The organism is Marinoscillum luteum, assembly GCF_044005705.1.
GTDB classification, from domain to species: Bacteria; Bacteroidota; Bacteroidia; order Cytophagales; family Cyclobacteriaceae; genus Marinoscillum; species Marinoscillum luteum.
This window is the reverse complement of record NZ_JBIPKE010000020.1, coordinates 922744-980414: the sequence shown is the minus strand read 5'-3', so window position 1 is coordinate 980414 and position 57671 is coordinate 922744. Positions and strand designations below refer to the sequence as shown.

Sequence of the window (57671 nt, the reverse complement as noted above, 5' to 3'; positions counted from 1 at the left end):
CTTTGGGCCATGATATCCAAAACATACCATCTTTTTTCAACGCTGCCTTCAAGGGGGACCAAATGGATTTAAGTTCTGATTGGTACGATACAAAGGCGTGGATAAAGTCATACTCCCCATCCACTTTTCCATCCTCAAATTCGGCATCCGGGAGACCGAAAAGCAAATCAAAATAATCATCTGGTACCTGATGTAGATAGCACCGATCACCTTGCCGGATACCTAGTTTTTTGAAGAGTGGGGTTCCTGAATATCCAGTAGTCATAGGCATGGGGAGTTGAGGGTGCCTGTGTAACCATGTTCCCTGGCCTTCTTGATAGACTCGCAGGCTTCAGCATCATCTCCAAGTACTTCAAAACTTTGAGCAGCGATGAGGTAGTTCTCTACACTATCCGGCCAGACGCTGATGTTCCATTTAGTGGATTTGATAGCTTTCTCCAGCTCGCCAGTTTCCAGATAAGCGCTGGCCAAGCCGGTGTAGAGGTAGTAGTGTTCCTCAGGTAAGGATGCACCACTGAGCACCAGTGGGTAGGCATTTCCATAAATAGACTTGTATTTTTCTATGGCCAGGTCGCTGGCCACTTCGAAGTAGCGTTTTGCTTCTGTTATATCGTGAATGTCGTCTCTATAAATCTGAGCCATTAACAGGTAGGTTTCCATTTTCCGGTAATTGAAAATAAGCAGTTCCTTGAGTTTTTTCAAGGACTTATAAGGCCTGTTCACTTCTCTGTATGCCAGGGCCAGGTGTTCCTGAAGCGGTAATGGGTTTCTGGGAGCATAGTTTTCGATGAGTTCAAAGTAGTAAATGGCCTCTTCGTACACCCCTTGATTATAGTTGTGTTCAGCTTCAAAAACGAAGCTTTCCATCAGACTGGTTTTATATGCTTCCATGTCGTCTTCACCATCCATGAAGACGCCCAGGGTGTTGATCGTGGAGATAGCACTCTCTATTTCTCCGAGCTTATACTTGTTTTGGGCCACTTGAAAAATGCCCCGACGTTGGGTCAGCAACTCCTCCATTTTCTTTTCATCATAAGTTCTTTTGATAAAAATAGCGGTCATTACCAGGGTGGCTACTACCAGCGTAAACCCAAAAGCATAGGCCGTGGCGACCCAATTCTCCCGCCAGTTGACCTCAGGTTCTTTATAGGCTCTTCTGTAGGCAGGACTGGGTGGAGGCGGAGGTGGTGTGTAATATAGCTCGTCAGGTTGCCCAAACTGCCATTGGATGTCGTATCGTGCTTTTTGATAGGGGTTGGAGAGTACCTGATAAGCGTGGTTGATTTCTTTGAACCGCTCCTCCATTTCTGCACTGCCATCGTTTTTATCAGGATGATACTGAAGGGCCAGCCGCTTAAAAGCAGCCCTGATTTCGGAGCTCGAAGCAGCCTCAGTTACTCCCAAAACCGTATAGTAGTTAACCATCCTAAATTTTTTTAGTTAACGTTAGTCAGGGAGCATATTGTTTCATGCAAGGAGTTTTTGTGCGATCCACACTCCCAGAAGGCAAAGGGCCAATCCTCCAAAAACACTTACCGTCACATAGGTGACGTACTGATAATATTGAGCTTCTTTCAGAAGCCCGAGCCCCTCTATGGAGAAAGAGGAAAAAGTGGTAAACCCACCGCAAAAACCCGTAATCAGCAGCAATTGGTAAAACTGATTGTTCATTTTTAGGAGTGCCCCAGCCAATAGTCCGATGAGCGCACTGCCTACCAGATTCACAATAAGGGTGCCATATGGGAGGCTTGGGGCCAAAACCCTGAGGGAGTATATGGTAACCAGATACCTGCAAATACTCCCTGCAAATCCGCCAAGGCCTACCAGTAAGATGTTTTTCATAAAGTCTCTAAAAATAATTCTGAGTGCCGGACAAGATCGGGAAAGAAAGCCTCAAATTCGAGTTGGTAGCTCTCATAATCGGTCTTTAAATCCACAGCAGCCTGCTCCATTTTGGAGCGAAACGGCGTTCGCTGACTCATTCCTGTCAAAGCACGGTTGATCCCTTCTACAAATTGATAATTATATAGCCAGTTGTCACGTTCCATGTAAAACAACATCTTTTGGGCACGCTCAGGGATCACATCCCGATAGTGAGTGGTCACCTCATAAAAGGACCGGGTAAAATCCAAAAGAGGTGTCGGATGGTAGTTTTCCCAGAGACTGGCCAAAAAGTGATCATAAAACACATCAGATATTACAGGGGCATAATGATGGTATTTGGGGCGCAATCGCTCCTTGGTTTTGATCACAACTTCATGGTCATCGGTGTACCGGTCGATTTCCCGATGGAGCAAAATCCCCCTTTGGATCGCTGAATCAAACTCTTCCCAAGCTTTTCCTTTTACAAAGTCGCCTATGAAATTGCCAATCATGACACGCTCCTGATTCCCGGATAAGTAAATATGTGCAAGAAAATTCATGGCTGCTTGATTATCAGACTGAGCAAAAGGCTTGTAGGTCTTTTGATTTTAACCTAAGTTTAAAAATTATTTTGTTAGTACCGCTAAACAAAAGAAATTATCGCGCCTAGTTCAACGAATATGATCCGCACACATTTAAATCTCCTGGTACAGCTGGCCAAGGTGGATGGAGTGGTTGTGCAAGACGAAATCGACCTCATCGCTCAGATCGGAGAAGCCAATGGGATGTCTTCCAGTGACATCAGTGCATGCTTTGAAGACTCCTCGCTCATCGAAAATCTGGAAAACCTGACCGATGACGAAAAATACGAATACATCTACAATATTGTCCAGCTCATGAAGATAGATGGGCGATTGTACAAAGAAGAGATTCGCTTTTGTGCAAAACTAGCCAGTAAACTAGGCTACAACGAAGACGTCCTTCTGGAGCTCATGCTCAAAATCTACAGTGATCCTGAAATATCTGCAGACAAGGCATCCCTCAAATCCACCATTCAGCAGTATCTGAAAAAATAGCATGGTTCATTCTGAGCATTTTCTTCGGCTCTTGCTTTTGTTGAAAAAGGAGAGGGTAGAAGACCGGAAGCAGTATGAAAGTAAAATAAGAAATCGTTCGCTGGAAGACCGGAAAAAAGAGGGGGTAACCTGGTATCCGGTGGTAGTTGATAGCTCCTTTCTGGGTACCGGTGAGAAGTGGGTGCTGAAGATGGAGCGCACCACCGATCATGACAAGCGACATTTTTTTCAGGCGGGCTCCTCGGTCAGTATTTTCCTCAATGACCAAAAGAAAAATTTAAGTGCTTCGGGTATTATCAGTAAGGTGTCAGAAAAATACATGACAGTGGTTCTCAACTTTGATGATCCGCCGGACTGGATTGATGAGGGCCGACTGGGGGTGGATTTACTCTTCGATGAAAGCACCTATGACGAAATGGAGCGCACCATGCGCAAACTGGCCGATGTACGTGAGGGTCGGATACAGGAGTTGATTAGTGTGCTACTCGGACATACACAGCCGGGGTTTCACCAGTCTTTTGGCATCAGACACCCCAACCTGAACGATAGCCAGAATGAAGCACTGAACCTGATTAAATCCGCTCGGGATTTAGCGCTGGTTCATGGACCCCCCGGTACTGGCAAAACCACCACCCTGGTGGAGGCCATCAAAGACACGGTGGCAGAAGAAAAACAGGTAATGGTGACGGCAGCCAGCAATGCTGCGGTGGACTTACTGGCCGAAAAGCTCACACAACAAGGGGTGCGTGTGCTCCGTATAGGTCACCCTGCCCGGGTAACCGAAGAGGTGGTGTCATCCACGATAGACGCCAGATTGGCTGAGCATGCAGATGCTAAGCTCCTCAAGGATCTAAGGAAAAAGGCGGAGGAATACCGTGCTCTTGGTAAAAAACACAAACGCCATTTTGGAAGAGAGGAAAGACAGCAACGTACCCTGCTACTGAACGAAGCAAGGACACTGAAGGAAGATGCCCGTATGTTGGAAGATCACATGATCCACGACGAGCTCAATAAAGCGGAGGTGATCGCTTGTACCCTGGTGGGGGCTAATAGCAGTTACTTGCAGAACAGAACTTTCAAGACACTTTTTGTGGATGAAGCTTCCCAGGCACTGGAGCCGGCGAGCTGGATTCCAATCATGAAGTGTGGCAGGGTGGTGATGGCTGGCGATCATTGGCAGCTGCCGCCTACCGTGAAATCACTGGAAGCAGCCAAAGAAGGGTTGTCAGAAACCGTCTTTGGCAGGAATATCGCCAAATGGGACGCTGATGTGATGCTGGAGACACAGTACAGGATGCACGATGATATCATGCGTTTTTCCAATCAGTATTTTTATCAGGGAAAACTCAAAAGCGGGGATATTATCTCTCAAAGAAGACAGCTCTTTGAAAAGTCCGTTCTTTTCATTGATACCGCGGGATGTGGCTTTGATGAAAAGTTGAACCCGGAGACTTTGTCTACCTACAATGTGGAAGAAGGCCGTTTTGTGCTGGCGCAGCTGGACAGGATTTTGAAGGAACTTCCAGAGGCGGACGCCCATCAACTGAAGATTGGGGTGATAGCCCCCTACAAGGCTCAGTCGGAGCTTCTCAAGGCAAATTTGCCAGACCTGGGGTTGCCTGGTGAAGTACTCAAAAATATCACAATCAACTCCGTAGATGCCTTTCAGGGGCAGGAGCGGGACATCATGATGATCTCACTCACCAGAAGTAATGCTGAGGGGATTATCGGTTTTCTCTCCAACGAACGTAGGATGAATGTGGCGATGACACGGGCCCGCCATTTGCTGGTGATGGTCGGAGATTCTGCCACCCTCAGCTCAAACGATTTTTTCGATCAGCTCATCCAGGATCTTCAGCAACGCAATCTCTACCACAGTGCGTTTGAATTCATGTATTCCTGATATTTGGAATACTTAAGAATGATCGGTGCGATGGAGGGCTGATTTGATGCTAAATCGTTATTTTGGTGTTAAAGGAATGCCCTATGAAGACTTGTGCACTGGTTTTTTTAATGATTCCCTCACTGGTATTGGCACAGACGGAAAACGAAATACGAGCGGTCCTCTCTGCTCAGGTGGATTGCTGGAATGCCGGAAATATTCCATGTTTTATGGAAGGATATTGGAAATCCGATCAGCTGGTTTTTGTGGGTAAGGATGGGCTTACATATGGTTGGCAGACTACTTTGGAGCGCTATCAAAGAAATTATCCTGATCGGGCTGCCATGGGCCAACTGGCCTTGATATCCTGGAAATTTACCCGCTGAATACCGATTATTGGTTTGTCATTGGACAGTGGTCGCTGGAGAGAAGTGTCGGGAATGCCAGTGGGCATTTTACGTTACTTTTCAGGCAAATTGATGGCGAATGGGTGATTGTCTCTGATCATTCTTCCTGAAATACCCTCTTACACGGATGATCTTTTATCTTTTTTTCAACAGTTTTAACACCCAAAAATGATTGGATATGGGCTTATTTTCTAAAATCAAAAATTATATCACCGGAGGGGCGGCAAGTGTCAGTGTGGTGTTTGAGAGTCCGATGGTGAATGGAAGTGCCCCGATCCGGCTGTTTGTGACGGCCATTGCCAAAGACGACTGTAAGATCAAAAAAGTCTACTTGAATATCCGTGCGAGGGAAACTTATATCAAGACTGTGACCTATACCGAAACAGATGGAGATGGAAACTCCCGAACATCGACCCGGGATGAAACCCGGTATGAGGATCATTTTCAGAAAGAGATGGTACTAGCGACCGATCTTGAACTAAAGAAGGGGACCGAGGATAAGTGGCTGGCGGAGTTTGAACTCCCTGAGGATGCAAAGGCCACCTATCATGGTAAGAGTGTCTTTTTTAAATGGGAGTTTCAAGCCGGACTGGATATGCCAGGAAATGACCCGGACAGCGGATGGGTGGAGTTGCTGGTGTCTAAGAGCATGAATTATACAATGAACGATCTGTGAAATGAGCATACTGAAAGACCTTAAGAATTTTGTGACGGGCGGTGCGGCCAAGGTGGATCTTGCCTATGACCAGGAGGTGTTGAGTCATGGCGAGTCACTTCAGGTCAGCGTCACCGTGAAGCCTGTGGATGAAACCCTCATTTTTGAAAAAATTTACCTGAGGGTGAAAGCCGTCGAAAGTTCTGCGCATAGTACTACGATATATAGCGAGGAGAAGCTTGTGGCAGAGAATATTCAGATTTCTGCGGGTGAGGAGAAGACCTGGAACACGGAGGTGAGTTTGCCGGAGTCTGCCCCAGCCACCTATATGGGTAGGCATAGCAGTCTTCACTGGTCTGCGCAGGCAGGAGTAGAACTACCCGGGGTGAATCCTACAAGCGACGAAATGAGGTTTGTAGTGAATAAGCGGATGGTTTACCCGGTGCCCGAATAATCAAGGCCTATAAAAAGCAGTACATAGTCGTGAGAATGGTGGGATAATTTCCTATCTTTTATCTCGACAACTGAAAAAATACCCAAGGCCATGTGCCGCTTTACTTTCTATCAGGGTAAGCCAATCAGGATTGGCTCCCTCATCACCGAACCCACGCATTCCCTGATCAATCAGAGCTTTAATGCCCTGGAACGTGACGAACCACTTAATGGCGATGGCTTTGGTCTGGCCTGGTACAATCACTCTATTTCGAATAGTCCGGCTTTCTTTAAGTCCGTTACTCCAGCTTGGAACAACCGTAACCTTATCCAACTGGCTCGCATCACAGAGTCTACCTGTATCATGGCTCATGTACGGGCTGCTACCCAGGGGCTTCAGGTTTCGGAAAATAACTGTCACCCATTTAGCTACCAGCAGTATGCCTTTATGCACAATGGAGATATTGGTGGATTTCACAAAATCCGACGGAAGATTGTTCAATTGCTTTCGGATGAGGCTTTTGAGGAATTAAAAGGGTCTACTGACTCGGAGCACTTTTTTTGTCTGGTGCAGGATGAACTGAAAAAGCGAGATACCCTGCCTCCACATGATCAGATGAGTTCTTCCCTCATGGCTGCCATTCGCAAAGTGGTAGAACTAGGGCAAGAAATGGGAGTGGATGAGCCCAGTTATATGAACATGGTACTGACCGATGGTAGTATATCTGTTGCAGTCAGGTTCACTACGGATATACCAGAAAATGCCGATTCGCTTTATCTGAATGTGGGTAAGCGATATGCCTGTGAAGACGGAGTTTGCCACATGATCAGTCCGGGAGAACACGAAAAAGCGGTGATCATCAGTTCTGAGCCTTTGAGTGATGATCCCGGGTGGGAACCAGTGCCGGTAAACTCGATGGTAGTGGTGAAGGAAGGCTATGTGCTCGATCGACTCACCATTGCCATGGGCGATTGACCTGGGTATAAGATAGTATGGATAAAAAAACGGGTCTTACCAGCTTGCGCTGATAAGACCCGTTTCCCATTCATTAAACCGTTTTATTTACTATCGCTTGAGGAATTTGGTCTGAAACTTACCTCTTTCAGACTCCACTTCCAGGATATAAAGGCCAGGGTGTAGGTCGGATACGTTGAGTGCATTCGCGTTTCCGGAAAGTCTCCTCATTTCTTTTCCTCCCAGGTCAATAATTCTCAAGCCTGAAATGACTTTGAAATCTCCTGTATTGAAATTGAGTACAGCTCCTACCGGGTTAGGATACACTCCGAATGAAGCTTCCGAAAGCTCATGATCCAGAGACTCTGCAAATGACGGGCTGCTGGCCGCAGCAATGCCATTGATACTGGTGGCAGAGATGTTGACTGTGTAGTCTTCTACTTCACCGTAAGAGAAGGTTCCACAGCTTGCAGGCGTGGCGTTCCACACCATGGCTACACGCATTCTGGTAGAACCAAGAGCGGCTCCTCCAGGTACTGTAAAGCTGGCCGAGTAGGTATTTCCATTGGAGGAAGTACCGGTGACCACCTGCTCGCCACTGTCTGAGAAATCACCGTCTTGATTGTAGTCTATCCATACTCTCCAGTTTTCACTGTAAGTAGAGCTGGCAAATCCGGCACTGAAGTAAATCGTGTTGCTGGAGTTGAGTACAAGCGTGGTAGACTGTGAGGTGAAGTTGCCATAGCCACCATTGGCTGCCGAGGAGTTATTAATAGATCCAAGTTGAATCAGGTCAATCCACTCGTAGTTGGTGTTGTTTCCCCTGGCAGTGCAGTACGTCACGTTGTTGGCTGCTGTGGTTACATTCAGTGCAGTACTCTGTGCCGAGTTGTTACCTGCGGCATCTTTCGCGCGTACTCGAAATGCATAGGTAGTACTAGCCGTAAGTCCTGTGACGCTGGTGCTGGTGCCAGATACTGAAGTATAGAGACTGCCGTCTCTGTATACGTCGTAGCCTGTTACCCCTACATTGTCACTGGAAGCACTCCAGGATAGCGTAAGTGAAGTCTGGCTCACTCCCGATGCTGCCAGACCTGTTGGTACAGATGGAGCTGTGGTGTCCGGAGACTGAGTGGTTACATTCACCGTATTGCTGGAAGCAGACTCATTGGCTGCCGCATCCACTGCAGTCACATGAAACGAGTAGCTTGTGCCCGAAGACAAACCAGTGATGTTTGCGGATGTTCCTGTTACCGTACCAATGTTTGTGGAGCCCTGGAATACGTTGTACCCTGTCACACCTACGTTATCAGTTGAGGCAGTCCATGTCAGAGTCAGCGTAGTTTGAGTGACATTGGATGCCGCCAGGCCGGTAGGTTCTGTAGGCGCCTGTGTATCAGCCCCTGATGAGATACAGAAGTTAGTACTCTCAGACGAAGAGAAACTTCCGCCGGTCTTGATGGTGGTAGATCCACTTGAAAGGGTGTAAGACCCACTTCCGTATGAGCAGCAGATACCGTCTCCATAGCTATCATTGATGGTGAAAGTGTAATCACCTGCGGTCAGGTTGATGTCCAGGTTGAGGGTAGATCCATCAGGTTGTGACCCATAGGTTCCACCGGAAGCTACTGTAGTTCCCCCGCTATTCTTCACTGTCCAGCTAGTTTCCTCTGGATAGTTATCAAATGTGATAGACAGGGATAAAGGTGAAGCTACACATCCTACAGGGGCTGAGTAGGCAGCGCCCACACCCACTGCATACCAGGCATTGGTGACGGCTATTTCTTCCGGAGAATCCGCTCCATAGAGGTCCTTAGCTGATTGGATGGCAAAAGTTCTCCAGTCTGCATAGGTGGAATTAGCACCCAGGTAAACAGACTGTGATCTCCATGAGATTGCTGCTGCTTTGTCAATGCCTATACCTGTGACACTATAGTTACTTCCAATGTCATTGGTGCCGGATTTCCCCACTGTCAGGATGTAGAACCAGTGATTACCCACTCCACTGTTGGTGTGTACACCACAGTAGTCATTGCTGCTGTTTGGGCTACAGCTGGTTACGCTTACCCAGTAAGTACCACCATAAGTATCAGGCTGGCTATGGGCGTTAGGGTTGGACATGGATCGGAAAGTTTGTCCAATCTCTGTACCCAGGTTCCATAGGTCCTTGTTGGTGCCGTAGTTTACGTTGGTGTAGTTTTCCACACAGGTACCCCAGATGTCACTAAAGGACTCGTTCATGGCACCTGATTCTTTCTGATAGATCATGCCGGCAGTGTACTCCATGAAAGCATGACCAATTTCGTGGCCGGTGATGTCCACAGTGGTCAGGGGATCCAGTGAGTTACCTTTTCCATACACCATGACGTTGCCATTCCAGAAGGCATTGTCGTTGTAGCCTGAAGGGTAGCCATATACATCTTCAATGTCTGTATTCACATGGCTATTGATGGTAGCGCCTGAGCCATTGTAGCTATTTCGGCCAAAAGTGGTGCTAAAGAAGTCATAAGTGGCTGCAGCACCGAAATGAGCTTCGAGTCCGGCATCATCCTTATCGGCATTGTCAAACTCTGCGGCAGTCCAGCTATTGTTGTTATCCGTGTAATCCGAAGACCCAATAGGAACCCCGGTTGAGTTATTCACGCCAGTAGCAGTGGTAGCATCCCAGGTCACCACGCCATTTCCACGTGAATAGTCCCTTAGTCTGTAGCTACCGGAGTAGCTATCGGTATGGATGGTTTGTGTGCCACTGTAACGGGTCGCTGCGGAACCCACAGCATCCGCAAAGTGGATTTTGCTGTACATCATGAGCGTTTCTCCGCTTTTGGCATCCACAAAGACATCATACCGCTGGTAGGGCCTGAGTGAGATGATTTCAAACTTGTACGTCAGGCGGGCTTCGTCTTTGCCCGTCGTGGCAGCATCAAGTATGACCAACTCAGCTTTTGGCTTCTTTGAGAAGTCTTCATCCCAAATGAATTTTTCAGCCGTAATCTTAGAAGAAGCTTTGTCCAACGCAGCTTGCTCAGAAAGAGTAGGCTTCACGTCTACATTTTCCACTTTGGCAAGTTTCCCCGAAAGATGTGAAATCTTGCCTGATTTGGAGTGTACGGTGTATTCTGATCCGAATACTTTGACACCCTCATAATAGTGCTGATACTTCTCATGCTTTATTCCAATCTGATCCATTTCAGATTTCATGAGCTGCATGTCATCAGCACTCTGTAACTGAAGTTTTTCTCGTAGTAGAGTTTTTGCGTTTTGATTAGGAACTTCCTGCACAGAAATCAATTGAGGAGATTTGAAATCTTTTGCAGGCTTACGCTCACTTTGGGCATAGGTTAGCAATGATGCCCCCATTAGGGTCATTGCAAGTAATTGTTTTCTCATGTGTGTTTTGAATTAGGTTTTGAACTTACGTTTGAATTAGGTTGAATTTAACGGTTTAATTAGTGTTGCATAGTAATATTGTCTTTTGTGTGGTTCTCAAAATTTTTCAACAGCGGGAAGTTGTTTGAGTTGACTTTTTAGTCGGTAATCTTACTGGTAGCCAGTCAAATGTATAAAAAACTTTTAACACAAATCAAGAGACCTAATGATGTTTTGTGAAAGTGATGTGTGGCTGGTTTTTATTCCGAAATATGTCCGATTGTGAAATTTAATTTGTGAATTTCTAGCGATTTTCAGGAAATAGCGAAGCATGTAGGTACATGTAGGATTGAGGGCTGTCGGTATATTTACCTATCCAGTCAGTTCTTCATCAAGCATGGGGAAATAACTCAAGCTAGCTGAAATAGAATTGATTGACCATTGGTTTTCTGTGCCAGTTGATCAATGCTTTCGTTGGTAAGTTGGAGAACCCGAGGGTACCCACCTGTCACCTGGGCATCTCTCATAAGAACGATAAGTTGTCCAGAGGGGGTGAACTGTACTGTGCCCGGGATAACCGGAGCTGTGACGATCTCCATCTGATGAGGAGGCATGTCGGGATGTTTGAGTTGATAGCCCATTCTATCATTCCGCTGGATAAGGAAACTACTGGTAAGGAGCATCTGTCGGGTGGACTTCTCCAGTAGGTCAAATTCCGGGCCCGGAGATGCTTTCAGTATTTTGTTCGTAAAGTGCTGTGGATCTGTATGGATGAGGGCATGATTTCTACCTGATTGTACCTGTGACTTGTACGCCAATCTATCCCCTTGCTGGAGGCTTCCGGATGGAGTGACCATGGGGTACTGTGAATAGCTCCCCAGCACTTTTGGACAATCGAACCCGCCTTTGATGGAAAGATAGGTGCGGATGCCTTGTATAGGCTTGCCAAAGGAGAGCGTTTGACCGCCCTTCACCTGTACACTTTGATTCATTCCGATCGCACTTCCGTCCAAATTTGGGCTCAGGTTTGCTCCGGTGAGGACGATGATGGCTGATTCCGTAAATTGGAGTTGAGGTCCCATCATGGTGATTTCGATTACCGGAGTATCCTCTTCGTTATTGGTCAGGAGATTGGCCAGTTGTGCACTTCTTTGATCCATGGCTCCGCTCAGCGGCACACCAAAGTGCCTCCAGTGCCCTCGCCCAAGGTCTTGGATGGAGGTGTGTAAACCGGTTTTTTTGACGATTATTTCACCCATCGAGCGAGGTGGTTTTAGGGTTGTATTTGCCTTGTGCTATTAGCTCTTTGATGGACAGATATTCATCCACCTCCACTGCGTTGAATTTCACTTCGTCTCCCATGCGAATAAAGCATGGAGGGTTTTTGGAGGGGTCAAACATTGGGACGGGGCAATTGCCAATGACGTGCCATCCTCCTGGTGATGAGGAGGGATAGATGCCAGTCTGGCTTCCGCCAATGGCCACGGAACCTTGCTGAATTTTACGTGTGGGGGTTTGTTTTCGAGGGTGATGTAATGCTGTGGGCAGGCCACCCAGGTACATGAACCCTGGGAGAAACCCAAAGAAGTGTACAGAATAGCTCGTTTGGGTATGGAGGAGGATGATTTCTTCAGGATCGATTTTTTTGACCTCAGCCATTCTCGGAAGATCAACGCCATAAGCTTCAGCATAACACACGGGCAGTTCCCAGCATGGTCTTTCTGATTTTTGCCCTTCCTTCAGATCCAGCTTGCGGATACTTTCCTGAAGTTTGGCTGCCGAAATCCGATCTGAATCAAAATGGATGGCGATACTGCAATAGGCTGGATAGCAGGTGATGATTTGTTCTGCCAGCTCATTTGAAATGGCTTTGAAATAGTCAGTAACCGAGGTGAGCGTCTCCTTATTGATCACCTCTGGCCACTCCATCAATAACGTTTCCGGACCAAGCGTACGGAAAACTACTTTTGGATTCATGACACTTTCAGGTGATGGAGGGCTTGCAGGATTTTCAGGGCATCAGGGTTATCACCATGTACACAGAAGGTTTCGGCCACAAATTCTATTTCATCTCCCTCTATAGAGATGAAGATGCCTCTGTCGGAGATGGATTTCACCTGTTCCACAGCGTCATTGGCCTTAGAGATCACACCGGCAGGGTTTTTTCGCGAAACCAGGGCCATGTTGCTGTGATATCTTCTGTCTCCATAGCCCTCAAAGCGTACTTTGATCCCTTGTTCTTCGGCCATTTGAGCGATGGTGGACTTCCATGGGGCCATCAGCAAGGTGCCCGGGTAATCTTTAATGACTTCAAGAACGGTCCAGGCGATTTCAGGATCTACCGCTGCCATGTTATACAGTGCCCCGTGAGGTTTGATGTGTTCGATATCCGGATAGATTTTTCTCAGGGCATCGATCTGTGTACGCAGTGTGTCAGATAACGCATTTTTCTCCATTCGCATCGGGATCCGGCCAAAATTGGCCTGATCAGGAAATGACGGATGAGCTCCTATAGAAACGCCATGTTTTAATGCCAGATCCACCGTCTTTTGCATGGAACTTTCATCCCCTACATGCCCCCCGCAGGCTATGCAGCACTCATTGAGGAAAGGCATCAGAAGATGGTCATTCCCTATGTTTTCACCCATGTCACTGTTGATGGTCCAGGTTTTCATTGTCTCTAGTTATGAATCTGTATCAGAAATTAGTTGTATTTTAAAGAGAAAAACAAACATCAACAATGAAAAGTCTATTTGCATTTATTCTCATCACCTTCTGTGGGGTAGTTTCGGCACAGCAAAAGCTCATTTATGCGGGGAGATTAATTGATGGAGTGGGAGACAAGATACAGACGCAGAAGACGATCATTGTGGAGGATAAAAAGATCGTCGCAGTAGTGAATGGGTATCAGGCTCCTGAGGCTGGTGATGTGGTGATTGATTTGAAAAACATGACGGTGATGCCGGGACTCATAGATATGCATGTGCATTTGGAGCATGAGACCAGTACTGATGGATACCTCAAAAAATTTACGATGAATGAAGCGGATGTAGCTTTTGAGGCAGCGGCCTTTGCCGAGGTGACCTTAATGGCCGGATTCACAACGGTGCGGGATTTAGGAGGAATGGGTGTGAATATTTCTTTGCGAAATGCGATTAATAAAGGAGTGATAGTGGGCCCCAGGATTTTTACTGCAGGGAAGTCCCTGGCTATTACCGGAGGGCATGCAGACCCTACCAATGGATACAGAAATGATTTGATGGGTGATCCCGGTCCGCGAGAAGGCGTGGTGAATGGTGCTGCAGATGCCATGAAAGCAGTGCGTCAGAGGTATAAGGATGGTGCCGACCTGATTAAAATTACGGCAACAGGGGGGGTGCTTTCGGTAGCCAAAGATGGAAGTGGCCCGCATTTTAGTGAAGGTGAAATAGAAGTGATCGTGAAGACTGCCAATGATCTGGGTTTTCAGGTGGCGGCTCATGCCCATGGTGACGAGGGCATGCAGCGAGCTGTCAGGGCGGGAGTGAAAACGATAGAGCATGGAACTTATATGTCTGAAGCGACCATGAAGCTCATGAAGGAAAAAAATGCCTATTATATCCCTACCATTACTGCTGGGATGTCTGTGGCTGAGCTCTCCCGGGTGGCAGGTTATTATCCCGACATGGTGGCAAAAAAGGCTGCTGTCATTGGCCCACAGATCAGCGAAACATTTACCCGAGCCTATAAAATGGGTGTGCCCATAGGATTCGGTACGGATGCCGGAGTTTTTCCGCATGGGGAAAACTATAAAGAATTTATCTACATGGTGGAAGGCGGAATGCCTGCCATGGAGGCGATTAAATGCGCTACTTCGGTGAATGCCTCTATTTTAGGCGTTTCAGACCAGTTGGGGAGTATTCGTGTCGGTCTTTATGCAGACATTGTGGCTGTGGATGGCAACCCTCTAGACGATATTGACAACATGGGTAAGGTCAACTTTGTGATGAAAGAAGGTGTGGTTTATAAAGACTGAATATTATTGAGTCAGTTGCTGCAATAGCACTCGAAGATCTCCATTGAGGTTGCCGCTGGCGTGTGCTTCCAGCGCATTGATCATATACTGAGGGATCTTTTCACCTGCATCTTTTTTGCTTTGGATATCCCTGAGTAGTTGCTGTAGTTCGGTGACCTGATCCAGAAGACCACTTATTTCTTTGACTCCTTCAGTCACATTGGACTTGGCTTCAGTATTGAGGCATTGGGTATTGTAGTCATTTACCAGCGACGAAAGATCCGAGATTTTATATGCTTTGTTTTTGATGGCTTGTACGATAGACGGGCACTCGTTCAGGAAGTCGGCAGCCACTGATCGAAACCCGAAGGTGGGTATTTCCTGACCTTCGCCCGTGACTTTATATAAGAATTTTGGGTCAAAATCATAGTTGTCCTCAAATCGGAATGAATATAAACCCAGGTATCCCGGTGTGATTTCTTTCATCATCCGGTACTTGTCGCCATGTTTTATGCTTTTGTATAGGTCTTCATTGATACGCACCGCGATGATCTGGCCTGAATGGAATGTTCTTGTTTCGTTCTCAGTGGTTACGGTGACTTTTTCTGTCAGCTTTTCCTGTAGCAATAGGGATACTTTGCCTCGGAGAGTGTCCTTTGATGATGTGATCAGGTAGTCGGTTTGCGCCTGAGTATAAAGTGAGGAGGTGATTAGAAAGCTTAACACAAGAAGTATTCGCATGGGGTATTTGATTTTTGAGATTTCGAAAATATATCAATTTTCGTTCTCCAGACCCTTATCTTACTTCTGAGAGGAAAAAAAACGCTCCTCAAAACTTTGAGGAGCGTGCATGATTCTTTTATTTCTTATTTCTGATTGTGCATGTGTACATCCAGTTGTGGAAAAGGGATGTTGAGGCCTTCTTTCGCAAATTCCTTGTATACTTTTTCGTTCATATCGAAATATACCGGCCAGAGGTCTCCCGCCTTAGACCAGGTACGTACCACAAGATTTACAGAGCTATCGCCCAGAGAATGCACCGCAATAAAAGGTTCGGGCTCTTTGAGGATGCGCTCATCTGCATCAATAAATTTTCTCAGGAGCGTTTTGGCTTTGTCTACATCATCTCCATAGGCAATTCCAAACTTCCATTCATTTCGCCGATCTTCTTCCTGTGAGAGATTGGTCATGTCCGAGTTGGCAAGTGTGCCATTGGGGATATAGACCACTTTCTTATCGAAGGTGTTGATGATGGTATAGAAAATATGGATTTCTTTCACTGTACCCGTGTAACCTTTGGCATCAATGACGTCACCAACCTTGAAAGGTCTGAGGAGGAGGATAATCACCCCACCAGCAAAATTTTGCAATGTGCCCTGCAAGGCCAGACCAACCGCCAGACCAGCGGCACCTAGTATGGCGATAAAACTCGTGACTTCAATACCTACCATCCCAATGACAGAGATAAAGAGCATCACTTTTAGCAATGCGCTAAGGAGTGTTTTCAGGAACGGTGTGAGGGAACGGTCAAAATTTCTTTTCTCCATGACACGGCCAAATCCGCGTGTGAGCATACTTATGATCCAGAGACCAATGATAAGCGTGATGATGGCCAGGACCACTTTGGGACCATACTCCCATACATACTCCATGGCGATGGCTGATAGGTCTGTGATTTGATTTACTTGTTCTTCCATACAGGTAGTAATGTTTTATTCAGTGATTTTGTTATGAAAAATGTCAATCTTCAGGAAACGGTATGAATAAGAAGTTGGTGAATTCTCTGTCTACGATGAACAGACAGCAGTACTCATCGGGATCTTTGTATGCTTCTTTGAATTTTGCTTCCTCAGCAATGAGTTGCCGCTGAGCAAACTCCTCCATGAAAGAGGCGTAGTAATTCCATTCATTTTCCAGTTTGCCTTTTTCGTAGAGCAGCTGACCAATGGGTACATCTTCTTTGGATACCGGGAATACCGGGTATTCAGAAAAACCCTTCTTCCTGATGAGGTAGGATGCCTCTTTGAGGTACTCGGAGACTTTCACAAAATCAGAAGAGATTTTGCCGAGGTATTTCGGGTCTAAAGTAGGATCGTTTTGCATCTTATTTTGCTTTTAATAGCATCACATTCTCCACATGATGGGTTTGAGGAAACATATCCACAGGCTGCACTGCCACCACTTCAAAAACGGGAGAGAGTAGTTCCAGATCGCGCGCCTGTGTGGCAGGATTGCAGCTTACATACACCAGTTTTTTCGGTTTTATCTCGTTGATCATCTCCACCACCTTTTGATGCATACCAGCCCTTGGCGGGTCAGTAATGATCACATCCGGGTGTCCGTGCTTCTTCACAAAGTTGGCATTGATCATATCTTTCATATCTCCTGCCAGGAAGGTAGTGTTGGTGATCTGATTCAGCTCAGAGTTGATCCGGGCGTCAACAATGGCCTCTTCCACAGATTCCACCCCGATGACCTTTTGAGCTTTCTTCGCTACAAAGTTGGCAATGGTGCCTGTGCCGGTGTAGAGGTCGTAGACTACCTCATCGCCTGTTAGATCTGCAAATTCTCTGGCCACTTTGTATAGTTCATAGGCCTGAATGCTATTGGTCTGATAGAATGATTTGGGCCCGATGCGGAACCTGAGGTCTTCCATCTCCTCATGTATGAAACCTTCTCCATGAAATGTATGAACAGGCAGGTCGTAGAACGTTTCGTTTTGTTTGGGGTTGATGATGTAAAGCAACGAGGTGATTTCCGGAAAGCCATCTTTCAAGTGATTTAGAAGTGAAGTTATGGCAGACTGATCCTCATAAAACACTTGCAGGATCACCATCAGGTCTCCGGTGGTGGAAGTACGGATGATCAGGTTTCGCAGTAGTCCCTCTTGTTTTTTCAGATCGAAAAACGTGAGTTCGTTTTTCTCTGCGTACGCCTTTACGGCAAGTCGAATCTGGTTGGACGGATCACCCTGCAGCCAGCAGTGGTTGATGTCGAGTATTTTGTCAAACCTTCTGGGAATATGAAAGCCGAGTGCATTGCGGCTAAGCTCGTCATTGTCTTCTATCTCCTCACGTGTGAGCCATCGCATGTTGGAGAAGGTGTACTCCAGCTTATTTCTATAATACGTGGTGTTGGCAGATCCTTTGATAGGGAGTAGCTCAGGGAGAGCCGTCTTGCCAATTTTGGCCAGGTTGTGAGCTACATGGTCTTGTTTGTGCTTCAACTGGGCATTATACTGTATATGCTGCCATTTACAGCCGCCACAGGTGCCAAAGTGCTCACAGAAAGGGTCTGTTCGGTCTGCGGACTTTTCATGAAAGTGGATGATCTCACCCAGGAGAAATTTCTTTTGTTTTCCAACGATTCGCACATCCACTATGTCACCTGGCGCACCATTGGCTACAAAAATGACTCTGTTCTCATGACGTCCCACACTCTTTCCGTCAGATGATACACCGGTAATCTCCAGCTTTTCGATAACTTTACTTGCCTTCATTGGGCGCAAAGCTACTAAGAGTTTCTGAGGCGTTCTATTGGGGTATGGGGCAAAAACAATGTTCTATGGGATTAAGACTTGGTATGAAAAAGTTTTCTCTTTTCATCTGCGCGTTGATGCTCTTTTACGGTTTGGAGGCTTTCCATATCGTAGGGGGGGAGATTGAGTTCATTACCATTGAACCTGGCGTCTATAGGATCAACCTCATACAATACCGCGACGAAGCCCAGCAGCAGAATACCGATCCCGACGGCTCAGTGACGGTGTACGTCTACTCAAACAAGGACCACCGACTCGTTTCAACTCATTTGCTTCCTCTCTCTGCCGTGAGTGATGTGTTTTATACCAATCCGGAGTGTTCCATAGAAGAGTTGAAGACCTCCAGAGTGGTCTATACCAGTGTGGTGGAACTGGAACCTGCACGGTATGCCGATGCTGAGGGATATTACATCGAGTGGGAGCGTTGTTGCCGAAACGTGGACATTGTGAATGTGGAAAATCCTAGGGATACCGGGATGAAATACGTGGTGGAGATACCTCCACTTTGGAAAAATTGGAAACCATTCATCAATTCTTCTCCGGTATTATTGAAGCCACTGAGTGACTATGCCTGCGTTAATCAACTGTATTATACCAATTTCACAGGCACGGATCCCGATGGTGATTCGCTGGTTTATCGCCTGGTCACCCCTCTCAATAGCTCTGCTTCAGATCCTGCCGTGCCAATTCCTCAGCCTAAGCCTCATATACCTGTTTACTGGGCCGAGGGATATTCTTTGGAGAATACTGTTCCGGGAAATCCACCACTTCGCATTACGAGCCAAGGCTTGTTGACAGTTAATCCTAAAACCAAAGGGCTGTATGTGTTTTCTGTTTTGGTGGAAGAGTGGCGGGATCAGGTGAAAATAGGGGAGGTGCAGCGTGATTTTCAAATGCTGGTGAGAGATGGCTGCGATCCTCCGGACCCTCCGGTAGTGGGTATCCAAATACCAGGCAACGATAGCTTCGACCCGGAGGTGGACGTGCTTACTTATGCGCTGGAGGATGATAAATGTTTTGACTTCTTTGTTACCAATATCTCCGTAGGAGAGCAAATCACACTCCGGGCTGTTCCGGTTAATTTTGATGAAGAGCTAGATGATCTATTTAGTATCACTCAGTCCTTTGTAAATCCAGGTCAGGATACGTTGGTCGTGCAGGTATGTGCGCCCGGCTGTCCGCCCATAAGAGATGGTCCTTTTATTATTGATCTGATCGCCAGCGATGATGCCTGCCCACTTCCACAAATGGATACCGCAAGACTCACTATTGTTGTAGAGCCCCCTCCGAACCAGTTTCCGGATTTCACCTCCCTTGGTTCAGGCTATACGATCAATGAAAATGAGGTGCTCACACTTGGTTTTACCGCGACTGATGCCGATAATGACAGCCTGGAAATGATTATGTATGTGCCGGGAATAGAAGACCCGTCCGAACTGGGGTTATTTGTGGAAGTGACACGTTCTGAAAATGGGCTGATGGAGGGCACCCTTACCTGGGATACCAATTGCCAGATATATGACTTCTCCAGTTTGAAGAACTTTCAGTTGGCGCTCCTTCCTGAGGATTTTGATATATGTGAGGTGGAAAACCCCAATGTGGTATGGTTGAATATGGGGGTGATTTTGCCTCCGAATACCAGCCCTGAGGTTACATTGGCGTCCGATCATGTGATTACTGCCAGGGATGGTGATGTGATTAGTTTTGATGTGCTCGCAACGGATTTGGATCAGGACACTGTCAATCTGAGTTTACAACCGTTGGGGTTTCAGGGATCTGGTATTGGAGTGAGTTTCGCGGAAGCGAGTGGTGTGGGTAGCGTCAATTCACTTTTTCAGTGGGAGGTGGACTGCAGCCTGCTGGACCTGGCGGAGAAGCGAACGTACGAGTTTTTGTTTATAGCGGAGGATGAGGATCGATGCGACGAGGTAAATCAGGACACTGTGGTGTTTACAGTGAACCTGGACATTCCTGAAAACAACCGCCCTGAGATGCGGGAGTATGCAGATACCGTCTTGAAGATCAATGTGCCTTTTGAAATGGATATTTCTGCATTCGATTTTGATGCCGGAGATTCAGTGACCATTGAGTTTTTGAATCCCTCCAGACTGCCCAGATCAGAGTCCCTTTTCTTTGAACGCAAGACAGGACTTGGGGAGGTTACTTCTACTCTTTACTGGACACCCGAGTGCTCCCTGTTGGATTTGGGGCAGGAGTCTGGCTTCTTCGAAATCTCCTTTCTGGCCTATGATGACGCTTGCCCTGTACAGAAGCAGTACACCATGAGTATCACTTTTGAGGTGCGGGAGACCCAGGAGTTGTTTTTGGGGTTTGAGCCTCCTAATGTTTTTACCCCCAATGGAGACGGGCACAATGATACCTATACATTGACCAACCTGACGCAGCCACGGCAAAACCTGCCCCCCGATAACTGTGATGATGCTTTTCAGTACATCAGCATTCACGACCGGAGTGGCATCAGCGTTTTTCGTAGCGAGCAAAGGGATTTTGTGTGGGATGGCAAGAATGTACCCTCTGGCGTGTACTATTATGTGATCAAATATGATCAGACTCAATACAAAGGGTTTCTGCAGGTTCTTAAGTAACTCAGAATCCAGCCCCAAACCTTATTCCGGCTCGGGAATGCTGGCCGTTGGTCACGCTGGTATAAAAATCTACCCTGAAGAACTTCAGGATGTGTTCTATCCCCGCACCGAATTCAAAGTAGTGCCCTAAAACAGGCGTAGTGAGGTAATTTACCGACCCTACCGCTTGCAGGTTCAGCCGCCGTACACCGGGAATTTTATTAAAGATAAATTCATTGAAGTGGTGCTCATAATGGGCCTGAAGAAAACGATCCTGTGTACTGTAAGGATAGTAGTCCAATAATTGAAACTGATTTTCGCCTTCTGCTTGCCGGATGTAGGTGAGGTTGCCATTGAAGTGGTGAAAATCAGGGAAGTACATTCGGCGTGTATTGAGAAATAATCCTGTCTGAGCACTTATTTTACTTGTGCCTACCTGGCCCACCCGAAGACTATATTCTGATCCTACTTTCACCAGATCGTAGTTGGTGTCTCCTCCGAGGAGGTTGATTCCTTTCTTGTAGGAAACATATACATCTGGGTATTCAGAACTAAGGATGATTTTACGGTCAGGACGTTCTATGTATTGCTGAGCAAACCGGATACGCAATCGAAAAGAGGCAGTGAGGGTCTGGTGTTTTGGGAAGTCTGTAGCTGCCAGTTCCTGATTAACAGGCGTGTTTGGGTGGAATGTTTTGTCAAACAGGTTGTAGGAGGCCGTGTTTTCGAGTGTCTCACGTTGCTCATAGCTCAGTTTGCCATTGAGGAGGACTCCATTCATGAGTTCTTTCTGATAGCCAAAATAGGTGAAATATTTTTGAAACAGGCGCATGTAGTTTTCTCCTCTGACCAGCGTGAAGAAGCTGTTGCTGAAAGGGGTGATGGGCTCCTGCTCGTTCACCTGAAAGACATAACGCCCGAGCCCTCCGGTGAGGATCAGCCTTTTTTTGAGGTTGATCATTTTGGTCACTTCCACTTTCGCCTGCAGCTTTTTATTTGAAAACCCATATCGCAGGCCAGGTTTGATGGTGTAGTCAAAAGACTGCTCAGTTCTTTTCTGAAATGAAAACTCCAGGTTAGTGACCAGTCCTTCTACGGAATTGTACTGAAGTCCCTCCACAAGTGTGGGGAAGCTAAAATACCTTCGGTTGTAGCTGTTGAAGTGGGTATAGCCATTGAAGAATAAATTGCCGGGTTTGAATTTGTTTCTGACCTGATCTATGGAATCCTTGTAGGGCTTGGATTTCCTGATCACACCGATGGAATCCTTTATTTGGTAGTCGCGCACCTCTATTTCGGTCAGAGGAATGGGCCTGACACTTGCCCAGTAAATAGAGTCCTTTTCATTGGCTCCGTCCACCACGGTCACTACCGCGTTGGAAAAATCTTCTTTGGAGAGGAGGGTTTCTTTAGCAGGCTCTTTTTGGGACTTTTTGGCCACCTTTTTAGGGATTTCCGTCACCGTTTTTGGGTCCTTAGCACGTGGTTGCCAGTAGTTGGGTTCCACCTGATAGTTTCTGTAGATGGCTGTAAAATGCCCACTGCCTTTGAAGCCAAAAGCTCTGAACTTAAAGGTAAAGCGCTGCGAAATGGGCATCCAGATATCATAATCTACAGGAGCGAATACCTGATTGAAAGAAAGTGAATCCAAAAACTCGATGCCATTGTCTTTGGTGAGCTTCACATCCACACTATGGATACGCCAGGAGTCTTCTATGATGTATAGGTAGCCGCTGAACACCGGGTCTGTTTTACGTTTGGGGATGATCTTGATTTTGTTGATGAAAAGTCCGTTTTCTACTATAGTACCAGCCATTTGGTAATCGTAGTACAGAAATGCATTGTTGGCAATGGGTGAGATAAAGGAACGCTCGCTCAGGCCTTCTATGAAAAAACTGTTTTCATAAAGGTTGATCCTCATCTCGGAGGCCTGGTTATAGCTGAAGGCATTGTTGTTTCCACTCACTTTAGAGGAGATCATAGTCTCATTCACTTTGTCGGGGTGCAGGTACTTGAGTTTGGAGATGGACTCAGAGAGGTAGACAATACCCGTATCGATGGTGACCGTCATACCCAAAAGGCTATTGGGTTTTTTATCCAGTCGCTGCAGCCCTTTGATGTACACTTCGCAGGTGTATGCACTTACCTCATCAGCATAATACTTGCGTTTTCTGATGGCATTGCGGATCACCTGGCGCGCCGGATCTTTTTCACTTGCTGAGATGACCACTTCTTTGAGTACCAGTGTTTCCGGTGCCAGTTCAAAGTTGATTGTGGCGTGCTCCCCGGGGGGCAGGTCTATCGTTTGTGTCTGCCGTGCATAGCCGATGTATTGTGCCACAATGGTGGCAGGTCCGGCATCAAAGGTAAGTTGATAGCGTCCGTCTGCATTGCTGGTGGTGCCATTGGTACTTCCCTCCACATACACAGTAGCAAAGGGCAAGGCCTCTCCAGATTCACTCTGGATCATACCTGAAATGGTATTTTGCCCCTGGAGGAGCATCGGACAAAGCCAGAATGTGAAGAGACTAATCGATAATTTCCAATGCATTGGTGAGATCGTCTATTAAGAGCCCGGAATCCTCCAAACCTACATAAAGTCTTATTCTGTTGATGGCGGTATCAGGTTTATTGTAGTTGAGGGAGCTCATCGTGGTGATGGCTGGAAAAGCCAGTGATTCAAAACCACCCCAGGAGCATCCGAGTTTGAAACGCTTTAATGTATTGCAGAATTGTTCCACCTGATGAGCATTGTTCGTTTTGAGGTCGATCGTCATAAGTCCGCCATTTCCTGAAAGGTATTTCTCTACCAGCTCAGGTTGAGCAAAGGATTCTGAATGGGTGTAAAACAGGTGGGCAATTTTGGGATGCTTTTCGAGAAACCGGGCTACTTCCAGGGCGTTTTTGCTCACTTTTTCCATGCGCAGCTCCAGTGACCTGAGTGATCGGATCATCAGCCAGGCTTCCAGCGGGGAGATGATGGCCCCGAAAGTCATGTATTCATTTTTGAAAATAGATAGGTAAATATCCGAAGAGGTGCACAAAACCCCCGAGACCACATCGGCATGTCCCGACAGGTATTTGGTGGAAGAGTGAACGATGATGTCGACACCATAGCGCGCGGGTTTCTGATACAAAGGTGAAGCGCAACTATTGTCCAGGATGGTACGGATGCCTTGCTGTTTGGCAAAAGTGGTAATCACTTCAATGTCCTGCATCTCGTAGGTCCACGAGTTGGGGCTTTCCAGGTAGATCAGTCGGGTGTTCTCTCTTACATGCGCCAGAATGGCCTCAGTGTCTGAAGCCTCTACAAAATCACTGGCCACAGAAAATTTGGCTAAAATACCTTCGATCAGCTTTTTGGTCCAGCTGTATGGGTTGGAGATACAGACGATGTGGTCACCGGCTTTTACCTGTGAGATGATGGCTGCGGTGATGGCTGCACTTCCACTGGCAAAGATCAGTGAATGCTCGGTTTCTTCCAGTGCGGCTATTTTCTCCTGAAGTACCTGCACCGTAGGGTTGGCCCCACGGGTATAAAACGGAATGTGATCCTCGTGCTGCAGAGCCGTTTTCATCTGGTCCAGGGTGGGAAAAATGAAGTTGCTGGTTTGGTAGATCGGAGGGCTGGCTGATGTCCCGCCAAAGGGGGTACTTTCACCCAGGTGAAAGAGGATATCATCTATGTTCATGGGCTAAAAATAGAGCATATCGGTCACATCCTGTTTTGTGCATGAATTATGAAACCATACAGGATTATGGAGGGTCTTTGATATTTCCATATATTATTTGGAGAAATAATGGGAATATTTAAAAAATTGAAATCAAAATTGTGAAAAAAAGCAAATTATTTTGTGAAAACGCATTTTTACAATATGAATAAGATGCCTGCCGTCAAATAAGGGTCAATTATATAATTATTAATATTTCACTTCTTTTATAATGAAAATTTAAAAATTGACCCCTCTAAACTTAAAATTAGGTGATAAAAATGTGTAAGTATTAAAATTCCGTTTTTGATAATTCGTGATTATGTCCTTTTATTTGGAGTGTGGAAAGAGGCTAATCGCCCGGTTTGTGCTAACCGGAAGCCGAATCTTCGCAACGAATTTTTAATCTTAAAAACTTATGAACATGATCACCAACCTATTGATGATTGTACAAGATTCGGTAGCCGTGGCAGACACCATTGCGGCGGTAGTTCCGGAGGTTGTAGAGACTGTTGCGGTGGCGACAGATTACAGTGCGGACATTACGGCCAACCTACTTACGGCCAATAACATTTGGATGATGATGGCCACAGCGCTGGTTTTCATTATGCACTTGGGTTTCGCGGGTGTGGAAGCAGGATTCGGCCAGTCTAAGAACACGGTTAACATCCTTTTCAAAAACACACTGACTCCCATTATAGGTATTCTTACCTATGCGCTTGTGGGTTTCAACCTGATGTATCCTGGTTTTGACGTTCCTGGCTGGTTCGGCTTTGCAGGTTTCGGGCTTGAGACTTCTGCCACTGCGGACATCTCCGCAGAGTATGCCGGTGCCGGATACACTTACTGGACAGACTTCCTGTTCCAGGCGATGTTTGCTGCTACAGCTGCCACTATTGTTTCTGGTGCAGTTGCTGAGCGGGTAAAACTTGGTGCTTATCTTATTTTCACTTTGATCTTCGTGGGTATTGTATATCCGATCATTGGTAGCTGGAAATGGGGTGGTGGAGCACTTGATGCAATGGGCTTCTACGATTTCGCAGGATCCACGCTCGTACACTCAGTAGGTGGATGGGGTGCCCTTGCCGGGATCATGATTGTAGGTCCAAGACTTGGAAAATATGTAGATGGCAAAGTTATCGACAAGCCAGGTTCTAGTGTGCCTTTGGCTGTGATCGGTGTATTCTTGCTTTGGTTAGGCTGGTTCGGTTTCAATGGCGGATCTGTTCTTTCTGCTGATCCAGGGTTGGTATCTTTCGTATTGGTGACAACCTCTCTTGCTGCCTGTGCTGGTGGTCTTGGTGGATTCGTTACCGGATACCTTGTGTTCAAGAGACTCGATTTGGGTATGGTATTGAATGGTATCCTTGCAGGACTTGTAGGTATTACTGCAGGAGCTGATGTGATCGAGCCAGGTAATGCCATCATAGTAGGAATCGTTGCCGGTATCCTTGTAGTGATCTCTGCGATCACATTGGACAAATTCAAATTGGATGACGTGGTAGGTGCAGTTTCAGTTCACCTTACCTGCGGTATTTGGGGAACACTCGCTGTGGGTATCTTCTCTATCAATGCGGATCATACTTTCATGGCACAGCTCAAAGGAGTGCTGATCTGCGGAGCAGCTGCCTTCATATGCGCTTTCGTTATCTTCTATGTACTGAAATTGACGATCGGTATCAGGGTATCTGAAGAGCACGAAAAAGAAGGTCTTGATAGCCACGAGCACGGCATCAGAGGATACACCATCATTCAGGAGTAATCTTCCTTCTCTACAAAAAACACTTCTAAAATAAATAGGCCTCTGAGCTCTAAAGGCGGGAACCATTAAAGTACTCAGAGGCCTGTTTCAAAACTTTCCAAACTCATTTATTTAAAAAGCTTATGAACACTTTTACAAAACTATCAAAAAGATTTCTGATTGCTGCAATGTTGTTGTTGGCAGTTGTGACCGTGAAAGCACAAGAGGAAGAGTCTTCTTTCTCACTGAGTGGATCTGTGGATACTTATTTCAGAACTAACCTGAATGCTGCAAATTATACTGATTTTGACGATGATGGCGTGAAGGAAATTCAGGCTCCAGGATCATCTTTTGCTAACCTTCCAGGATTTTCTTTGGGTATGGTTAATCTGATTGCTGCTTACGAGGGAGAAAAAGTAGGTTTCGTTGGAGATTTGGTATTTGGACCCAGAGGAGCGGATGCGGTATTCGGTTCTGCCCCTGCGTTGAACATCGTGAACCAGTTGTATGTATACTGGAATGTAAGCGATGCATTAACAATTACAGCGGGTAACTTCAATACCTTTCTTGGTTATGAGGTGATCTCACCTTCTGCCAACTTCAACTACTCTACTTCATACATGTTCTCATACGGGCCATTCTCTCACTCAGGAGTGAAAGCGGATATCTCTGCTGGTGATGTGAGCTTCATGGTGGGTGTGTTTAACCCAACTGACGCTACAGATTTTAACCCATCAGGCGAGTACCTTGGTGGAGCGCAGATTGGTTATGGTGGAGCTTACCTGAACTTCTTGTTTGATGATGAGTTTTTCCAGGCTGATTTGACTGCTGGATGGGATTTGTCTGAATCTTTCTACCTGGGTGTGAATGCAACCAGTGCTTCTGACAACTTCTTCGGTGCAGCGCTTTATCTGCAAAATTCTTTCTCTGATGCTTTCTCTATGGGATTGAGAGGTGAGTATTTCAGTGACAAAGGAGTGGGTGTTTTGACTACTGACGAAAGTGTAATTGACCTGACTTTGTCAGCCAACTATACCGTAGGAAGTCTGACATTGATTCCTGAGGTAAGATTGGATTCTTTCTCTGAAGATGATGTAGTGGTTACGGAATTCAACAGTCCTACTGACTTCAAAACCGGTAGTTCTTTGTCTTCATTCGTCATTGCTGCAGTGTACTCTTTCTAAGAGTCCACAGCTAAGACATCATAGATCCCATTTCCGACCAGATCTCAGGTCTTTCGGAAATGGGATTTTGTATTGAATATTTATGGAATTATTGGTTTATTAACAATATTTCATAAATAATGATGAAAAATGTTTAATAATTCAGTTATTTTTTTAAAATTTGAAGTATCGACATTTTGGTAATTAAATCGTAATTTTTTTATTTAAACAAGTTAAAATATAAACCAGAATTAACATGGCTAAGTCAAAATTGGAGTACATCTGGCTTGATGGTTACAAGCCTACCCAATCATTAAGAAGTAAAACTAAAGTGGTGAGTAATTTCAGTGGCAAACTCGAAGACCTGGATGATTGGTCTTTTGACGGTAGTTCTACTGAGCAGGCAGAAGGAGGTTCTTCTGACTGTATTTTGAGACCTGTATTTATTTGTCCGGACCCGGTGCATGAAAACGGCTACCTGGTCATGACTGAGGTAATGAATGCGGATGGTACTGCTCACGAGTCCAATGGCAGAGCGACCATCGATGATGAGGATGATGATTTTTGGTTTGGCTTTGAGCAAGAGTACTTCATTTGGGACCCTGCCACAGATAAGCCTTTGGGTTTTCCAGCTAATGGATATCCGGCACCACAGGGACCATACTACTGTGGAGTAGGTGGACAAAATGTCTTTGGAAGAGAAATTAAGGACGAGCACCTGGATCTTTGCATTGCAGCTGGTCTGAATGTAGAAGGTACAAATGGTGAAGTAGCTGCTGGTCAGTGGGAGTTCCAGATTTTCGCTAAAGGAGCTAAGCAGGCAGGTGATGAAATCTGGATCGGTAGATTCTTGCTAGAGAGACTGGTAGAGAAATATGGTCTTTTTATTGAATATCACCCTAAGCCACTTGGTCAGACTGACTGGAATGGATCAGGTATGCACGCCAACTTCTCTAATTCTTTCTTAAGAACAGCTGCTTCTAAAGAGAAAGTAGAGAAGGTTTGTGAGGCATTCAGACCATTGGTGAAAGAACACATTGCGGTTTACGGAGCTTACAACGATCAGCGACTGACTGGTAAGCATGAGACTGCCTCTATCAATGACTTCTCTTATGGAGTATCTGACAGAGGAGCTTCTATCCGTATCCCACTTTATACCAAGACACACGGATGGAGTGGCTACCTGGAAGACAGAAGACCTGCTTCTAACGCAGATCCGTACAAAGTAGCTGCAAGGATCATCAAAACGGTGAAGCCGGTAAAATAAGTAATTGCAATAAAGCAGAAATGAAACAGGCGCCCGATGTAATCGGGCGCCTGTTTTTTTTATAAGGTCTTGAGATTTTTGGTACGGATGTAGGCCACTTCTTCCTGCCAGCGGATTTTGGTCCACAGGGCATCAGATTGAAGCACCGTCACCTTATTGCCTTTCTCTATGTAGCTGATGGGCTCAGCCCCGGCAGAGGGCCCGGTCATGAGCAGCGAATGGTCCTGGCTCACGATACCCGTATCAGCAAGAAAAAGCTGATTGCTCAATAAACCAATGAGCACGAGCGTCAGGGCTTGCAGGAAAAGAGATACTCTGGGTAGCTCATCTTTTTTGCGCTTGCTATAACCATAGATCAGTAAGAACAGAGAAAAGGCGAGCAAAACGATAAGGATCTCCACTTCATAGTTTCTAACGAAATTGGCCATGAACTTAAAGTCTGAATACTCAAAGCCAGATAGGTGATGCTCTTCTGCAAGTTCACGCATTTTGGTGAGTGCGGCCTTGTCTGAGGTCTTTAGGTAGTAAAGGTTGAGGTAGAAGAGGGCGTCGGCATAGTTGCCCAGGCCTTCCTGTATGAAAGCCATCTTAGTAAGCATGGCAGGCGAAGCTTTATCCTGATTAAAAATATTCTCATACTTCTTCAGTGCTTCTGTGTATTTTTGATTGGCAAAAAGGGAATCTGCAGTCGACAATTCGGCATTTTGAGCGTAAATCGGAAGGCCGATGACCAAGATTAGAAACATTGTCTGAATTATTCTGATAAAAAAGTATTTCATTGTTGTATTTTGAAAACAAGCTTCCTATTTTTGCAACCGCAATTTAAGGAAACGGCCTTAAAAAAAAGCAAAATAATCACACGATTCGCTAGCTCAGCTGGTAGAGCAACGCCCTTTTAAGGCGTGGGTCCTGGGTTCGAGCCCCAGGCGGATCACCATCGAAAACCCTACCACATCGGTAGGGTTTTTTTGTTGTTATACGTGGGAGTGAGGGATTGGATTTGAGGGATGATAAAAGTGACGAGCCGAAGTAAAGATGGATCAAGCAATATTTGTGTGGGGTGACACTCTATAATTATATTTTGTAAAATCGAACTAATCCACTTTAAAGTAGAAAGCAAGGGCGTAAAGGAGGGCGGGCCATCCAAGGCAAGTGTGAATCATTTTGACTCTCAAAAAATCCTAAAAAAGTGCAACCCAGATGAGTCAAAATGATTTTTTGCGTTGGTGCCTTTTCTTTTGCTTCGTTTTCTTTGGGCAAGCAAAGAAAATGAAGGGTATGTAGCAAATCAATTGGATTGAGGGATGTAAGGTATCAGGTAACTACGTCACCATCCATCTTTAATGCAATCTCCCCACAGGAATTCCGCTTGATCCGTAAAGATTAAATCCAAAACCTTGAATGGATCCTTTTAGATATAATGCAATCAGTTTTTTATAAGTTTTACTAGGAAGGTTTTTTATTTTTTTACATTTTAGCGGTGTCTAACCAACCGTTACCAATTATGACCTTTCCAACCGCTACAATGATTTGGATGCATCATCCAATCTGATGACTAACCGGAAGATGTGCATTCCTGATCCAGGAACCCCTTCTAAGCAGTCCGCTACAGCCTCTATTTTTTAATTGTCAAATTAGTCTCAAAGAATTTGACAGGAGTTTTGTGGCTACACTATCTATTTAATAAACAGAACCATAGAACCAAGCGCCAACCATAATGAAAACCAGACTAACCCTATTCATAGCACTTGTTTTAATCAATACTTTACTCCAGGCCCAACCATGGAACTACGACAATCAGTCAGTTATTTACTCAACTGGTGGTAAGGTGGGTGTTGGATTGAATACCCCTTCAGGCAAGTTTCATATCCTGCATTCGGGTACTTTGGGAGGTAAAGCAGATGCTTCCAAGTCATACTTAACCCTTTCTGATGGTACCAATCAGATGTTTTTTGATGTGAATGAAATCACCGGTACGGATCAGATGATTATTGGGGCGCAAGGAGGTATACGCTTCAGGTATGTCAACAGCAGTGGTTTTACGGAGCGCATGTCGATTCTTCCAAGCGGGGAGGTGGGCATTGGCACGATTGCTCCGGCAGGCAAGTTTCATGTTCAGTCTCAAAATATTGGAAGTCAGCATTATCTGACTCTGGCTAATATATTTGAAGCTACAGAAGCGAGGGTGCAGATTATCGCTTTGGATAAGGACAATGCCGCCTCTATGATTCATCTGACCAATGTCCCCGAAGGGGGAGGGAATAACAAACACTGGGGCATCCATCATACTGGTGCATTGCGAAATGATCGCCTCGAATTTGGGTTTGGCACCACTACTACCAGCGGTGACGGAAATGCCTGGGACTTACCTGCCAAGATGGTGATCGAAACTGATGGGGATGTGGGAATAGGTACAGCCACTCCAGGATCTCGCCTGGACATTCGTGGCGGAGATCTGATGGTCTACAAAAATGACATTCGCTTGCTGGATGTGAACAACGGGACCAGTGACGGAATGGGGATAGGCCATATGAACATGTCACAAATGAGCATTTTTGCTGATGCAGAGATCCATTTCAAAGAAAGTGATGAAATGGCCACTAAGGTATGGATAGACTTGAATGATGGTCAGATGGGTATCAGAACCACTTCTGTACCTGCAGACTACGCTTTTGCTGTAGATGGAAAAGCCATTATGGAGGAGGTGAAAGTAGAAATGTCTGGCTCGTGGCCCGATTACGTGTTTGATCCAGATTACACGCTGCCTACGCTCGAAGAAACTTCAGCATACGTTAAAGCCAATCAACACCTGCCAGGAATGCCTTCTGCCAAAGAAGTGGCGGCAAACGGCATCTCCCTTGGAGAAATGAATGCCAAACTGCTGGAGAAAATAGAGGAATTGACCTTGCATACCATTCGTCAGCAGGAGATGATTGATGCCCTGAATCATCAAAATCAATATATATTAAAGGAATTAGCCCATATCAAAGACCAAGATTGATGTCTTTATCCGATCTTGATTATTCAATTTTCTCAAACCAATTTATCCAGCCAATCATGAAACGACCCCTTCTACTACTCCTCTTCAGTGTGAGTGTATACGTGCTTCATGCACAAGATAACTATTCCAATGAACCGACCTTTCATGACCCCAATGCGGCCTCATTAGGTAAGTATGTAGATATTCCAGTGAGCTACCATACGGGTGTGCCTAATATTTCCATACCAATTTATACCGTCAAAGAGGGTGAATTAGTCCTTCCAGTTTCACTTTCTTATCATGCATCTGGTATAAAGGTCAACGAAGTGGCTAGTTCGGTTGGTTTGGGGTGGAGCTTGTCTGCAGGTGGGGTGATATCAAGGTCTGTAAATGGAGCGCCTGATGAGGGTATACAAAGGACGGGAGGTAAAACCAACCGAAATGGTTGGGGGTATTATACAGATGGTGGATTACCACCTGAAATAGAAGATCCGGCAAACAATTGTGGATCTCAATGGGTGAATGGATGTCAAGAAAGTTGTGGGGTAGTAACATGTGATTGCTTCGAGTATTTTTACGATGCAGGAAAGGGAAGGGCCGATTCGGAGCCTGACCTATTCTCTTATAGTTTTAATGGAAAATCTGGGAAGTTCTACTTTGACCAAAGTGGGGGGGTGGTTCTCCTGCCCAGAAGCGATATCAAAATTGAAGTTATATCCTTTCCTGATTCATGGAAAATAGTTGATACAGATGGAACTAAATATTACTTTGGGACTACGGCTGCGACATCCAAAGTCTATACATACAACCCTTCAGGTTCTGGCTCTATCGGTAATGATACCTACTCTACCAGCTCATGGTATCTGTATAAAATTGAGTCAAGAAATAGTGATGATAATATCTATTTGACCTATGAGGCAGATGATCATGGGTATGGTAATCGTCAGTCACAGTCCATCAGTATGTATGATGCTCAGGCACCCCTTAGCGGGGATGTAGGTGGTGTTTCTCATCTGCTAAATTATACCTGGGTTGACGGGGTTCGACTTTCCTCAATTATTAGCTCCAAAACCACCATTTCGCTTATTCCTGGTTCAGTACGTCAGGACGTTACACAATACGGAAGCCCCAATGGAGCTGCTAATACTGTGGCAAAGTCCATTCAGGAAATTCAAATTTCTTCACTTGGTATCTGTAAATCCTTTGAGTTAAATACTTCTTATTTTTCTTCAGCAACCGGTTCATCAGATTATTCCTTTTCGGACATTTCCGATACCAAACGATTAAAACTCAATTGGATACAAGAGAAATCTTGCGATGGAACATTAGTAAATCCGAAACATGAGTTTACATATTATGAATCCACTCCTTTGCCCAGAAGATACTCACTAGGACAAGATCATTGGGGGTATGCAAATGGTGAATCCCAACAGGATCACCTAATCCCAAGAGGTTTGCAACTTTTCTATTCTCCTACACCGGGAACCTATGCGAACAGAGCGCCGAATTTTACCAATGGTCAGGCCTACACGCTAAAATCCATTAAGTATCCAACAGGGGGTACTTCGGAGTTTATTTTTGAAGCTCATAAGGATGCGTCTAATAACGTGATAGGAGGGCTGAGAATTAAAACCTTGCAGAGTAAGGACGCTTCTGGTACGGTGGTTTTGAGTAAATCTTTTACCTATGAGCTCCCCAACCTATACGATGGTGATCCCATGGGAGACTATGTGGATGATTTAGAGAATAATTTGGAATGGACTCAATGGAATTTGATGATGAGCGGAGAGGTTAGGCTAGGTAAACGTATCACCTCGTCACCCAAATCGATATTATCCAGTACTCAGGGCTACCATATCGGGTATTCTAAGGTGACAGTCACCAATAGTGATGGATCTGACGAAATCTATAATTACACCAATCAAAACCCTATTCCTGTTACTTTTGAATACCCGAGTCCACCACCATTTCAGGCCATTGGTATTGGGCGTCTCGCAGGGAGTGAATATCGTGATGCAGATGATAACCTTGTCTCCTCAGAGGTAAATTATCATGGTACAGCTTTGGGCGCTGCATTTGATGGTATTCGGATATCTGTCGAGACTAGTCCGGATGGGACAAGCGGATGTGCCCTTGGTCACTCCTTTATTGTAAAAAAAGCCTATAGCTATACTTCCAAATACTCACGTCTGGAGCAGAGCACTGTCACAAAAGATGGTGTGACGAGTATTACGAATTATGAATATGGTAATAATCACAACTTCCCCACAGCCATTATTTCCACGAACTCCAATGGGACAGTAGAGAGAAAAGAAATATCATATGCTCCTGATTTGTCTGGCTCTACCTACACTACCCTGGTCACACGCAACGTGATAGAGACCCCGATCATTGAGATGCAAAAGGTAGATGGTTTTCCTGTTTCTAAAGTGGAGCGAAGCTTTTCAGTTGCCGGGTATGATATATATCCTGAGACCACGGAATATTACCCTACCGGACAGAGTGAATCAAGTATATACCATTATGTCTATAATTCAAACGGTCTGATAGAGACTCATAAGGAAGACGATAAGCGGGTAGCGTTCTGGTGGGAAGGCCCCAAACAGATTTCGGTAGCACGCTTCGAAGGTGCACCAATCGCTTCCGTGTATTACAATAGCTTTGAAGAGGTAGCGGGAACCACCGGAACGGCCAAAACGGGCACGAAGTATTACAATAGTGGTTCGTATGTTATCCCCACTGCTTACCGACCCTCGGGTGCAGGACTCAAAATGACCTTTTGGTATTATGATGGTACCTGGAAGTTCCAAAGTGAAACGGCATACTCCAGCACGGTCACCAAGTCCGGAGCTACCAGATTGGATGAAATTCGAGTGTACCCCGCTGGTACAACGGTGACTTCATATGTGCTGGGATACAATGCTCAGCCGATAACCGTAAATGACCCTAATAATGTGGTAACGACTTTCGAATACGACAAATTGGGAAGGCTGAAGCAAAAAAAGGATGAAGCCGGCAATATTTTACAAGCATACGATTACAACTTCAAATAATCCCGTCCAGCCATGTATAAGTATATAACAAGCCTTTTCATACTCACCCTGTTTTTTTCCTCAATGCTAAAGGCACAGACTTATGATGATTATCATCAGGAGTATTCCCTTAGTACCTTTCTTAATACTGTTCCTGCTGGGTATACTGGGGGGCTTACCATCGATATATCAGATAATTATCTTACTGTTTCTATCGTGGCACAGCCAGCCAGCACTCCCAAGGCCTTGAGTGTCAAGCAAGGCCAAATTGTATTGATCAATTCTGTACCTGCTGTCACCCTTAAGGGGTTGGGGGCATTTGGTGATTACTTCGTAGATATAGATGTTTCAGGTTACCTGACCATTGATACAGAAGTCATGGGCACCATTGCCAAAGTATTTTCTATCAATGAGACCTATGGCCTGGAGCTGGGTTTTTCGGCATATCCTGTTTTCACCTCCACAGAAAACTATGTGGCTACCAGCACGATGATCAATGCGGTTACTACTTCCAATGTGAAGTCCAATGACAGGATGATTGGAGTAACCTATTTCGATGGACTGGGAAGGCCCGTTCAAACTTCCTCACTGTTTGCGTCTAATGATGGATATGATCTGATTACCCCCATCACATATGACGCAAAAGGGCGACAGGATACAGAGTATATGCCATACCCGGACAATTTGTTTGGTGCATACTCCAATGCCCGTGTCGCAGATCAGCTATCATATTACGGTAGCCCCAGTGAAGGTGTACAGTCCACCGGAGCGCCTTTTGCCAAAACGATATTTGAAGATTCCCCGCTGGATCGGCCCAGAAAACAGGGGAGTCCAGGTGCCCCCTGGCAACCCACCACTAACCCGGATGACCTTTCAGATCATTCCCGTAAAATGAGCTACAGAAGCAATGTTGCAGCAGATAATGTGCGGAAATATTTGTGGTCAGATATTGCCGGTGAAATGGACGACGCTGGCTTCTATGGAGACAATACCTTGTTTGTGAGCGTGATTTACGATGAAGACAATCATTTAGTCCATCAGTTTACAGATAGAAAAGGACAGGTGATTCTAAAACGTGTTTTTGATGGTGCTTCCGGGCTGGATACCTACTACATCTTTGATAATCGGGGCAATCTGAGACGTGTATTGCCACCCATGGCATCTGCCGGGTTGCTTTCACCTACTCCACCAGCCACAACCTACACCAATTTTTCGGCCACCTGGAATTATACTTCGTTTGTTCAAAACTCAGGATCAGGGGGTGGGGCAGTGGATGTAGCCATCACTAACAATATTCTTACCATGGACTTTAGTGCAGGGTTTAGCTCCAATACGCTGAAGTCTGGAAATACGGTACACCTGAATACAAAACGCATCCCTGACATGACATTGGGAACCATCTGTGATGGCAAGTATACGGTGAAAGTCACCAACAATTATATAGTAATAGACCATACCCCAGGGGGGAGTGTCACTGGTTTCGATGCTAGCTTCAGTGTGGACATAGCCGAGCTCTCCCGACAGTACGTTTATAACGAAGACCTTGCTGTAAACTCCTATGATGGCAGATCCTATGAAATCGTGAAGGGCTCGGTCACACTGCTTCCGGGTTTTAACTTCACAGCCACTACTGATGAAACTTTCAGTGTAGGCCTCTCTGATGGTACCAGTGCCGGAGCTCTCAACTATCTGTATGGTTTTGAGTACAACTATGACCAGAGAAACAGACTCATTGAGAAGAAAGTACCTGGGGCTGATTGGGTACATATGGTGTACGACAAGCGCGATCGGTTAATTCTTACTCAGGATGGAAACCAGCGATTGTCTAACCAATGGACATTTACCAAATATGACCATCTCAACAGACCGGTGCTCTCAGGCGTGACTACAATATCCGGGGGTAGGCAATCGGTACAGGATGCGGTCGATACCTTCTATCAGGGTAGTGCGCCACTTTATGAGTCGCGAGGGTCCACTATTCATGGGTATACCAATAGTTCATACCCGGTTGATTCGGATCCTTTTCATTATTACTCCATCACCTATTATGATGATTATGCCTTTGGTATCCCCTCAGGCTACGAGTATACCAAGCCTGCGGATTTTAACATTACCAAAACAGATCGGGTGAAGGGCCTGGTGACGGCTACCAAAACAAAAGTTTTGGGCGTGACGGCCTATCACTGGTCGCTGAACTACTATGATGCGAAGTACAGAGTAATACAGAGTGTTTCTGCCAACTACGTGGGTGGCCAGGACCGGATCACCACTCAGTACAAACACATTGGGTGGGTGGAGAAAACACGGCGCGTCCATACAGGAGGCGAATCCGTGACTATTGATGACAGATTTGCATATGACAGTCAGGGTCGGTTGCTCAAGCAATACCAGACCATCAACTCCGACCCAGAGGTGCTCCTTGCCCAAAACCGGTACAATGACCTGGGGCAAGTCATTGAAAAGAATATTGGCCAGGAAGGTACTGGAGCTCCTGCACAGAGTGTGGGTTATCGCTATAATACGCGTGGGTGGCTCACCACTGTAAACGGAGGCACTACCTTCGATGACGCCAATGACCGGTTCGGTATGGAGCTGAAGTACGACGGGGCCCCTACAGGCTATAAGCAGTACAATGGCAACATTGGGCAGATGCTTTGGAAGACAACCGGCGGGGGGCAAAATGCCAACAGTCAGAACTACAAATTTGGCTACGATGACCTGAGTCGACTGACCGCCGCCACTTATAACAGTTCGTCCAAAACTAACTACTACAATGTGAGCGGTATTAGCTATGACCTCAATGGCAACATACAGACCCTGGTGAGGAAGTTCAATAACAGCAACGCCGACAACCTGGACTATGACTATTACGGCAATCAGCTCACCTCAGTGGGAGACACCTCTGACAATAGTCTTTTTGATGAAGAGTTCAGTGAGGGAAATCAGCCAAATGAGTATCTTTATGACCAAAGCGGCAATATGATTTCTGACGCGAATAAGGCAATAAGCAACATCAGCTATAACTACCTGAATCTACCTGAGCAGGTGGTGGTTCCTGAGGGTACCATCTACTATACCTACAATGCCCAGGGTGTGAAGCTGCGCAAGTTCTTTGACAAAACCAGTGGTATTGATGAGACGACTGACTATGTGGGCGGCATACAGTACAAAAATGGAGCCCTCGATTTTATCCAGCATGGGGAAGGTCGTGCAGTGAAGAATGGTGCGGGTTTTGACTATAAGTACAACCTCACTGACCACCTGGGCAACGTACGGGTGACGGTAGATGCAGCAGGTACGGTGATCCAGCGCGACGATTATTATCCTTTTGGGTTAACCTTTAACTCAATGACTCCAAGTAATCCAAACTTGTATAAATACAATGGGAAGGAAGAACAACAAGCTCTAGGTTTATACGATTATGGTCTTAGATTTTATGATCCGGCGATAGCTAGATTCACGACGATTGATTCATTATCGGAAGCGTATTATGAATGGTCTCCATATAATTACGTAGGTGGAAACCCGATTGCCAGAACAGATGAAGATGGTAAGTTTTGGAATTATGTAGTAGGAGCTGTTGTTGGTGCCGGTGTGGAATATGCGAGTCAAGTAGTAGGGAACGTTATCGAATCGGGAGGAGATATTAGTTTGGAATCCTTTACAAATGTCGATGTAACTGATATTGCAATAGCGGGTGCTGTAGGGGCTGCGACTTCAGGGCTAAGTGCATTAGAAACGCAGTTTGGTAAAGCAGCAATAACTGGTGGTAAGGCTGTTGTTAATGCCTTTGGAGAAGGAGCAAAAGCAGCTCAAGATGTAAAAGTTAATCTGAATCCGACTGATTTGAAAGTAACTGAAGCAACCTCGGTACTTGGAGGGAAGTCGCTAACAAAGGCTGCAGTTGAGTTTGTTGTTGGAAACGTTCCTGCTGCAGATTTATCAAGTAAATCTGTTAGTGAGGCAACTAATGCTACAGTGGAATTTGTTGCAGGATCTGTTCAAAGCACATTGACAGAAGGTGTCAAAAATGCTACTGTTAAGACATTAGAAGAATAAAAAATAATATGAAAAAGGCTGGTATTGGCTGTTTAGCAGGTGTTATTCTTTTCGGTCTTGTTTTAGGTTATTTTATTTATAGCCAAAAAGAGAAGGACAATGAAGTCATTAGCAATGGAGAAGAAATCGTAATAACTGCTTATGATGAAGGGAAAAGGATGATTCGTTTGAAATATGAGATTGGAAATAAGTCCTTTGATAAAAGTACAGGAAAAGAATATTCAGGTATTGAGGATGGGGAGCAGTTTAGGGGACTTTATCTTCCCTCAGACCCTGAATCTTTTTTGGTATTCTTTGATCAGCCTTTTTTATCCGATAAATACAACTATCAGGAAACAGCCTGCTTATCGGTAACTAAGGAATTATCAGTTTTGAAATTCACCTATAAGGTTGGCGATGAGAGATTTGAAAGGAGGACTGTGTATAATGAAAATCAGTCTTTGAGTTCATCAAACTACATAGTAAAATATCGGATTGAAAATCCCAAGATTGGTTATTTGATATCTAAGGAGTAACCCACCCCTAGCTGGCGCACGCGTGTCGCGTGTGCCTTGAGCAATAACTGGTTCTTGGTCTATTCATGTGATTTCTATTTCTTGAGTATTTTTCTGTTATGAGTAGAAAGTACAAGTTTCACAATCCTGAAGGACTATATTTCGTGAGCTTTGCCACCGTCTATTGGGTGGATCCGCAGTGGAACTGGTTTTTGTTAGAGACCTCTATAGTTCGATTATCGTCGAGCGTCTTGACCATTGTCGCAAGCACAAAGGAATGGAAGTGTTTTGTTGGTGTATCATGCCGAGTCATTTGCATCTTATCTTTTCCCGCGAAAGAAAACAACCCGGAATCTCTTTTGGGGAGATTTAAAAGAATATACCTCTAAGAAGCTTCAAAAGGAAATTGAGGACAATCCTCGAGAAAGCAGGAAAGAATGGCTTTTGTGGATGTTTGAGCGAGCTGCCTCTAAGTCCAACAATGTGAAAGGAAAACAACTGTGGCAGCATCACAATAAACCAATAGAGTTGTGGAGCAGTCACGTTATTGATCAGAAGGTGGCCTACATTCATGAAAATCCCATTGAAGCGGGTTTTGTAAGTGAGGCCGAACATTGGAAATAGAGCAGTTCCATCGACTACAGTGGTAGAAAGGGATTGTTGGAGATGGATTTTATAGAATAGGAAAGGAAAAAAGTAAAGCACACGCGTGCGCCAACGATGGGGGTTGGCAAACATGCCAGATCGTGTTATTTACTTTTTAAGACAGAGAGCTCATTTTGAAGCTCCTCTATTTTCTTGTTCTGTTCGATAAGATAGAGCGTTAACTCTTCGATTTTCTGGAGTAATAAGGCATCCATTTCACCCAGGTTGATTCCGCTCTCGGTTACCTGTGCCTCATTTGGGACATCCGGAAGATGACCATTCCTGGCGATGTGTTCTTCTACTTCTTCAAGTGTTCGCAAGCTATAGCCCTGCTCAAAAACGAAATCAGACCAGGTACCCGCCTCCACTTTAACTTCCCTTGCTCCAATAGAGCCATTCACAGCGAGTTTGTGTGAGCCAGTTGAGGCGGTTCCTATTCCGACCTTCCCATCATTTCTAATGGTAAATACTTCTCCTGCTGTGGGGCTTTCGAAGTAGAGTTTGTTGTCTCCCCCTGTGAAATTGTCTCCGTTATAATTGATGGAAAAGCCCAATGGTGCAGTATCGTCTGAGCCTTCAGAAAATATAAGTTTTGAAATACCCGTCCCGCCAGTTGACACATCATTTGATATTAATAAATCTTTATTTTGAACATGCAAGCCGGCATTTGGCTGGATAGTTCCAATACCAACGTCTCCACCTCTCATTAACCAAAGCACGGGATCACCCCAGATAACATCGTCCCCTGCGGCGGTTGAGGCCGGACTAATAAAAAAGCCAATACTCGAATGGTTGGTATAGATCATTTTGGCGCCATGCGATGTTGATCCAAAAACAGATGGATTGAATTTGTATTTTGTGTTGCCCGTCGTGGATAGCCCGCCATTCACATAGGTGTCTGACGCATACGCACTGAAAAGAATCCCGGCACTTCCACTCCATGTCCTTTGGGCCAGTTCCGTATAGGTTCCCCCGGATTGTGATATTCGGTTGCTGGTTTGGTCTCCATGCACTTGTAGTTTTGTCGAAGGTGAATTTGTTCCAATTCCAACTTCATCACCTGTATCAGTCACTTGGGCGTATCCCATGAGTGCAAGAATTGACAAGCAAATTGTGAGGGTTAATTTTTTCATTTCTTTATGTTCAGACTTGTGGTTTTGGATCTGGTTATGCCTCCAGGCGATCGGCTACCACGAAATTGGCATGTGCCGATAGATAAAGCTAGTGAAATCTAGCATTTTCGCCAAGGGAAGCTCACAACGGTTCTCAGTAGAGATGAGTAGTCAGTTTAGGAGCTGAGAGATGTTGTTTCAGATAATAGTCGGGTGGCTTACTGCGTTGGTCCTTACCACCAACGCTCGTACCTTTCTGAGCATTCTGAGTGTGAATCACACTGCCCTGCGTTATTCACAAATAAGTCTTTGATTCTAAGGGGGAATTTCCTTTTTTTGTTGGGTTTATATTGTCACCAAATAAGCCAGAAACTTACTACCACCAAATAATCCTAACCTATGAAAGTTCTTTTCTATTCGATCTTGCTCGCGTGTTCCATCTCAAGTGTTATTGCACAACAGGTAGATGTTCAATACCTTAATCCAAAGCATTATAGTACCGGGGTATATAAGTTTATTCGCATAGGTACTTCTTCCGATTACGGAGCGGGGCTTATGCTGAACGAATCAAGTGCAGATTACGGCGATGGAAATGATTTCTCTCTGTTCACGTACAATGATCGTGACCTGACCATTAAGACAGGTTTGGGGAATTTCATTGTGTTCCCAAGTAGTGGTGGTAACATGGGGGTGGGGATGACAAACCCAATATCCAAATTGGACGTGCTGGAAAATTCAGGGTCTGATGTGGTGGCGAGATTTAGGACAGGTGAAGGCCGTATTTCTATCGGTGCTGCCGGACCCTCTACCGCCAATTATACTTATGGAAATTATATTTCGTCACATAACTTTGACGGAACATCTTACAAGGATTTGGGCCTGAAAACCGCTGCAGGGCTTCCTCAGTTTGTATTTACCACATCAGGTAATATGGCTGTGGGCATATCCAGTCCCGGAACCTACAGGCTTGCTATTAAGCAATCATCCTCCAATTCCGGCTATGGGTTGAGAATCTTGAATGCTGCTCAGAATAGAAGTGCTCAGCTCTGGGTAGGGACTGGAGGTGCGGTTTTGGATGCTGAAGGAGGGGCTAATTTACACTTACGAACAGCTGGGATCGATAGGATATATATAAAAAATAATGGTCAGATTGGAATGGGGACGTCAGCAACGGGTTCTCACAAACTGGCCGTTGAAGGTTCTATTGGGGCAAGAGAGATCAAAGTAGAATCAAGTGGCTGGTCTGACTTTGTGTTTGAAAAAGACTATAAGCTAAGGCCCCTGGAGGAATTGGAAAGTTATGTCAGTGAGCATCAACATCTACCCGAAATTCCCAGTGAAGCTGAGGTAACAGCACATGGTATCAACTTGGGAGAGATGAACGCAAAATTGCTGCAGAAGATCGAGGAATTGACGCTTTATCTCATTGAGCAGAATAAAGAAATAAGGGCTCACCACGAACAAAATAAATCCCTGGAGATGAGAATCAAGGAACTTGAGAAGCAAGTTTCACAGATCGGAAGTCATTGAAATAAAACAAATTAAATCTAAGAAAAGATGAGAAAAGCACTGATATTGTTGCCTGCCATACTTCTGTCAACCACCCTTTGGGCCCAATGGAATGGTAATTCTACGACCGATCCGATTTGGCGAAGCGGGGCTGTAGGGGTTGGTGTTTCTAGTCCAACGGAGAAATTAGATATTGAGGGCACCATTAAAATAAGAAACAATTCTGACTCATGGAGATTAGTGACCAACTCAGGAGGAAGTTTTTCTATCAAACAAACGGGATTTTCCGGAGCGTTGAACATCTATAAAAGTGGTGCTTCGAATACTGATCTTCTAAATCTATATAACGGAATGGTTGGGATAGGCACCACTACTCCGGATTTTCCCCTTCAGGTGCGTACCCCGCTAGAAGCAACTGATCCAATCAGTTATGGCTTTGATGTGACAAGAGTAGATAATGAAGCAAGAGGGCTTTCGATCGGAATGGCTACAGATAACTCTTATTCAGTAATTGGTGCACACAACGCAGATTTGAAGTTGGGGAATACGTTTGGGGTAGGGGCCGGAGGACAGCCTGTCTTCTTTGCGGATATTACTATCAAACACACTGATCAAAGCATTGGTAAGGTTGGTATTGGAACATCTACTCCATCGCAGAGATTAGATGTAAATGGGAACATAGCGCTCAACAACTATCAAATTTTATCACAAGGAGGATCGTCAATTGGATTCGGAACTGGTGGAATTGGAAATGAGGACGATGATATCACCATTGATATTGTCAACGATGGTGAACTGGAACTGCACAGAGCTGGTATCAACTTGTTAAGCATAGGTAATAGCATTCTATTGGACAGAACCAATTCTGTAAATGTTGGCATTGGCATTGAAGATCCTAAGTCAAAGTTGGCAGTGAATGGACAGATTAGAGCAACTGAAGTCAAGGTGCTTGCAAATATTGATGTGCCGGATTATGTCTTTGAATCCGATTACCAACTCCTATCGCTAAAGGAAACTAAAGCATACATTACCGAAAATAAGCACCTTCCTGAAATTCCTTCTGCTACTGAGATTGGTGAAAATGGAATTGATCTTGGAGATATGAACATGCGGCTATTGAAAAAAATAGAGGAACTAACGCTCTATCAGATCGAGCTTTTAGAACGATTGGAGCAATTGGAGTCTAAAAGCATCGAGTTTGACAAACTCATGGGAAGAATTCAAGCACTTGAAAATAAGTAAAAAATTATGAGAAGGAATATCTGTATGCTCTTACAGCCTTCCTGACAGGTCAGTGTTATATGCTCTTGTGGCGTTCACAAGAGTATCAAAGCATGAAGTTGCGTTATTCACAAATTAGCCTTTGATCCTATGTGTTAATTTCTTTTTTTTGTTTTGGGCTATTGTCATTTTAATTAAATAGAGAAATGTAAGCCCGTTGGTGATCACCGCTTATGTCAACCTCTTCGATGAAACACATACTATTCTTCCTGCTCGTCACGATCATGGCTAGTCAGTGGGCTGTTGGTCAGCCCTATACCAACTCCGTACCGAGCGGAGATACGTGGTATCAGATCGGAACTCGGGGTAATCGTTTGGTGAAAATTTACGCCACAGGCGATTTCGCAGTACACGAAATGGTGGTTTATATTGTTTCCGGGAACTACAATACGGCTGAGTTTACCATTGTTAGTGAATATAATTACAATCACAAGCAGATCAAGCTTGAGTGGGGTTATGTTGGATCAGGAGCTAACCGTTATCTTGTTTTGAAGAGTACTCCCACTCCCAATGCTACATATGCTAATGGGTTTACCATTACTGATGTGTCAGATCCTACCACTGATTTTAACCTCACTCCTGTTTCAGATGTATCGAGTATTGTGCCCATTAGCCCATCTAATGTCGTGTATAATTCTGAACACCTCCAAAGAGTGGGAATTGGGACACTTGAGCCAATGTCCAAACTGCATGTGAAGGGCGCCACCATCTTCGAGGATCCCATTCGGTTTCATAATGGCACTGCCAACAAAGGATTGGTGTGGGGGAATGATTCATGGGCTAATTATTACAGCCGAATTGATGATTATGGAGGTCAACTTAGGATAATGACTGACGATAAGTTGCTATTCACCGATATTAACTCAGGGGATGGAGCTCCCACGAGTACTGCGGTGTTTATCAATACGAATGATAAAGCCCTCGGAGTAAATACAGACTTGATTCCATCAGGTTATAGGCTTGCCGTGGCTGGCAAAGCCATCATGGAAGAGATAAAAGTAGAAGCCGCTCCCTGGCCAGATTATGTTTTCTCTGAGGGGTACCAGCTTCCTGATCTGGGAGCTACAGCGGACTTCATAAAAGCAAACAAGCACCTACCCGGCATCCCGTCAGCCACAGAGGTGGCGGAGCAGGGGATTTTGCTGGGTGAGATGAATGCGAAGCTGTTGGAGAAGATTGAGGAGCTTACCCTTCATTTGATCGAGCTGGAGCGGCAAAACAAAAAGCTTAATGAGAGACTAACCAACCTTGAGAATAAGAAACAATGAAGGACTTACTATTTTATTTAATGATCACATTGCTGGTGCATTCTGCCTATGCCCAGGAGTCATCATATACTGTGAATAAAGGCAGTGGCTATGCCAGGTTAAGAATTGAATCGGACGGAGATGGCACCCATAACAATGTCACCAATGTCATTGAGTCCTACGGTTATGGAGGGGCCTCCGATCTTAATTTCATGATTTCAAATTGGAATGGCCACTATCATTTTGCCTATCAGACCACTGCGGGAAGTTTTAATGCAGTCAGATTAACCAAAGGAGGAGGTGGGAGTAATGGGCCAAATGATGGTTACGGATTGATTGATGTTTATGGTAGGGATCAGTCCAACTATATTCGTTTGACCGGATATGGAGATTCTTTTTTCAAAGGAAGCCTGGTATTAGGGGGAACTTCCACATATGCAAGATTGGAATTGTTGTCATTGGCCTCTCAGCCCACCATGCTAGTGGGTCGGGCAAATGGGTATCCGAATATTATGGCCAGTACTGATGGCACTGGTCACTTGATCATGGATTCCCGATCAAATGCTTACGCCAGTTTAAATCATTATTCATCTGCAGATGTGACCTTGGCTTATGGTGGTGGCAATGTTGGTGTTGGTGTCGTTCACCCCACTGAAAAGCTGGAAGTAAAGGGCACCATTCGGAGTAAGGAAGTAAAAGTAGAAGCGGCACCATGGCCAGATTACGTTTTTTCTGAGGGGTACGAGCTTCCAGATTTGGGAGCAACAGCGGACTTCATCAAGGCAAACAAGCACCTACCTGGTATCCCATCAGCCACAGAGGTGGCTGAACAAGGGATTTTGCTGGGGGAGATGAATGCTAAGCTGCTGGAGAAGGTAGAGGAGCTTACGCTCCACCTTATTGAAAAGGATAAACAAATAGACCTGATTCTTGAGAGACTAGAGGCGCAAGAACGAGAGATAGACCAACTTAAAAAGCAATAAGCCATGAAAATTTTAGTCAGTATTTTATTGGGCCTTCTAGCCATAGGAGCCGTTGCTCAGGGCAACGATGATCTTACAATGAACAACAACAGGTTTGTTAAATTTTTAGCGAGCGGAAATGTAGATGATGGAGTTAAGATTGGAAGATTTTCGGGCAATGCCCTGAGGGTATCTTATCAAGGCAATGTCATTGCTTTTGATGCCTTGGATAATCGAGCCATAATTTTTAATAACGCTGGCAATCAAACTAAAATACAACTTCATCCAGCAGGGAAATCATTTATTAAGGGCGGTGATTTTGGTGTGGGATTATCCAACCCGGATGCAAAATTCCATGTTTTGTCAGATGCTGTGGATATCAATTCAACAGATGAGAAGGCAGCTAATTTGATTATTGAAGCCTCCTCTGGTACTCGAAGCATGAATGAGGGTGCTACATTAGGCTTTGTGATTCCTGCCAATACCAATGGAGGTAACGCCTGGCAGCAGGGAAGGATTATGGTCACACCGAATAATGAAAGTAATGCCAATGCCAGTGGAAGAATGTTGCTTCAAACAAGATACTACAACTCGGGATCATGGGAATGGCAAAACAATTTGACATTAACCGCAGGTGGTAGCGTGGGAGTTGATGTGATCAACCCCACTGAAAAACTGGAAGTAAATGGCACCATTCGGAGTAAGGAAATAAAAGTAGAAGCGGCACCATGGCCAGATTATGTTTCTCTGAGGGGTACCGGCTTCCTGATCTGGGAGCTACAGCGGACTTCATAAAAGTAAACAAGCACCTGCCCGGTATCCCATCAGCCACAGAGGTGGCGGAGCAGGGGATTTTGCTGGGGGAGATGAATGCCAAACTGCTGGAGAAGATAGAGCAGCTCACTTTGTATGTCATTGAACTAAAAAATGACAATCAAAACCTTTCCGAGAGAGTCATCGAACTTGAATCTAAAATAAAATGAAAGGAAGTTTATTGACATTTGCGTTGGTTTGTTTGTCCAATCTGGGGTTTGCTCAGTGGAATGGCAACACTTTCAGTGGTGGTCTGGTCAACTTTAAGTCTCCTAGCAGTGGTGGGAGTTTTCTTATGAACTTTCACTCAAACGTAAACTATGGGTCAGATAGAGCTTTTATTCTTGTTCAAGATGAAAGTTCTGATAGTCCTGGCTCCGGATCAGAAGACTTGAGAATGACGATTGGTGTTTACAATGATTTCAGGCACAGTATTTCGCATTCTGATGAGTTGTGGTTTCAGGGCGGAGGTAGGTTGGTTTGGAATGTGGGTACCTGGGATTCGCAGCTTTCCTCGCTCATCGGGTCTTCTACCTCGGGAACCACAGGTGGTTTTGAATGGCGTATCAATAATTCAGTTAAGTTGAAACTTGATCATTCTGGTTACTTAACGCTGGGTAAGAATGGCACAACGAGCAGGTTACTTTTCAGTGCTCAGACCAATGACCCAGCTGAAATTCGACACATTGAGAGCAACAATTCAGCTCAATTCTGGATTAACCCTTCTGATGATTTCGATGTTGGTTCGACAGCCGATTATTTCATAGTTGGGGATCCTGATATTAATGTTAAGCGGTTTTATGTGCGTGGTGATGGACTTACACATGTTTCATCTGCTCTTACAGTAGGTACTACAGCGCTTCCTGCCGGATACGAGCTTGCCATAGCAGGTAAAGCCATCATGGAAGAGGTAAAAGTAGAAGCGGCACCCTGGCCAGATTACGTTTTTTCTGAGGGTATGAGCTTCCAGATTTGGGAGCAACGGCGGACTTCATAAAAGCAAACAAGCACCTACCCGGCATCCCATCGGCCACAGAGGTGGCGGAGCAGGGGATTTTGCTGGGGGAGATGAATGCCAAACTGCTGGAGAAAATAGAGGAACTGACGCTTTATTTGATTGAGCAAAACAAGGAAATCAAAGCTCACCGCGAACAAAACAAGTTGCTGGAGACGAGAATTCAAGTACTAGAGAAGCAAATTATTCAAGGAGAGGATAAATAATTCAATTGATAGAAAGATGAGAAAAATATTGGTACTATTATCCGCTGTACTTCTGTCAACACCTCTTTGGGCTCAGTGGAGTGGTAATTCTTCTACCGATCCCATTTGGCGAAAAGGGAATGTAGGCATTGGGTTGGAGCCATCCTCGAGCAGATTATCAGTTTATCAGGATATGGCTTTGGTTGGTGACAGTAACTTCCTGAAGTTTCAACTATCGAATCAATCATCTATTTTTTTTGGATTGAAGCATAGTCAAAATAACAACCTTGCTATTGGTTTTGATGATGGGAACGGTTTTGATTCTCATATTATTGTAAGAAATACAGGGAGAGTAGGAATTGGAATAGCTCCAGGGTTTCAGGATGAAGCACTATTGTTAGTAGACGGTCAAATCAAAGGTGAAGAGGTAAAAGTTGAAATAGTGGGTGGTGCCGACTTTGTCTTTGAGAGCTCCTATCAATTGCGAACACTTGAAGAGACAGAGGCATTTATCAATGAAAATCAGCATCTGCCAGAAATTGCTTCTGAAGATGAGATGCTAAGGAATGGTATAAAAGTAGGCGAATTGAATATGAAACTGCTTCAGAAGATCGAGGAACTGACGCTTTATTTGATTGAGCAGAATAAGCAGAATCAATCTCAACAGGCGGAAATCGCTGCATTGAAGGAACGCGTCAATCAGCTGGAGGATCAATAAGAATAACAGGTTTAGTTTTGCAACTTAAATACTAACGAGCACATGCTCTCACCAGTACCTGAGATCATCCACAGAGGAAATGTGGTAAGGATACATCACCCGCACCAAATTGGAGTTCCTCAATTGATTAAACCAATGAGGATTTTCCTAAATTTGAAAAAAAGTCCAAAGGAATCTTATGAGTAATCTGAATAAAAAGCGACTGGCTGCCTTTACCTTATCCGAACTGCTGGTAGTGTTGGTGATCATCGGGATACTGGTGTTATTGGCATTGCCCTCTCTGATGCCACTCATTACCCGCACCAGATCCATAGAAGCCAAGCAGGCACTGAAGCATGTTCATACCCTGCAAAAGACCTATTACTATGAGTACTCCAGGTTTAGTGACAACCTGGACCAGATTGGATTTGAACAGGAGGGGTTAGTCAGTGAGGAAGCTGGGAATGCGAACTACTTAATCGAAATCTTGGAGGCAACGCCCACTACCTATGTGGCTCGGGCCACAGCTCAGGTTGATTTTGATGGCGATGGAGTGATGAATATCTGGGAGATCGATCAGGATGGAAACATGATAGAGACCCAAAAGGATTGATGTATGTGATTTTTCTCCTGCTTTTCAGCTTCTGCTCATTCCTGATTTTTTGGCAGGATTTTAATAGCAGAAGTATACATGTGTACCTAATCCTTTTTTTTGCAGTACTGCCCGTATTGTTTCATTTTTTTGTGCAGCCCATCTCGCTCTGGGGCCTCGCATTCAATTGGGGGTTCCTTGCTGTTATTATTGGTCTTTCTATGCTGCTGATTCGCTGGCGCAATCAGCTCAGTTTTTCAGGTATGTTCGGTCTGGGGGATGTATTCTACCTAATGATTGTATCGGTTTACTTCGATTTTCCTGATTTCGTGATCTGGCTCAATGCCGGGCTGATTTCAGCACTTGGCATGCATTTGATGGCCAATCGTCTATCCAAAAGGTATAAAAAGCAGCACTTGATTCCGCTTGCAGGGTTTTTGGCCCCTATATTTACTGTCGCCTTATTTATTCACATTTATGTTGGACCAGTCAGCACCTATTTCTTCTAATCTGATCAAAGAGTTATCCACTTCCATTGCCTGGAAATATCGGGTTTTCCCTAAGATGGCTGAAGGGAGGCGCTTGGTGTTGTACGCTGATGCTCAAGAACCTGAAATGCTGGCAAGGCAACTTTCCGTCATCACGGGTAAGGAGATACACATAGAGGTTGCGGATAGTGAGTGGATAGATAGTCAACTCACCAGGTATTACATCAGATCTGGGGGAGACACGGTGCGCTCGCTCAATGTAAACTCTGATGAGTTTATCGGCGAGATGATTTCGGAAGCCAATGAGCTTGGCTGTAGTGACATCCACATAGAAAAGTATCAGGATCGGTCCAGGATCAGGATGAGGTTGGATGGTAAGCTGATCGAGCGGTATGAACTCAAAAAGGAGAAGTATCATGAGTATGTCAACAAGATCAAGATCATCAGCAACCTGGATATTGCTGAGAAACGCCTGCCTCAGGATGGTCGCATCCTCATTAAAAATGCAAAGGGGCAATATGATATTAGGGTTTCAGTGCTGCCCACTTTGTTTGGTGAGAAGGTGGTTCTCAGGTTGTTATCCAGTGATGCATCCAATCTGGATATTCGGCAGCTTGGACTAAATGCGGGTCAAATAAAGCTATTTCTGGAATCTATTTCCAGGCCCCAGGGCATGGTGCTCATCAGTGGACCTACCGGTTCTGGGAAGACCACCACACTCTACGGGGCATTGAAATACCTCAATGTGCCCACTACTAATATCCTCACTATTGAAGACCCCATAGAATACACGCTTGACGGGATCAACCAGGTACAGTTAAACGAAAAAGTAGGACTGGATTTCGCTACCACCCTGCGCACTTTTTTGAGGCAGGATCCGGACATTATCATGGTGGGTGAAATTCGGGATGTGGATACGGCCAGGATAGCGATCAGAGCAGCCATGACGGGTCATTTGGTGATGTCTACCTTGCACACCAACTCTGCCATTGGCATTATCTCCAGGCTTATGGAGATGGGTATTCCGGAGTATCTGATAGCGGATACCCTGAATGTAGCGGTGGCCCAGCGATTGCTCAGGAGGTTATGTCCAGCATGCAAGCACAGGCAATCAGATTTGTCACAGCTACCAGAAATTTTGAAGAATTCCCAAATAGATTGTTATTTTACCCCCGTTGGTTGCAGTGAATGCCATGGGACAGGCTACAAGGGGCGAATGGCTATTTACGAAATGGTCAACATCACGGAGACCAACAAGGAGTTGATTTTTTCAAAACCTGATCAGTACAGCTCCGAAAATGGTAGTCTGATGACGAGTGCAATAGAACAGTTTGAGCAGGGAGAGACCTCTCTGGAGGAAATTTATACGTATTTACTTTGAGCAAATCATTCACTTTTGTTATTCTCTTCTTTCTTATTGCCCGTGGGGTAGTGGCACAAGATCCGTCTGGCCTGAGTCAGCGGCTGGATACACTCAGTAAGGAAATTGCCGGTCTTAATGAGCCTGTGGACTTTACCCTGGTGGATGCTCCACTGTCCGAATTACTGAGAGCGGTGGCCGAAACTCATCATTTAAATGTGAACCTGGGCAACATCCCTCAGATAGCAATTACCAATAACTTCAATAATGTGCTGGTGAAGGATTTGTTGCTGTTTATCTGCGACGAATATGACCTGCAAATAAAATTCACCAATAATATTTTTTCTTTCTATCATCAAGGTATTGTAGAGCCCGAAAGAGCGATTGCTACATATGATCAGGAGCATCAATTACTGACCATCAATGCTCAGAACAATTTGCTTGCAGAAGTAGCTGCGGACATCACCCGAAAGTCCGGGTATAATGTGATCGTCAATCAGGCGGTAGCGGGTCAGATGGTCAATGCATTTATCAGAGCCCTCCCCATAGAGGTGGCTATCGAAAACTTCGCGGAAGCCAATAACCTTAAACTTGAAAAAAAATCCGAAAACGTCTATCAGGTCTCGGGTCAGATTGCACCTCAAATTGAAAATAACCGGCCCAGCAGGCGGTCAGCGGGTTATACGCATTCCGGAGGTCATGATTTGAAGACTTTTTATATGGATGGACTTCCCTACCTATCCATAAATTGCTACCAAACTCCAGCTGTTGAGTTGATCCGACAGGTGGGAGAACAATTGAATATTGGTTATGTCCTTTTGGGTGATCCTCAGGGGATGCTCAATTGTAGACTGGACTCCGTATCATTTGAGGATTTTTTGAATATAGCCCTGGAATCTTCTAATCAGACCTACTCAGTGACCAATAAGGGTATTTATCTAATCGGAGAAATGCAGAAGGGTACAATCAACGAGGCCCGTGTGTATTCCTTCAAAAACAGATCTGTAGAAGGTGTGGAGGCGGTGATTCCACAGTCTTTGATCCAGCAAGTGCAGGTGAAACCATTTAATGACCTGAACGCACTGATTCTTACGGGGAGTGAGCAAGCGATCAATAGGTTAACCAGCTTTTTGAACGATATAGACCGGGCTGTTCCCAATGTGCTGATAGAAGTGATGGTGGTAGAAATGAGAAAGGGTAGTTCGTTGAGGACAGGGGTCAAGGCGTTTTTGGGAGATTCTGTCCCTACTACACAAGGACAAATATTTTCGGGCGTAGACGTGACCCTTAGTTCACAGACATTCAACAGGATTCTGAATAATCTGGATAGCCGGGGAATCATGAACCTTGGCCGGGTTACCCCCAGTTTCTATGCCACGATCCAGGCCATGGAAGAGAACAATAATTTGAATATCAGGTCTACCCCCAAGCTATCTACACTGAATGGACATGAAGCTACGCTGACCATTGGTCAGTCGGTCTATTACCTGATCGAAACTCAAAATGTAACAGGAGGAGTCAACCCAATTGTGACGGTGACCCCCAGGTATGAGAAAGTGGAAGCAAATCTGGATTTGAAGATCAGTCCTTTCGTGAGTGACATGGAGGATGTTACCCTGTCCATAGAGGCAGAGTTTAGTGATTTCATTCCTCCGGAGATCACCGGAGCTCCTCCGGGCAATGCCAGTAGGAAGTTCATCTCTAAAATCAGGGTGAAGAATGAGGAAATGGTGGTGATAGGAGGCCTGGAAGAAGTGAGCAAGGCCGAAGGAGGGAGTGGGATTCCGCTGCTTTCCAGAATTCCGATCCTCAAATGGCTCTTTAGTTCTAAGACCAAGGATAACTCAGAGACTAAGCTGTTGATTTTCATTAAGCCTACAATCGTCTATTAACCAGCACCATGAAAGTATTGGAGCGATACTTAAGGAAGGAATGTTTAGGGCTGAGCATCGAAGACTCACCTGACGGGTTAGAGGTCAAAGGTGCGCTGGTGTGGATCGACGCTGAGGGAGAGATTTGTATGGGAGAAGCCTTGGAGGGCACCGAAAGCATTTTGCAGTATATACTACAGCGACCGGTACTTCCGATATCCCTGGGAGTGTATTCTGAGCAAATTTTGAGTGCATTTACCGAAGATGAGTTAACTCCTGAGGGTATTCAAAAGGTTTTCAGTGAAGAAGTGACCAACGAGGATCAAGGTGAATTTCTGATCAACTTTATGGGCAGCGCCTACGCGTTTGCAAGAAAGGATTCCGTACTAAAATTGTTGCATCCCCTGGAGCCTTACAAAGATCAGCTTGTCGGGGTTCATCTCGGTTTACTCAATGAGTACCCGCTGGCCCGGTCAATCCATAGCCGAACCACCAATTCAAGGGTGGCTATTGGGCGTTTCGAATTTGATTTTTCCGGTAACCGACCTGTTGGCCAGAAAGTGGTTCCGTCAGATTTGCAGTTTGGCGACAACACATTGATTGATCAAAACTTGGTGCCTCCCTTTTGTGCGGCCCTTAATGCGTTAAATGGATTTGGTGAAACCACGGGCTATCCCGAGCTCCAGCATAACCAGAAAGATCTGAAGTTCAAGAAGGTCTACCTGAGCTTAAGGTATCCGGTATTGGGAGTGTTGCTGGCATTGTTCCTGATCAATGCCACACTTTTTGTTTTTCTTAATGACACCAACAAGGAGCTGAGAGATAAATCTTCGATGATTGAGCGGCTGGGAGCGAAACAGAAGCAGTTGCAAGCCTATCTCTTGAGTAATAAGGACCTGCTTTCAGATATGGAAGGCAAGCCTGAGATTGCTCAAATCTGTGACATGGTTGGAAAATCTATTCCTAAAGCCCTCGTTCTCGAGCAGCTTTTGATCAACCCCCCGTCTGATCGACCGGGGAAGAAAACTCAGCCCCCAAATCCGCGGGTAGTCATCAGCGGAAAAGCTGATGATCCCATTGATTTTACCCATTGGGTGCATCAGGTGGAGCAAATGGATTGGGTAGAGGATGTGATCTTTCAGCGTTTTCAGGGGCCTGATCTGAGCAATGAACAGGGTAGGTTTAATTTAATCCTTTCGAGAAATGTGGAGTAATTTATCTTATCAGCAAAAAACCTTGATGATGGTGAGTGCTGCCGTGTTACTCCTTGTGGTGGGTTATTTTGCAGCCTTCCAAAAGACCATTCGTATTCATCAGGAAAATGAATACCTGAGTGCTCTTACACAAAAAGGAGAGCGGCAATTGATTGCTGAAATCGCCCAACTCTCCACTCAAAATAGGCAAATAGACTCCCTGAAAGCCGTGGTAACCAGAGCCTCTTCAAAGGCTGAAATATTTGCCGTTTTGGTGAGCAGATCAGAGCAGTCCAATTTGCAGATTGTTGAGATCAATGAAACTTCAAAGGAGGGGGCCGAGAGGTATGAGTGCACATTTAGTGGTCTATATGTCAACATGGTAAAATTTATCCGCTTTGTGGAAAGTGATTTCAAATCAGTTACCTTAGAGTCTCTTGATTTTCACAAAGAATTTGAAAGAAAGACCGGAGTAACTCACCTGCGTGTTAAAATGATTTTAAGAAAAAATGAATATGGTTCGTAGCTACACCCTGGCTTTGGTTTTAGGATTGGCATTCTCTATGTGTGGCGATGTGATCGAAGAAGACATTTCCGGCAGGGAGGTTGTTCTATTGTCACCAGCAGATAGTGCGGTATTGACCATGGATACAGTTTCTTTTTGGTGGGAACCGGTGGATGGTGCCCGTTCCTACGAGTTTCATTTGGTCAGCCCGGGTTTTGAGGCCGCCAGCAGGGTATGGATGGACTCAGTGACCACCAGTAACCTGATCACCATGGTACTCCCAACGGGAGCTTACGAATGGGAGGTAAGTGGCTTCAATGCTGGTTATGCCACGCAGTTTTTTTACCGAAGTTTCCGAATAGACACCACAGCCAGTGGAAGTGAGATAGCACTTCAGGGTCAACCCGAAATCATTAGCCCGACCAACGGCAGTTTGATCATAGGAAAGACCGCCAAGCTCTGGTGGGAAAAAATGCCCGGGGCAACCCAATACGAAGTTCGGCTGGTAAGCCCTTCGTTTTCAGACCTTCAAGAACTTTTGTTAGATACACTTACCACCAGTAATAAGATGTCAGTATCCCTTCCTGAGGGCAGTTATGAATGGGAGCTTAGGGGCACCAACGCCTCCTACGCTTCTGACTGGGTACGTCAGTCCTTTGCCGTAGACTCTGTGCAAGTGTTGGATATCTCGCAGGAGACCATTGGTCAACTCTCACCAAGCCAGGATGTACTGATCATTGGTGCCGGGGTGGATTTGTGGTGGGAGCAGGTGACTGGCGCCACGGCGTATCATGTAAAAATAGCCAGTCCCAACCTGGCGAACCCACAGCGGGTGCTTCTGGATACCAGTATCTCTCAGAACCAACTCCATAAAGCGCTTCCTCCCGGCACTTATGAGTGGCAGGTGCGAGGTGCAAATGCCAGGTATCAAACGGGTACGGCCTCCGGCACTTTCAGGATGGATGTGGCGGTGGATATCTCCGGATCAATAGTGAAGCTCTCAGCGCCAGGAGATAGCTTGGTTACCAGTATGCATGACCTTACCTTCTGGTGGGAAGAGCTGGCGGGTGCGGAGACCTATGATTTCATTCTGGTTTCGCCCTCATTTGAGCATATTGAGCTCCTGGTCAATGAGCAGGAGCTTGTGAATAACAAGCTGCAGTTGAATCTGGATAGTGGTAGTTACCAATGGGGTGTACGCGCCAAAAATGAGGCATATGTTACCCCACTTTCCATTCGCAACCTCTATATCAATAGCAAGTGAGTGGCAAGACCAAACAATGGTTGCTATTGGGGCTTGTGGCCCTCATCTGGGGGTTGATTATGGTGAGGCTCTTCGACCTGACCTCTCAACCAGAAGAGACCCTTTCACCCATTCGCTTATCGGCTAAAGATCTGGCGAAAACTGTCGACGAACCGTATCGATTTTACCTTAACTACCCCGACCCCTTTTTGAAAGATCTATCCACTCCAGCAGTGAAGGAGTTGGCACCTGTCGAAAACAGAGAGAGGCCAATGCACAAGGCGATCCCGCAGGTGGTTTTTAGAGGGACAGTGTCTGGCACTCGTGTGACCACCGGTATGCTCATGCTTAATATGATGCCGCGGATGGTCAAAAAGGGCGATTCTTTTGAGGAGTTCAAGGTGCTGGAGGTAAATGCTGGAGAAATTAAACTATACTATCAGCCGTTGGATAGTGTGTTGGTGGTCAGCAAAGCTGATCAATCAGAGATTTTCAAAAGGAGGGATTAGACCATTTTGAGCGGTGGACATATCCCATGAGAAGAATGTCTCCATTTTTTTGGTTTAATGTAAATAGCGGTTTATTATTGAATAATTTTTCTCAACCCGTTAGTGTTAAAATCCTTCCTGAAGATGTACAAGAATCATTCTGTGTTGTAGGCAACCGGTTTGTTTAATTTTTTTTGACCTTTAATTTTTTATGTCTTTAATAGTTTTTGAAGGCATTTTGATCAACCCAATACAAATGAAATGAATGAAATAATCTGCGCATTAGGATGGAGCAGTTCATGCAAAGTCTGGAAAAGCAGTTGGTTATGTTACCTCTTGCAATTTCCGTTGTTGTTTTCTGGATTCATCTTGTTAGGTCAAGAAGTTAGTAACCCAACTAACTTATATACAATACCTCCCTCACCAGAGGTGGAGCAGTTTATGAGACAAGGAGATTATCCTATAAGGAGAGAAACGGGTGTTCCCAATATCTCCATTCCTATTTTCACGGCTAAATCCGGAGAGTTATCATTACCTATTTCCTTGTCCTATCATGCAGGTGGAAATAAGGTGGATGATATCGCGTCATGGGTCGGGCTGGGATGGAATTTGAATGCGGGAGGGATGATTTCCAGAACCATTCGTGGTACGTTAGATGAGTCTTCCAATGGTCTATTGTATTTGAAAGATCAGTACATTCCTTTTTTTGATGCGGAGGGTATATTGGATGTGTCCTTAATTGATGAGGCAGAGCACTACGACCATCTGATAAAAATGCGAAATGGTCAGTTTGATACCGAGCCTGATGAATTCTCTTATAATTTTTCAGGGCACTCTGGTAAATTCTATCTGATTCCAAACCTGCAGAACCCGAATCAGCCAAAGGTACTTTGTCAGCCAAAATCAGATATAAAATTCACCGTTAATGTCGGGGTAGAAGGTGGTTACAAAGTGATCAATGAGATTGTTGCGACTACTCCAGAAGGAGTCAAATATTTCTTTAATGTTGTCTCTACTGTGAATACAGGTAACTTTTTCTCGAGCGGTCATGTAACATGGTATTTGAAGGAGATTAGAAATCCAGATTATCCAAACAATGAGAGTCGAATTATTCTTCAGTATCGTGATTTGGCACAAACGTGGAATCCTGTGCTAGTGCAAAGTCATAATTTAACCTCTGAATGGGAAGGAAACACTGTTGTAGGCTCACCTTCTTCTTCTACTCGAGCTCGACCTTATGTCGGAGCTAAAGTGTTGAGCAGT

50 protein-coding genes and 1 tRNA gene (2 of these 51 only partly in view) are annotated in these 57671 nt (G+C 45.2%); 35 read left to right on the top strand and 16 right to left on the bottom strand.

Annotated features, from left to right (window positions below; translation table 11 throughout):
• The 4 genes in view from ACHKAR_RS21750 to ACHKAR_RS21735 are tightly spaced (at most 42 nt apart) and all read right to left on the bottom strand, a layout consistent with a single transcriptional unit that may run on beyond the window.
• Positions 1-265 carry the 5' portion of a DUF3052 domain-containing protein gene (locus ACHKAR_RS21750; RefSeq protein WP_395419599.1) on the bottom strand. 143 nt of this gene lie to the left of the window's left edge, so the window shows 265 of its 408 coding nt (coding positions 1-265); the start codon lies at positions 263-265; its stop codon lies beyond the left edge, outside the window.
• Positions 262-1425 (bottom strand): DnaJ domain-containing protein, encoded by a 1164-nt coding sequence (locus ACHKAR_RS21745; protein WP_395419597.1) that lies wholly within the window; start codon positions 1423-1425, stop codon positions 262-264. The genes ACHKAR_RS21750 and ACHKAR_RS21745 overlap by 4 nt, the downstream gene beginning before the upstream one ends.
• 42 nt (positions 1426-1467) lie before the next feature.
• Entirely contained in the window at positions 1468-1842 is a 375-nt protein-coding gene (crcB, locus tag ACHKAR_RS21740) for a fluoride efflux transporter CrcB (protein WP_395419595.1), read from the bottom strand.
• Positions 1839-2423 carry an acyl carrier protein phosphodiesterase gene (locus ACHKAR_RS21735; protein WP_395419594.1) on the bottom strand — a complete coding sequence of 195 codons (585 nt, stop codon included), beginning with the start codon at positions 2421-2423 and terminating at the stop codon, positions 1839-1841. The genes crcB and ACHKAR_RS21735 overlap by 4 nt, the downstream gene beginning before the upstream one ends.
• 120 nt (positions 2424-2543) lie before the next feature.
• Here ACHKAR_RS21735 and ACHKAR_RS21730 point away from each other — a divergent pair, with 120 nt between their 5' ends.
• From ACHKAR_RS21730 to ACHKAR_RS21705, 6 genes are all read left to right on the top strand, one after another.
• Positions 2544-2939: a tellurite resistance TerB family protein gene (locus ACHKAR_RS21730; RefSeq protein ID WP_159582234.1), complete on the top strand. Its 396-nt coding sequence runs from the start codon at positions 2544-2546 to the stop codon at positions 2937-2939.
• 1 nt (position 2940) lies between these two features.
• Positions 2941-4842 (top strand): AAA domain-containing protein, encoded by a 1902-nt coding sequence (locus tag ACHKAR_RS21725; RefSeq protein WP_395419593.1) that lies wholly within the window; start codon positions 2941-2943, stop codon positions 4840-4842.
• 83 nt (positions 4843-4925) lie between these two features.
• The gene (locus ACHKAR_RS21720; RefSeq protein ID WP_395419591.1) at positions 4926-5207 is read left to right on the top strand and encodes a hypothetical protein; all 282 of its coding nucleotides are present in this window, start codon (positions 4926-4928) and stop codon (positions 5205-5207) included.
• 199 nt (positions 5208-5406) lie between these two features.
• Positions 5407-5904, top strand: a complete 498-nt coding sequence (locus tag ACHKAR_RS21715; RefSeq protein ID WP_395419590.1) for a hypothetical protein — start codon at positions 5407-5409, stop codon at positions 5902-5904.
• A gap of 1 nt (position 5905) precedes the next feature.
• Entirely contained in the window at positions 5906-6337 is a 432-nt protein-coding gene (locus ACHKAR_RS21710; RefSeq protein ID WP_395419588.1) for a sporulation protein, read from the top strand.
• 90 nt (positions 6338-6427) lie between these two features.
• Positions 6428-7291: a class II glutamine amidotransferase gene (locus tag ACHKAR_RS21705; RefSeq protein ID WP_395419586.1), complete on the top strand. Its 864-nt coding sequence runs from the start codon at positions 6428-6430 to the stop codon at positions 7289-7291.
• Positions 7292-7381: 90 nt separating this feature from the next.
• Here ACHKAR_RS21705 and ACHKAR_RS21700 read toward each other — a convergent pair whose 3' ends face one another.
• The 4 genes from ACHKAR_RS21700 to pxpA all read right to left on the bottom strand — a co-directional run bounded on the left by ACHKAR_RS21700 (position 7382) and on the right by pxpA (position 13314).
• Positions 7382-10660, bottom strand: coding sequence for a M4 family metallopeptidase (locus tag ACHKAR_RS21700; RefSeq protein ID WP_395419585.1), 3279 nt, complete (start codon positions 10658-10660; stop codon positions 7382-7384).
• 389 nt (positions 10661-11049) lie between these two features.
• Positions 11050-11898, bottom strand: a complete 849-nt coding sequence (locus ACHKAR_RS21695; protein ID WP_395419584.1) for a 5-oxoprolinase subunit C family protein — start codon at positions 11896-11898, stop codon at positions 11050-11052.
• Entirely contained in the window at positions 11891-12616 is a 726-nt protein-coding gene (pxpB, locus tag ACHKAR_RS21690) for a 5-oxoprolinase subunit PxpB (RefSeq protein ID WP_395419583.1), read from the bottom strand. Before pxpB ends, ACHKAR_RS21695 begins: the two co-directional genes overlap by 8 nt.
• Positions 12613-13314, bottom strand: a complete 702-nt coding sequence (gene pxpA, locus ACHKAR_RS21685; protein ID WP_395419581.1) for a 5-oxoprolinase subunit PxpA — start codon at positions 13312-13314, stop codon at positions 12613-12615. The genes pxpB and pxpA overlap by 4 nt, the downstream gene beginning before the upstream one ends.
• Before the next feature lie 65 nt (positions 13315-13379).
• Between pxpA and ACHKAR_RS21680 the strand changes: the two genes are divergently transcribed.
• Positions 13380-14654, top strand: a complete 1275-nt coding sequence (locus ACHKAR_RS21680) for a metal-dependent hydrolase family protein (protein WP_395419580.1) — start codon at positions 13380-13382, stop codon at positions 14652-14654.
• A 3-nt stretch (positions 14655-14657) separates the two neighbouring features.
• Here ACHKAR_RS21680 and ACHKAR_RS21675 read toward each other — a convergent pair whose 3' ends face one another.
• The 4 genes from ACHKAR_RS21675 to rlmD form a co-directional block, all read right to left on the bottom strand.
• The gene (locus ACHKAR_RS21675) at positions 14658-15374 is read right to left on the bottom strand and encodes a hypothetical protein (protein ID WP_395419579.1); all 717 of its coding nucleotides are present in this window, start codon (positions 15372-15374) and stop codon (positions 14658-14660) included.
• Positions 15375-15499: 125 nt separating this feature from the next.
• Positions 15500-16330, bottom strand: a complete 831-nt coding sequence (locus ACHKAR_RS21670; RefSeq protein ID WP_395419578.1) for a mechanosensitive ion channel family protein — start codon at positions 16328-16330, stop codon at positions 15500-15502.
• Between the two features lie 43 nt (positions 16331-16373).
• Entirely contained in the window at positions 16374-16736 is a 363-nt protein-coding gene (locus tag ACHKAR_RS21665) for a hypothetical protein (protein ID WP_159582221.1), read from the bottom strand.
• A gap of 1 nt (position 16737) precedes the next feature.
• Positions 16738-18132 carry a 23S rRNA (uracil(1939)-C(5))-methyltransferase RlmD gene (gene rlmD, locus ACHKAR_RS21660; protein ID WP_395419576.1) on the bottom strand — a complete coding sequence of 465 codons (1395 nt, stop codon included), beginning with the start codon at positions 18130-18132 and terminating at the stop codon, positions 16738-16740.
• 65 nt (positions 18133-18197) lie between these two features.
• On the opposite strand from rlmD, the gene ACHKAR_RS21655 reads away from it, so the two are divergent.
• Positions 18198-20777 (top strand): T9SS type B sorting domain-containing protein, encoded by a 2580-nt coding sequence (locus ACHKAR_RS21655; RefSeq protein WP_395419574.1) that lies wholly within the window; start codon positions 18198-18200, stop codon positions 20775-20777.
• A gap of 1 nt (position 20778) precedes the next feature.
• On the opposite strand, the gene ACHKAR_RS21650 is transcribed toward ACHKAR_RS21655, so the two are convergent.
• Both ACHKAR_RS21650 and ACHKAR_RS21645 read right to left on the bottom strand, forming a co-directional pair.
• Positions 20779-23307, bottom strand: coding sequence for a DUF5686 and carboxypeptidase regulatory-like domain-containing protein (locus ACHKAR_RS21650; RefSeq protein ID WP_395419572.1), 2529 nt, complete (start codon positions 23305-23307; stop codon positions 20779-20781).
• Positions 23285-24448 carry a trans-sulfuration enzyme family protein gene (locus ACHKAR_RS21645; RefSeq protein ID WP_395419571.1) on the bottom strand — a complete coding sequence of 388 codons (1164 nt, stop codon included), beginning with the start codon at positions 24446-24448 and terminating at the stop codon, positions 23285-23287. Before ACHKAR_RS21645 ends, ACHKAR_RS21650 begins: the two co-directional genes overlap by 23 nt.
• Before the next feature lie 442 nt (positions 24449-24890).
• Between ACHKAR_RS21645 and ACHKAR_RS21640 the strand changes: the two genes are divergently transcribed.
• The 3 genes from ACHKAR_RS21640 to ACHKAR_RS21630 all read left to right on the top strand — a co-directional run bounded on the left by ACHKAR_RS21640 (position 24891) and on the right by ACHKAR_RS21630 (position 28637).
• Positions 24891-26228 carry an ammonium transporter gene (locus ACHKAR_RS21640; protein ID WP_395419570.1) on the top strand — a complete coding sequence of 446 codons (1338 nt, stop codon included), beginning with the start codon at positions 24891-24893 and terminating at the stop codon, positions 26226-26228.
• 122 nt (positions 26229-26350) lie between these two features.
• Positions 26351-27391 carry an outer membrane beta-barrel protein gene (locus ACHKAR_RS21635; RefSeq protein WP_395419568.1) on the top strand — a complete coding sequence of 347 codons (1041 nt, stop codon included), beginning with the start codon at positions 26351-26353 and terminating at the stop codon, positions 27389-27391.
• A 235-nt stretch (positions 27392-27626) separates the two neighbouring features.
• Entirely contained in the window at positions 27627-28637 is a 1011-nt protein-coding gene (locus tag ACHKAR_RS21630) for a glutamine synthetase beta-grasp domain-containing protein (RefSeq protein WP_395419566.1), read from the top strand.
• Between the two features lie 59 nt (positions 28638-28696).
• Here the strand turns inward: ACHKAR_RS21630 and ACHKAR_RS21625 are convergent, their stop codons facing one another.
• Positions 28697-29383 (bottom strand): SH3 domain-containing protein, encoded by a 687-nt coding sequence (locus ACHKAR_RS21625; protein WP_159582213.1) that lies wholly within the window; start codon positions 29381-29383, stop codon positions 28697-28699.
• 115 nt (positions 29384-29498) lie between these two features.
• Here ACHKAR_RS21625 and ACHKAR_RS21620 point away from each other — a divergent pair.
• The 6 genes from ACHKAR_RS21620 (at position 29499) to ACHKAR_RS21595 (ending at position 39826) form a co-directional block, all read left to right on the top strand.
• A tRNA-Lys gene (locus tag ACHKAR_RS21620) sits at positions 29499-29574 on the top strand.
• Positions 29575-30354: 780 nt separating this feature from the next.
• A complete protein-coding gene (locus ACHKAR_RS21615) occupies positions 30355-31638 on the top strand; it encodes a hypothetical protein (protein WP_395419564.1) in 1284 nt (427 codons plus the stop codon).
• 56 nt (positions 31639-31694) lie between these two features.
• The gene (locus tag ACHKAR_RS21610) at positions 31695-34670 is read left to right on the top strand and encodes an RHS repeat domain-containing protein (RefSeq protein WP_395419562.1); all 2976 of its coding nucleotides are present in this window, start codon (positions 31695-31697) and stop codon (positions 34668-34670) included.
• Positions 34671-34682: 12 nt separating this feature from the next.
• The gene (locus tag ACHKAR_RS21605; RefSeq protein ID WP_395419561.1) at positions 34683-38708 is read left to right on the top strand and encodes an RHS repeat domain-containing protein; all 4026 of its coding nucleotides are present in this window, start codon (positions 34683-34685) and stop codon (positions 38706-38708) included.
• A gap of 8 nt (positions 38709-38716) precedes the next feature.
• Positions 38717-39223 (top strand): hypothetical protein, encoded by a 507-nt coding sequence (locus tag ACHKAR_RS21600; protein ID WP_395419559.1) that lies wholly within the window; start codon positions 38717-38719, stop codon positions 39221-39223.
• A gap of 237 nt (positions 39224-39460) precedes the next feature.
• Positions 39461-39826: a hypothetical protein gene (locus tag ACHKAR_RS21595; RefSeq protein WP_395419558.1), complete on the top strand. Its 366-nt coding sequence runs from the start codon at positions 39461-39463 to the stop codon at positions 39824-39826.
• 125 nt (positions 39827-39951) lie between these two features.
• Here ACHKAR_RS21595 and ACHKAR_RS21590 read toward each other — a convergent pair whose 3' ends face one another.
• Positions 39952-40935 carry a hypothetical protein gene (locus ACHKAR_RS21590; RefSeq protein WP_395419557.1) on the bottom strand — a complete coding sequence of 328 codons (984 nt, stop codon included), beginning with the start codon at positions 40933-40935 and terminating at the stop codon, positions 39952-39954.
• A 423-nt stretch (positions 40936-41358) separates the two neighbouring features.
• On the opposite strand from ACHKAR_RS21590, the gene ACHKAR_RS21585 reads away from it, so the two are divergent.
• From ACHKAR_RS21585 to ACHKAR_RS21500, 18 genes are all read left to right on the top strand, one after another.
• Positions 41359-42489: a hypothetical protein gene (locus ACHKAR_RS21585; RefSeq protein WP_395419556.1), complete on the top strand. Its 1131-nt coding sequence runs from the start codon at positions 41359-41361 to the stop codon at positions 42487-42489.
• Between the two features lie 27 nt (positions 42490-42516).
• Positions 42517-43710 (top strand): hypothetical protein, encoded by a 1194-nt coding sequence (locus ACHKAR_RS21580; RefSeq protein WP_395419555.1) that lies wholly within the window; start codon positions 42517-42519, stop codon positions 43708-43710.
• Between the two features lie 227 nt (positions 43711-43937).
• Positions 43938-45017 (top strand): prefoldin domain-containing protein, encoded by a 1080-nt coding sequence (locus tag ACHKAR_RS21575; RefSeq protein WP_395419554.1) that lies wholly within the window; start codon positions 43938-43940, stop codon positions 45015-45017.
• Complete coding sequence (locus ACHKAR_RS21570; protein WP_395419553.1) at positions 45014-45979, top strand: hypothetical protein; 966 nt, start codon at positions 45014-45016, stop codon at positions 45977-45979. The genes ACHKAR_RS21575 and ACHKAR_RS21570 overlap by 4 nt, the downstream gene beginning before the upstream one ends.
• 3 nt (positions 45980-45982) lie before the next feature.
• Positions 45983-46753, top strand: coding sequence for a hypothetical protein (locus tag ACHKAR_RS21565; protein ID WP_395419551.1), 771 nt, complete (start codon positions 45983-45985; stop codon positions 46751-46753).
• The gene (locus ACHKAR_RS21560; protein ID WP_395419550.1) at positions 46687-46941 is read left to right on the top strand and encodes a hypothetical protein; all 255 of its coding nucleotides are present in this window, start codon (positions 46687-46689) and stop codon (positions 46939-46941) included. Before ACHKAR_RS21565 ends, ACHKAR_RS21560 begins: the two co-directional genes overlap by 67 nt.
• Positions 46938-47768: a hypothetical protein gene (locus tag ACHKAR_RS21555; RefSeq protein ID WP_395419549.1), complete on the top strand. Its 831-nt coding sequence runs from the start codon at positions 46938-46940 to the stop codon at positions 47766-47768. The genes ACHKAR_RS21560 and ACHKAR_RS21555 overlap by 4 nt, the downstream gene beginning before the upstream one ends.
• Complete coding sequence (locus tag ACHKAR_RS21550) at positions 47744-47992, top strand: hypothetical protein (RefSeq protein WP_395419548.1); 249 nt, start codon at positions 47744-47746, stop codon at positions 47990-47992. The genes ACHKAR_RS21555 and ACHKAR_RS21550 overlap by 25 nt, the downstream gene beginning before the upstream one ends.
• A gap of 16 nt (positions 47993-48008) precedes the next feature.
• On the top strand, positions 48009-48689 hold the full coding sequence (locus ACHKAR_RS21545; protein ID WP_395419546.1) for a hypothetical protein: 681 nt from the start codon (positions 48009-48011) through the stop codon (positions 48687-48689).
• Between the two features lie 178 nt (positions 48690-48867).
• Positions 48868-49281 carry a type IV pilin protein gene (locus ACHKAR_RS21540; protein ID WP_159582203.1) on the top strand — a complete coding sequence of 138 codons (414 nt, stop codon included), beginning with the start codon at positions 48868-48870 and terminating at the stop codon, positions 49279-49281.
• Between the two features lie 116 nt (positions 49282-49397).
• A complete protein-coding gene (locus tag ACHKAR_RS21535; RefSeq protein WP_395419545.1) occupies positions 49398-49769 on the top strand; it encodes a hypothetical protein in 372 nt (123 codons plus the stop codon).
• The gene (locus ACHKAR_RS21530; protein ID WP_395419543.1) at positions 49738-51129 is read left to right on the top strand and encodes a GspE/PulE family protein; all 1392 of its coding nucleotides are present in this window, start codon (positions 49738-49740) and stop codon (positions 51127-51129) included. The genes ACHKAR_RS21535 and ACHKAR_RS21530 overlap by 32 nt, the downstream gene beginning before the upstream one ends.
• Positions 51126-53000, top strand: a complete 1875-nt coding sequence (locus tag ACHKAR_RS21525; RefSeq protein WP_395419541.1) for a type II secretion system protein GspD — start codon at positions 51126-51128, stop codon at positions 52998-53000. The genes ACHKAR_RS21530 and ACHKAR_RS21525 overlap by 4 nt, the downstream gene beginning before the upstream one ends.
• 8 nt (positions 53001-53008) lie before the next feature.
• Positions 53009-54193, top strand: coding sequence for a hypothetical protein (locus ACHKAR_RS21520; RefSeq protein WP_395419540.1), 1185 nt, complete (start codon positions 53009-53011; stop codon positions 54191-54193).
• Entirely contained in the window at positions 54183-54698 is a 516-nt protein-coding gene (locus ACHKAR_RS21515) for a hypothetical protein (RefSeq protein WP_395419539.1), read from the top strand. Before ACHKAR_RS21520 ends, ACHKAR_RS21515 begins: the two co-directional genes overlap by 11 nt.
• Positions 54682-55941, top strand: coding sequence for a hypothetical protein (locus ACHKAR_RS21510; protein ID WP_395419537.1), 1260 nt, complete (start codon positions 54682-54684; stop codon positions 55939-55941). Before ACHKAR_RS21515 ends, ACHKAR_RS21510 begins: the two co-directional genes overlap by 17 nt.
• Positions 55938-56429, top strand: coding sequence for a hypothetical protein (locus tag ACHKAR_RS21505; RefSeq protein ID WP_395419535.1), 492 nt, complete (start codon positions 55938-55940; stop codon positions 56427-56429). Before ACHKAR_RS21510 ends, ACHKAR_RS21505 begins: the two co-directional genes overlap by 4 nt.
• Positions 56430-56849: 420 nt before the next feature.
• On the top strand, positions 56850-57671 hold the beginning of the coding sequence (locus ACHKAR_RS21500; protein ID WP_395419534.1) for a hypothetical protein. 2490 nt of this gene lie beyond the right edge of the window; the window shows 822 of its 3312 coding nt (coding positions 1-822); the start codon lies at positions 56850-56852; its stop codon lies off the right edge, out of view.

Bases quoted from the DNA above. Each gene is read 5' to 3' on its own strand.
- crcB (WP_395419595.1), bottom strand. From the start codon at position 1,842: ATGAAAAACATCTTACTGGTAGGCCTTGGCGGATTTGCAGGGAGTATT.
- ACHKAR_RS21720 (WP_395419591.1), top strand. From the start codon at position 4,926: ATGAAGACTTGTGCACTGGTTTTTTTAATGATTCCCTCACTGGTATTG.
- ACHKAR_RS21590 (WP_395419557.1), bottom strand. From the start codon at position 40,935: ATGGGATACGCCCAAGTGACTGATACAGGTGATGAAGTTGGAATTGGA.
- ACHKAR_RS21725 (WP_395419593.1), top strand. From the start codon at position 2,941: ATGGTTCATTCTGAGCATTTTCTTCGGCTCTTGCTTTTGTTGAAAAAG.
- ACHKAR_RS21710 (WP_395419588.1), top strand. From the start codon at position 5,906: ATGAGCATACTGAAAGACCTTAAGAATTTTGTGACGGGCGGTGCGGCC.
- ACHKAR_RS21600 (WP_395419559.1), top strand. From the start codon at position 38,717: ATGAAAAAGGCTGGTATTGGCTGTTTAGCAGGTGTTATTCTTTTCGGT.
- ACHKAR_RS21670 (WP_395419578.1), bottom strand. From the start codon at position 16,330: ATGGAAGAACAAGTAAATCAAATCACAGACCTATCAGCCATCGCCATG.
- ACHKAR_RS21545 (WP_395419546.1), top strand. From the start codon at position 48,009: ATGAGAAAAATATTGGTACTATTATCCGCTGTACTTCTGTCAACACCT.
- ACHKAR_RS21530 (WP_395419543.1), top strand. From the start codon at position 49,738: ATGTTGGACCAGTCAGCACCTATTTCTTCTAATCTGATCAAAGAGTTA.
- ACHKAR_RS21510 (WP_395419537.1), top strand. From the start codon at position 54,682: ATGAATATGGTTCGTAGCTACACCCTGGCTTTGGTTTTAGGATTGGCA.
- ACHKAR_RS21625 (WP_159582213.1), bottom strand. From the start codon at position 29,383: ATGTTTCTAATCTTGGTCATCGGCCTTCCGATTTACGCTCAAAATGCC.
- ACHKAR_RS21635 (WP_395419568.1), top strand. From the start codon at position 26,351: ATGAACACTTTTACAAAACTATCAAAAAGATTTCTGATTGCTGCAATG.
- ACHKAR_RS21650 (WP_395419572.1), bottom strand. From the start codon at position 23,307: ATGCATTGGAAATTATCGATTAGTCTCTTCACATTCTGGCTTTGTCCG.
- ACHKAR_RS21580 (WP_395419555.1), top strand. From the start codon at position 42,517: ATGAGAAAAGCACTGATATTGTTGCCTGCCATACTTCTGTCAACCACC.
- ACHKAR_RS21540 (WP_159582203.1), top strand. From the start codon at position 48,868: ATGAGTAATCTGAATAAAAAGCGACTGGCTGCCTTTACCTTATCCGAA.
- pxpB (WP_395419583.1), bottom strand. From the start codon at position 12,616: ATGAATCCAAAAGTAGTTTTCCGTACGCTTGGTCCGGAAACGTTATTG.
- ACHKAR_RS21675 (WP_395419579.1), bottom strand. From the start codon at position 15,374: ATGCGAATACTTCTTGTGTTAAGCTTTCTAATCACCTCCTCACTTTAT.
- ACHKAR_RS21700 (WP_395419585.1), bottom strand. From the start codon at position 10,660: ATGAGAAAACAATTACTTGCAATGACCCTAATGGGGGCATCATTGCTA.
- ACHKAR_RS21515 (WP_395419539.1), top strand. From the start codon at position 54,183: ATGTGGAGTAATTTATCTTATCAGCAAAAAACCTTGATGATGGTGAGT.
- ACHKAR_RS21730 (WP_159582234.1), top strand. From the start codon at position 2,544: ATGATCCGCACACATTTAAATCTCCTGGTACAGCTGGCCAAGGTGGAT.
- ACHKAR_RS21570 (WP_395419553.1), top strand. From the start codon at position 45,014: ATGAAGGACTTACTATTTTATTTAATGATCACATTGCTGGTGCATTCT.
- ACHKAR_RS21555 (WP_395419549.1), top strand. From the start codon at position 46,938: ATGAAAGGAAGTTTATTGACATTTGCGTTGGTTTGTTTGTCCAATCTG.
- ACHKAR_RS21605 (WP_395419561.1), top strand. From the start codon at position 34,683: ATGTATAAGTATATAACAAGCCTTTTCATACTCACCCTGTTTTTTTCC.
- ACHKAR_RS21575 (WP_395419554.1), top strand. From the start codon at position 43,938: ATGAAACACATACTATTCTTCCTGCTCGTCACGATCATGGCTAGTCAG.
- ACHKAR_RS21655 (WP_395419574.1), top strand. From the start codon at position 18,198: ATGGGATTAAGACTTGGTATGAAAAAGTTTTCTCTTTTCATCTGCGCG.
- ACHKAR_RS21520 (WP_395419540.1), top strand. From the start codon at position 53,009: ATGAAAGTATTGGAGCGATACTTAAGGAAGGAATGTTTAGGGCTGAGC.
- ACHKAR_RS21630 (WP_395419566.1), top strand. From the start codon at position 27,627: ATGGCTAAGTCAAAATTGGAGTACATCTGGCTTGATGGTTACAAGCCT.
- ACHKAR_RS21565 (WP_395419551.1), top strand. From the start codon at position 45,983: ATGAAAATTTTAGTCAGTATTTTATTGGGCCTTCTAGCCATAGGAGCC.
- pxpA (WP_395419581.1), bottom strand. From the start codon at position 13,314: ATGAAAACCTGGACCATCAACAGTGACATGGGTGAAAACATAGGGAAT.
- ACHKAR_RS21745 (WP_395419597.1), bottom strand. From the start codon at position 1,425: ATGGTTAACTACTATACGGTTTTGGGAGTAACTGAGGCTGCTTCGAGC.
- ACHKAR_RS21640 (WP_395419570.1), top strand. From the start codon at position 24,891: ATGATCACCAACCTATTGATGATTGTACAAGATTCGGTAGCCGTGGCA.
- ACHKAR_RS21665 (WP_159582221.1), bottom strand. From the start codon at position 16,736: ATGCAAAACGATCCTACTTTAGACCCGAAATACCTCGGCAAAATCTCT.
- ACHKAR_RS21615 (WP_395419564.1), top strand. From the start codon at position 30,355: ATGAAAACCAGACTAACCCTATTCATAGCACTTGTTTTAATCAATACT.
- ACHKAR_RS21560 (WP_395419550.1), top strand. From the start codon at position 46,687: ATGGCCAGATTATGTTTCTCTGAGGGGTACCGGCTTCCTGATCTGGGA.
- ACHKAR_RS21680 (WP_395419580.1), top strand. From the start codon at position 13,380: ATGAAAAGTCTATTTGCATTTATTCTCATCACCTTCTGTGGGGTAGTT.
- ACHKAR_RS21585 (WP_395419556.1), top strand. From the start codon at position 41,359: ATGAAAGTTCTTTTCTATTCGATCTTGCTCGCGTGTTCCATCTCAAGT.
- ACHKAR_RS21610 (WP_395419562.1), top strand. From the start codon at position 31,695: ATGAAACGACCCCTTCTACTACTCCTCTTCAGTGTGAGTGTATACGTG.
- ACHKAR_RS21715 (WP_395419590.1), top strand. From the start codon at position 5,407: ATGGGCTTATTTTCTAAAATCAAAAATTATATCACCGGAGGGGCGGCA.
- ACHKAR_RS21705 (WP_395419586.1), top strand. From the start codon at position 6,428: ATGTGCCGCTTTACTTTCTATCAGGGTAAGCCAATCAGGATTGGCTCC.
- ACHKAR_RS21735 (WP_395419594.1), bottom strand. From the start codon at position 2,423: ATGAATTTTCTTGCACATATTTACTTATCCGGGAATCAGGAGCGTGTC.
- ACHKAR_RS21695 (WP_395419584.1), bottom strand. From the start codon at position 11,898: ATGGGTGAAATAATCGTCAAAAAAACCGGTTTACACACCTCCATCCAA.
- rlmD (WP_395419576.1), bottom strand. From the start codon at position 18,132: ATGAAGGCAAGTAAAGTTATCGAAAAGCTGGAGATTACCGGTGTATCA.
- ACHKAR_RS21645 (WP_395419571.1), bottom strand. From the start codon at position 24,448: ATGAACATAGATGATATCCTCTTTCACCTGGGTGAAAGTACCCCCTTT.